Genomic DNA, 42,642 nt, shown 5'->3' with positions numbered 1-42,642 from the left:
AACACCGTTGGCGAGACAGTCCCGGCGCTACTGACGAGGTCTTGTGCGGCGCGGCATTGCCAGCCGATCGATGAGGCCGGGTCCTGGAATCGGGTGGTGGAGGTGCGTGCGTGGAAGGCGAACCGGAGCCCGGTCGGCGGCTCAGTATCACCGGTCTGCCGTCTGGCGGGGCACTTGCGTGCGGCCCACGCGGAGAGTAAATCGGCCGCCGGGACGCTCGGAGCGGTCATGCGGGCCTCCGTGTTCAGGGCGCCCTGGCTGACAGGGAAACAGCGGGTCAGCGGCCGTCCCAAATCTCAGAGGCATCAGACAGCGCGACAGGCCAGCCAGCGGCGATCGGCGCGGTTTGGTCATGCATCGGGCCATGTGCCTGCGGGAACGGATCGCTGGCGCGGAGCACCCGGGGGGGCGCGGTCTCCCGGTCACCGGGACCGCGACTCCCCGCCGACGCCCCGTCGCCGCAGCATCGAAGGCGTGCCCCACCGGTAGGTGCTCGTCGCGCAGCGGCTGCGGCGCGCCGGTGACGTCAGGTCAACTCTGGAGGCAACGCATGTCGCAGGCTCCCGCCGTGTCCGGCACGGGCGCGGACACGGCCCGGTTCCGGCACGCTCTCGGACACTTTCCGTCCGGTGTGACGGTGGTCGCCGGGCTGGATGCGGACGGTGCGCCGACGGGTCTGGCCTGCCAGTCGTTCACCTCCCTCTCGCTGTCACCACCGCTGGTGCTGATCTGCCCGGGCCGCAACTCGACCAGCTGGCCGAAGCTCCACGCGGCCGGACGGTTCACCGTCAACGTTCTCGCCGCTGATCAGCAGCAGGTCTGTGCCGCGCTCGGTCGGCCCGGGAAGAGCAAGTTCGACGGCGTCTCCTGGCACCGCACCGAGGCCGGGGCGTTCGTGCTCGCCGGTTCTCTCGCGTGGGTGGATTGCGACATCCATGCCGTACACGACGGCGGGGATCACCACATCGTGGTCGGCGCGGTCCGCGAGCTCGCGGTGACCCGTGACCATCCGCCGCTGCTGTTCTTCCGCGGTGACTACGGGGTGCCCGACCTGCCTCACGTCTGACGGGGAATATCCATCCACGCTGGCCGATTCAATTGCGTCTCCCACTGAGCGGGACACGGGATCGGTCAATAAAAGATTTGCTTTCCAGCTCCCTGAAGAACACGTCAAGAAGAATTCGGACTCGCTTGACGGGCGCAATCGACGATCCCTATTCTCCGGCCAGCACAGCGATAGTGAAACGTTTCAAGGAAGCGTATTCCCGCTCCCACAACCGGAGTCCGCATGCTCTCTTTCACTCGTCGGCGATTAACCGTCAGCGCGGTGGCGCTGCTGATGGCTGCCGCGCTCGTGTCCGTGCCCCGCGACGCGACAGCGGCCGATCCCGCGCCGCTCGGCGACACGTTCGCTAAACAATTCGCCAATCCTCCGGCAGCCGCGCAGCCCAAGATCCGTTACTGGTGGCCGTGCGGCCAACTCGACGCGGCGGACATCGACGCCGAGGTCAAACAGATCGCGGACCGCGGTTTCGGTGCCGCGGAGATCGCGTGCATCTTCACCACCGACCCCGGCCAGTACGGCTGGGGGAGTCCCGCGCTCACCCAGCGACTGCGTACTGCGGTGGAAGCCGGGCGTAAGTACGGGGTTCAGATCGACGTCACGGCGGGCCCGGCCTGGCCGCTGGTGGTGCCCGGGTTGACTCCGGACAGCCCACAGGCCGCCCAGGAACTCGTCTACGGCCGCGCGGTCGTCGACGGCGGTGGCACCTTCAGTGGGCCGGTGCCGACAGGACCGGCCCCGCGCGCCGGCGTCACGAAGCAGACCCTGGTGGCGGTTCAGGCGGTGCGCTGCGCCGGGGACTGCGCGGCGACCAAGCCGGTGCGACTGGACCGGGCTTCTCTCGTCGACCTCACCGGCTCGGTACGGAACGGGGCGGTGACCTGGAGGGCACCGGCCGGGGGTCAGTGGCTGGTCCTCGGCTTCTGGCAGCGGGGCACCGGCCAAGCCTCCGTCTCCGCTCAGTCGGTGTCGAGCCCCGACGCGTACGTGGTCGACCACTTCTCGGCCGCCGGGGCGCGCGCCTCCACCGCGTTCTGGGACGAGCGGGTCCTCAGCCCGCAGCTGCGGCGGCTGCTGGCCGAATCCGGCGGTGACCTCTTCGAGGACTCCCTCGAGCTGGACTCCGCGCAGCACTGGACCGCTGCGTTCCTGAGCCGCTTCTCGAGTCTGCGTGGTTACTCGCTGCAGAAGTACCTGCCGGTTGTGTTCATCGACCGCATTCACCGGCAGTACACACCGGTCGGCACCGGCGACTCGCCCGATTTTGAGTTCACCGACGGCAGCGGTGCCAGAGTCCGGGAGGACTACTACCGCACGCTGACCGACCTCTACGTCGCCGAGCACGTCAAGCCGCTGCAAAGCTGGGCACACAGCCGGGGTCTGCGCTACCGGGCGCAGCCGTACGGAACCACGATCGACACCGCCCGGGTCAGCGCAGCCGTCGACGTTCCCGAGACCGAATCGCTCGGCCTCCAAGACGACTATCAAGACTCACCGTTCCGGTGGGTCGCCAACGGTACCGTCCACCTGACCGGCCGCCCGGTGTACTCACTGGAGTGCTGCGCGGTGTACAACGGCGCGTACGGCCAGACGTGGCCGCAGGTCCTCCGGCACGTCGGCACCGCGTTCGCGCACGGCGTCAACCAGGTCGTCTACCACGGCTTCGCGACCGAGAACGCGCTCGGGACGCCGTGGCCGGGCTTCTCCCCGTTCACGACGCAGGGTGGCAACGGCTTCTCCGAATCGTGGGGTCCACGCCAGCCGACCTGGGCGGACACTCGCGCGATCACCGCCTGGACCGCACGCACCCAGTACGTCCTGCGGCAGGGACGGCCGTCGGTGGATCTGGCGGTCTACCGGGAGAGTTACGCCGGTACCGCCCAGGCGCCGACAGCGGGGTCCTTCACCTACGACTACGTCGGACCCGACCAGTTGAACGCGGCCAGCCTCAGCGGCCGCAGGCTGGCGCCCGACGGGCCGGCGTACCGCGCGGTGGTCCTCGACCGGCAGGAAACGCTGCCCCTCGCGACGGCTCGGCGCCTGCTCGCGCACGCGCGTGCCGGTCTGCCGATCGTCGTCGTGGGTGACGCACCCCGCCGAGTGCCGGGTGCGGCGGACTCCCGGACGCAGGACGCGGCGCTCGGCCAGGTCGTCACCCAGTTGCTGGCGCAGCCGTCGGTGCGCCGGATCGCTGAGCCGGCTCAGCTCACCCAGACGCTCGCCCAACTGCGAGTGCGGCCCGCGGCGGAGCCGACCGACGCGTCCGGGCTGCTGACCGCACGCCGCACCGTGTCGGGCGGCGACGCGTACTACCTCTTCAACCCCACGGCGACGACGATCACCACGGACCTCTCCCTGGAAGGCCGAGGTGCGCCGTACGCACTGGACGCGTGGACCGGACGCATCACGCCGGTCGGCCGGTTCCGCGCGGCGGAGGGGCGGGTCACGGTTCCGGTTCGCGTTCCGGCCGGTGGCTCCACCCTCGTCGCGATCGGTGGCCCGGCCCGTCCACACGCGACCGCTGTCGGTGAGGGAGCCGAGGTCGTCGCCGTCGGCAGCGAACTCCGGCTCCGCGCGGGCCGCACCGGCACCTACTCCGTGACGCGGGACAACGGCAGCACGGCTCAGGTCACCGTGCCCGCCGTGACGGACGCCAGCACACCGCAGCAGTGGAAACTGTCGGTGGACGACTGGCGCCGCGGACCCGATGGGCGCCGAACCGTCGTCTCCCACGAATTGACGTTGCCAGAGCTGAAGCCCTGGTCGGAGATTCCGGAACTGCAGGACGTCTCCGGCGTCGGCACGTACTCGACCGAGATCCGACTGCAGGCGGGTGAGTCGGCGTACCTCGACCTCGGCCGGGTCACGGACACCGTTTCGGTGACCGTGAACGGCACCGCGCTGCCGCCGATCGATCAGGTCGGACGACGGCTCGACCTCGGCGGCTACGTCAAGGCCGGGACGAACACGCTGACGATCCGGGTCGCGACGCCGCTGCGTAACCGGCTGCGCGTCACCGATGGGTTCCCGGGACAGGCAGCACAGCCGCGTCAGGAGTACGGGCTCATCGGGCCGGTCCGGCTGACTCCCTACCGGGAGGTGTCGATCTCAGGCTGATCGTGATCGTCCGCCTGCGGTCACCCCATCGGGGTGGCCGCAGGCGCGCGCGTCATCGGGCCGAGCGTCGACTCGCGGGCAACGACCACCGCGTCCAGCGGCTCGAGCGGCGCCGGGAGCGGGCGACCGTCGGCCTGGTGCAGAGCCAGGTGCGCGACCAGGCGACCGGCGGCGGCATGGTCGACCCGGACGCTCGAGAGCGTCGGAACGAAGACCGACGCGATCGGGGTGTCGTCGTGGCCGATCACCGCGAGTTCGGCGGGCACAGACACCCCTGCCCGAACGGCGGCACCCACGACCTCCGCGGCGACGTCGTCGTTGTAGGCCACGACGCCGGTGACCCCGGCGGCCCGCCACTCCTCGACCGCGCGCCGCGCCGAACCGTCCCGATGGTCGACGGTCTTCACCCGCAACGGCGGTAGGTCCAGCGCGCGGGCCGCGTCCTGGGCCAGCCGGGCACGTTCCTCGGTCAGCGCGGCGACCCGCAGGTCGGGTGCGGCGGCGAAACCGAGTCGACGATGACCCAGTTCGTGCAGGTGGAGCGCTTGGAGCCGGGGGCCCTCGGCGAACGTGCCGATGTCACCCGGGTCACCGGGCAGCGCGGGGTCGGGAAAGATCACCCCGACGCCGCTGGCCCGCATCGAGGCGACGTCGTCGGCGTCGAACGGATGGAATCCCACGACGACGTCCGGGTTGAGCGATTCCCAGAGCGGGCGGGTGCCGGTGCCGGCGTGCCGCGTCGCGGTGACCAGCGCGTAGCCCGCGTCCTCCAGGACTCGGTACGCCTCCTCGAGGTAAAGCCGCATGCTGAACTCGATCGGCCAATCCGGAAGGACGAGCAGGACGAGTTGGCTGCGACCGCTGGCCAGCGCACGGGCGGCGCTGTGCGGCCGATAGCCGAGGCGAGTGGCGGCGTCGAGAACCCGCTGCCGCGTCGCCTCGGAGATCGTCTGTCCCGGGGTGTTGTTCAGCACGAATCCGACGGTGGCCCGGGACACACCGATCTCCCGGGCGATGTCGGCGGCCGTGACCCGCTTGGGTGCCGCCTCCCGCACCGTCCGCCTCCCTCTACCCGTGCACCAAACTGTAGCCCTCGGCCTCGGATTACTGGTGGGTGCCGCCGTCGACGCGAATCTCGGTCCCGGTCACGAACGCGCCGTCGTCGGAGGCGAGCATCGCGACGACGCCGGCGACGGCTTCCGGGCCGGCGAAGCCGTGGCCGATCGCGGGCGACAGCTTGCCGAGCAGGCTCCAGTCGATGTCGGCGGGAACCAGGTCGCCGAAGCTGTTCGTGATGCCGCTGCTGATGCTGCCCGGCGCCACGTTGACCGCGCGAAGGCCCTGCTTGGAGTACTCCTGGGCGATGCTGTGGGTGAACGCCTCGATGCCGCCCTTGCTCGCCGAGTAGGCAGCCATGAACGGATGAGCGAACGACGCCGAGGTCGAGCTGAAGTTCACGATCACGCCCCGCCCGGTGGCCAACAGTGCTGGCAACGCGGCTCGGGTGACCAGAAACGTGCCGGTCAGGTTCACGGCGATGACCCGGTTCCACAGCTCGAGCGAGCAGTCGTGGGTGTGTGCGCCGCGCAACATGCCGGCGGCATTGACCAGGACGTCGAGTTTGCCGAGCCGGTCGATCGCCCGCGGCACGACCATGTCGACGGCGTTCTCGTCGGAGATGTCCAGCGTCGTCGTCGTCAGTCGATCGGCGGTGCCGTCCGTGACCGCGCGTTCGGTGGTCTCGGCCAGGCCAGAGGTCGAAACATCCGCGGCGACGACCGTGGCGCCTTCGGTCAGCAGGCGGAGGACCGTCGCCTGGCCGATGCCGGAGCTGCCCCCGGTGACGAGGACGGTGCGGTCGGTGAAGCGTTCGAGCATGGAGATCTCCCGAGAGGGGTTGTCGGCCGGACCGCCGACTGCTTGCGCGCGCTAGTGATAGCGGCTTACCATCACGGCCATACTAGCGCGCGCTAGTAACCCCTCACTCCAGGAGTCGCGATGCCTTCCCGCTGGCAGGCGGAGTTCGTCACCCCCGCGTTCGCCAACGGCGTCCAGCCCGACGATCCCGCCCCCTACCTGCGGGGCGAGGTCGTCGTCGAGGACCCACCGCGACGCGCGACGCTGTACGCCACCGCGATCGGGCTCGTCGAGCCGTACCTCAACGGCACGCGGATCGGGGACGAGGTGCTCGCTCCCGGCTGGACGTCCTACCGGCACCGGCTGCGGGTCAGTGAGTACGACGTCACGGAGCTGGTCACGCCGGGAGCCAACGCCTTTGGCGGCATCCTGGGTCAGGGCTGGGCGCTGGGACGGATCGGGTACGACCACCGGCGCAATCACTACGCGGACCGCCCGGCGCTCTTCCTGCAGCTGGAGCTGGAGTACGCCGACCGGACCGAGGTGTTCGGAACCGGCGACGGCTTCCGCGCGGGCCTCGGAGGGGTGGGAGCCAACGGCATTTACGACGGGGAGACCTACGACGCTCGGAGCGAGCCGCTGGGGTGGAGTCGGCCCGGGTTCGACGACAGCGGTTGGTCGCCGGTCCAGGTCGTCGATTGGCCGCGCGAAGCGCTGTTCACCACCGACGCCCCGCCGATCCGGCGGATCGAGGAGCTCGCGCCGACCGCGATCACGACGCGTCCGTCGGGTCGGATGATCGTCGATTTCGGGCAGAACATTTCCGGCTGGGTGCGGCTCGCGGTCTCCGGCGAGGCGGGGCGGACGGTAACCCTGCGCCATGCGGAGGTGTTGACCGGCGACGGTGAGCTGGAGACCGAGACGCTGCGCACGGCGGCGGCGACCGACCGGTACACGCTCGCGGGAACCGGCACGGAGGTGTGGGAGCCGCGTTTCACGTTCCACGGCTTCCGGTATGTCGAGGTCGACGGCTATCCGGGGGAGGTGACGCCGGAGTCGGTGACCGCGGTGGTGGTGCACAGCGACATGACCCGCACCGGCTGGTTCTCGACGTCGAACCCGCTGCTCGACCAGCTGCACTCGAACGTCGTCTGGTCGATGCGCGACAACTTCGTGGGGGTTCCGACCGACTGTCCCCAGCGGGACGAACGGCTCGGGTGGACCGGCGACCTGAATGCGTTCGCCCCGACCGCGGCGTTCCTCTACGACGTGCGCGGCGTGCTCGGCGAGTGGCTGGACGACCTGGCTGTCGAGCAGGCGGAGAAGGGCTACGTGCCGTGGGTCGTGCCGGACGTGCTGGCCAACCCGTGTGCGCCGACCGCGCTCTGGAGCGACGTCGTCGTGAGCTTGCCGTGGATGCTCTACCGCGAGTACGGCGAGCACGACGGGCTGCGTCGCGCCTACCCGCCGATGATCAGGTTCCTGCGCGACGTCGAAGGCCGTCTGGACGCGCACGGACTATGGAGCACCGGCTACCAGTTCGGCGACTGGCTCGACCCGGACGCGCCGATGAACAACGCGGCCGGTGGAAAGACCGACCGGCATCTCGTCGCGGCCGCCTACCTGTGCAAGACCACCCGCGAAGCCGCCGAAGCGGCAGAGCTCCTCGGTGAGGGGACCGACGCCACCTGGCTGACCGCGCTCCACGACCGGGTGCGGGCGGCGTTCCGCCGGGAGTACGTCACCGAGGCCGGACGCGTCGTGAACGAGTCCGCGACCGCGTACGCGCTCGCGCTCTGCTTCGACATTCTCGACGAGGAGCAGCGCGCCACAGCGGGTGCCCGGCTGGCGGAGCTGGTCGCCAAGGCCGGGTACCGGATCTCGACCGGCTTCGCCGGCACCCCGCTGGTCTGCGACGCCCTGAGCAGCACCGGACATCTGGACGAGGCCTATCTCCTGCTGCTGGAGACCGGCTGCCCGTCGTTCCTCTACCCGGTGACCCAGGGCGCGACCACGATCTGGGAACGGTGGGACTCCATCCGCCCGGACGGCACGATCAACCCCTCGGGCATGACCTCGCTCAACCACTACGCGCTCGGCGCGGTCGCCGACTGGATGCACCGCACCATCGGTGGTCTGTCGGCGGTCGAACCCGGCTATCGGCGCATGCGGATCGCCCCCCAACCCGGGGGTGGCCTCACGCACGCGAGCGTCACACACGACACCGTGCACGGCCGGGTCGCGGTCTCCTGGCGGATCGACGAGGGGCGCGCGGCGGTCGACGTGCGGGTCCCGGCTGGCACCACCGCGACCGTCGTGCTGCCGCTCCATCCGGACGGCCTCGTCCTCGAAGTCTCCGGCGGCAGCCACCGCTGGGAGTACGCGGTGCCGCAGAGCGAACCGACCGAGTTCACGATGGACACCCCGCTGTCCGTGCTCGCCACCGACCCGGCGGTCTGGCGCTCGGTCACCGACGTGTTCGCCAAGCACTTCCCCGGCATTCCGATCGACGGCTCGTCACCCGAGGCCGCCGGGGTCTCGCTCAATACCGTTCTGCAGTTCGTCCCCGGCGCGTCCGCCGAGCTCGAGGCCGACCTGGCCGCCTCGCTGCACCCGGCCGCGGTCTAACGCCTCCCCCTCCGGAGCTTCCATGACCTTGTCCGACGGCGACGCCGCCTCGGTCGCCACCCCGTTACCCGCCTCGTTGCCGATTCCGCCCGCCACCGGCGGGGACGACCTGCCGGAGGTCGGCCCCCGATACATCTGGCTGATGACGCTCGCACAGTTCGGCGTCTTCGTCGCCTTCATCACCCCGATCGCGATCTCACTCTCGATCCGCCTGGAGGACCTCGCGCCCGGCCGCGACGAGTACCTCGGCTACATCATCGGCGCGGGTGCGTTCGCGGTCGTGCTCACCGGGCCGTTCGCCGGCATCCTGAGCGACCGGACGCGCACCCGGCTGGGGCGGCGACGCCCGTTCATGATCGGCGGGACGCTCCTGGGCATCGGAGCGCTGGTGTTCATGGCGCAGGCCCCGAACGTCCTCAGCCTGGGTGCGGCCTGGGTGCTCATGCAGCTCACCTGGGGAACGGTCCTGGGTAATCTTCAGATCTCCACCGCGGATCGGCTTCCCGAGTCGCAGCGGGGCAAGGTCGCCGGGCTCACCGGCTTCGCGACCCAGGTGGCGCCGGTTTTGGGCGTCGGGCTCGCGGGTCTGGTGTCGGGGAACGACCTGCTGCTCTTCCTCGTGCCCGGCGCGGTCGGCGTCGTCGCGGTCGCGTTGTTCGTCGTCTTCGTGCCGGAAGCCGACAGCCGGCTGCTCGATCTGGGCGAGAGGCTGACGGTCGGGCGACTGCTCCGCAAGTTCGTCTTCGATCCCCGCCGGTACCCCGACTACGCGTGCAACTGGCTCGGTCGTTTCCTCTTCTACTTCGGTCTGTCGCTGAACACGACGTTCACCGCGTTCTTCATCGCCTCCCGGCTCGAGATCTCGGTGGAGGAGGTCGCGGGGATCATCGCCGCGGTCGCGCTCGGCGGCATCCTCGCGACCACCGTGGGTGCGCTCGGAGGCGGCTTCCTCTCCGACCGGCTCCGCCGCCGACGGGTCTTCGTGCTGCTCGCCGGTGTGCTGTTCGGTGCCGGCGCGATCACGATGGCGTTCGCCCCCGGCCTGCCGCTCATCATCCCGGGGTCACTGCTCTCCTCGGTGGGCATCGGGATGTTCGCCGCGGTCGACCAGGCTCTGCTGCTCGACGTCCTTCCCGAGCGGGAGACCGATGCCGGACGATTCATGAGCATCATCGGTTTCGCGGTCTCGATCCCGCAGGCGGTGGCACCGTTGATCGCGCCGATCTTCCTCGCGGTCGGTGCGGCCGGCGGCGAGAAGAACTACACGTTGCTGTATCTGGTCGCCGGGGTCTTCACGGTGCTCGGCGGTCTGGTCGTCCTGCGTATCCGCTCGGTGCGCTGATCCCCTCGGAAAGGTCCTCCCATGACGCTGGATGTCGGCGCGCTCTCGCTGGAGCAGAAGGCGGCGCTGCTCTCCGGACGGGACTTCTGGTCGACCCGGTCGCTGCCGGAGGTGGGCGCGGAGTCGGTGGTGCTCACCGACGGACCGCACGGCGTGCGGTACCAGTCCGGCGAGTCCGACCACCTGGGCATTCACGACAGCGAGCCGGCGACGTGCTTCCCGCCTGCGGTAGCGGTCGGTGCGAGCTGGGAGCCCGAGGTCGCCGAGCAGGTGGGCGCTGCGGTGGGCCGCGAGGCTCGGGCGCTCGGCGTCCACGTCGTGCTGGGCCCCGGCGTGAACATCAAGCGGTCGCCGCTCTGCGGCCGGAACTTCGAGTATTACTCCGAGGACCCGCTGATCTCCGGCGTCCTCGGCGCGGCACACGTCCGAGGGCTGCAAGCAGAAGGCCCCGGTGCGTCGGTGAAGCACTTCGCGGCGAACAACCAGGAGACCGAACGGATGCGCGTCAGCGCCGACGTCGACGAGCGCACGCTGCGCGAGATCTACCTCCCGGCGTTCGAGCGTGTGGTGACCGAGTCGGCCCCGGCGACCGTGATGTGCTCGTACAACAAGGTCAACGGTGTCTACGCGTCGGAGAACCGCTGGCTACTCACCGACGTGCTCCGCGACGAGTGGGGCTTCTCCGGTGCCGTCGTCTCCGACTGGGGCGCGGTGAGCAACCGCGTCGCCGCTCTCGCCGCCGGCATGGACCTGGAGATGCCCGGCAGCGGTGGCGTCACCGACGCGGAGATCGTCGCGGCCGTCCGGGCCGGCGAACTCGACGAAGCGGTCGTCGACCAGGCCGTCGGCCGGGTGCTCGGCCTGCAGAACCGGATCGAGGCTCCCACCGGGGGCCTCGACGTGGAAGGCGACCACGCACTCGCGCGCTCGCTGGCCGCCCAGTGCGTGACCCTGCTCAAGAACGACGACGCGGTGCTACCGCTGGAGGGCACCGGTTCGCTCGCGGTGATCGGGGCGTTCGCCACCAGCCCGCGCTACCAGGGCGGCGGCAGCTCGCACATCACCCCGACCCGGGTGGACACCGCGCTCGACGCGATCCGGGAGCTGGCCGGCGATCGGCCGGTCACCGCCGCGGCCGGGTTTCCGATCGACGGGTCGGGCGACGCGGCCGCACTGCTCGCGGAGGCCGTGGCGGTCGCGTCCGCGGCGGAGGTCGCGGTGGTGTTCGCGGGGCTCGGCGACCGGGAGGAGTCCGAGGGCTTCGACCGGAAGACGCTCGACCTGCCCGCCGAGCAGGTCGCGCTGATCCGGGCGGTGGCCGCCGCCGCGCCGCGCACGGTCGTCGTGCTCTCCCACGGCGGTGTGGTGTCGCTGGAAGGCTGGCACGACCGGGTCGACGCGATTCTCGACGGCGGGCTGCTCGGACAGGCGGGTGGCGGTGCGCTGGCCGACGTGCTGTTCGGGGTGGTCAACCCGTCGGGCCACCTCGCCGAGACGATCCCGCTGCGGCTGCAGGACACTCCTGCCTACCTCAACTTCCCCGGTGAGGCCGGACACGTCCGGTACGGCGAGGGCGTCATGGTCGGCTACCGGTACTACAGCACGGTGGAGCGGGAGGTGCGGTACCCGTTCGGGCACGGCCTGTCCTACACGACGTTCACCACCGACGCGGTGAGCGTCACCGCCACCGGCGACGACACCGCGACCGTGGCGGTCACCGTGACCAACACCGGAACCCGCGCCGGCAAGCACGTGGTGCAGGTCTACGTCGCCACCGACGCCGGATCGGTGCGCCGCCCGGTCCGTGAGCTCCGCGCGTTCACGAAGGTCGCGCTGGAGCCGGGGGAGACCCGGGCCGTCGAGCTGACGTTGGACCGCCGGGCGTTCGCCTACTACGACGTGCCGCGCGGCCAGTGGGTGGTTGCGCCGGGTGAGTACCGGATCCAGGTGGGCGCGAACGCCGCGGAGGTCCTCGCCGAGGCGTCGCTCAGCCTGGTCGGCGACGTGCTCGCCGCCGAGCTGTCGATGGACGCCACGGTCGGTGACTGGTTCTCCCACCCGGTCGCCGGGCCGGCACTGATGCGGACGCTCGCCGCGAGCATGACGCCCGACCAAGCCCGGCAGGCCGAGCAGAACCCCGACGGGCTGAAGATGGTCGAGTCGATGCCGATGCGTCAGTTCCTGTCGTTCGTCGGCACCGCGCTCCCCACCGCGCTGCTGGAGGACCTGATCGCCCAGAGCAAGGTCGCTGGCTGACACGTCCGCCTGAGCGACGACGGCGCCCTGCGGTCACCAGACCGGAGTTCAAGCCAACGCACGGACTCCAGGACGTGACTCGCAGGCAGTGAGAACCGGCTGCCGCCTCCGCGCACGTTCCGACTTCGCGGCGTACATCGACGCGTCTGCTTGGGCAAGCATCTGGTCGAGGTCCCAGACGTCCCCGCGATCGATCGTCACCGCGGTGCCGATGGAGGCGCCCACGGAGAGGAGGCCTTCCGGCGTCAGTACGGGCTCGCACAGTGAGAGTTGGAGCCTGGTGGCGAGGTCCGCGGTGGTCTGTTCGTCGGCGTGCGGAAGAACGAGGACGAACTCGTCGCCTCCCACGCGGACCGCCACATCGCCGGGCCGAATCGCTCGGGTGAGTCGAGCGGCGACCGACTGGAGGATCCAGTCACCGGCGGCGTGCCCGTAGGTGTCGTTGACCGCCTTGAAGCCATCGAGATCGATCACCATCACCGCGCCCGCCGACGTCGTCGCGGCGACGCCATGCCGTAGCGCCGTGCGGTTTGCGACACCGGTCAGGCTGTCGTGGGTGGCCTGGTGCTGCAGCACGGCGCGGGCCTGTTCCACAGTGGCGAGATGCCGGGTGACCGCGCGCGTCTGACTCCCCGTGGTCCAGGCCGCGAGCAGTCCCAACGCGGCCGCTGGGGCGAAGTAGAGCAGAGCGGAACGGTCCATGGGGCCCGAGGAAGCCAAGTCCTGGTCCCATGGATCGAGACCGAGTGCGAGCACCGCCGCATAGGCCAGAACCGTAGCGAGCCAGGCGATCACCGTGGCGCGCGGTCCAAGGCCGAACCGGACCGACGCCCACATGGCGGGTAGGACGAGGAGGGCGACGGAAAGGTCCTGGCCCAATGTCGGCACGGACAAGACCGCGGCGAGAGCGGCCGCGACGTCGAGCGCGCATTGCGCGGCGTTGAGTCGCCGATATCGTCGCTCGGAGGTGGTTCGGAGGGCAGCCGCTCCGAGCACGCAGGCGATGAGGCACAGCGGGCCGATCGGCACGATGGTCGGGGGGATGTCGTTCGACCACGTGTCGGCGGCGAGCAGCACGGCGGCCGCCGCCATCGTGAGCCCGAGGAGCCGCGCGACGATGCTCATCGTCTCGGTCGCGCGCCGACGTCGCCGAATCGCGGTCGCGGAGTCCTCGAACATCGCCGACATCACCGGTGCGGAGGAGTCGATGTCGACAACGGCATCGCGGTGTGATCGAGTTGCCACCTGCCGCGCCTCCTCGTCGGTCCGGCTCCGAACTGTTCCTCCACGGCGTTGTTCGGCGGCGGCTCCCGTCACCTGACCCGCGCCGTCGACGTGAACCCTGCGCGCAACTCCGGGCGACCGTAGTCGCACCAGTTCGGGCGCGGCGCGGGTGCCGTCCCGGTGATCGGGATCACTTCTCGTGGGGGATGGTCGGCGATTCCTACGGTGCCAGGAACACGGGCAGCGCTTGCGGTCCCGAATGGCGAGGCCTCCGTGGCCCACCGGCGTGATCGCGGCCTCGACCGGACGGACGAGCGCCGGGCGTGTGTCCAGGAGCCCAATCACGGCATCGATGACGATCGGACGGTTCCATGAGCGTAGGCCCGCCCTCGCCCACCACCTCACCTTCGGCAGCGTCCGCCGACCCTGCGGGGAAGGGGCCGGTAGGCCGCCACGTCGCACGACCGGCGCGCAGGGGCCGGCGCGCGGTGGGAGTCCTGCTGCTCGGCCTCGGCAGTTTCCTGCTCGCGAGCGCCGCCCTCCTACCCCTCTATGTCTATCCGCGGGTGGCCGTATTGCCGACGGATCCGCAGGTGGAGCAGGTGATGACCGCCGAGCAGGCGACGATGCTGGTGGTGGATGCAACCGCTCCGGCGGGGGCACGGGAACTGCGGAATGCCGACGTCACCGTGACGACGTTCGTCACCGCGGCACCCGTCGCCGAGGATGACGTCGATGCGGACACCGTGGTGTGGCAATTCGCTACCGAGGTGACCGTGGCCGGCCGGGGCATGACCAGCGCCCAGGTTGAGTGGACCTCGCTGGACCGGCGAACCCACGAGACGACCAACTGCTGCGGTGATCGGATCGTCACCACCGCGGATCGGTCGGCCGGCGAGCCCCTCCAGCACAAGGGTCTCGTCGCCTGGCCCCTGGACGTCCAGAAGCGCACCTATCAGCTGTGGGATCTCCAGCTGCGCGGTACGCGACCGGCGACGTACGTCCGAGAGGAACGCCGCGACGGCATCGACACGTACGTGTTCGACAGCGTCGTGACCCGAACGAAGGTCGGGAACATCGACTTGCCGGGTGGACTCTTCGGAGTCAAGGATCCGTCGGTCAACGCCACCTCGTGGTACGCCGACAGCCGGAGGTACTGGATCGAGCCCGCGACCGGCGACGTGATCGCGCTGCGGCAGGACCAATCGCTGACCTACACGTACGGCGGGCGGACCGTCACCAGCTTCGACGCCGAGCTGGAGAGCCGCCGGATGTCGGACGCCCGGCTGGACCGCACGCGGACCGGGGCGCTGGCGCTGACCTGGCTCCGGGGGCGTGCGGCCATGCTGCTCGTCCCGCTCGGTGCGCTGCTGGTGGCGGGCGGGATCGTGCTGCTCAGGAGGCGTCGTCCGGAGTAGGTTTCGCCTTCGGCCGACGCAAACCCGGTGGGGACGCCAGCGCCGTCGCGTTGCCCGACCTACGGACCGAGCTCGTTCACCGCGCGCCGGCCCGAGCGGCTGGCTCTACGTGGTCAGGAAACGCGTAGAGCCTGCACCGCAGGAGACCGGTGCCGCGAGGGCCGATGGGGATCGGGTAGGAAGTCCGCGCAGGTTCTGCGAGCGAACGCAGGATCAGGCGGGTACCCCCCAGGGTTTCGTCGCCATTGAGTATCCGAAGGGTCGTGAAGTCGGATGCCCGGCCGGTTAGCTCCTCGGCGTACAGCAGCTCCGCAGGTCCGCCACTGGCTTGGCGGAAACCGAGGTGCAGGCCGCGGCCTGCGACGAGGAACTCGTCCGGTGCGACCTGGATGACGATTCCGTACCCGCGGCGAACCGGCTACGGCGATCCCGCGGTCGATTCTCGCCGCGCGGAGAACACAAAAGCGCCCAGGTGCACCTCAACCTCCGGACGGGCCTCGTCGAGGTGCACGCCGGCGGTCGGGTGGCTCGCCAGGAGCGGCGCGACGGAATCGAGGAGCCCGTACGCGTCGCGAAGAGCCTCGGCTTCAGTTCCCTCGACGGAGTCGACGCCGAACGGCGACGTCCCGATCGCGCCGTGGTTGCCGACGGCGAGGAAGACGTCCGCTGCTCCCTGCTCGTCTCGGCGCATCTCCGGGATGAACAGCCCTCCGGCCGCGGCTCGGTAGTCTCGGCAAATTTCCTCGAAGCTGCCGAAGTAGATGTCGGGCGTGAGCAGATCCAGCGACGGTGCGAACCGGCGCCACAAGCCGGCGACGTGCGGCAGCGGCCCACCACTGGGATAGACCCCGGGCCGTTGTCCACCGGCGGGGACGTGTTCGGATGCGTCGATCTCGGCGTCGAGCCAGGCGTTGACGAACATCGGCAGCGGATACTCTGCTTTGCCGGCGGCGGCGACGACCTCGACGTGGGAGGCGTACGCGGCAGCCATGAATGCTTCGTCGGTGGTCGCCGAGTCACCGAAGACGGTGGTCCAGGTGCCTTGTCGTGGGCACCCGCGTTCCTTCCAGGATGCCGCGATCCGTAGGTCGGGATAGGCGGCGAGCGCCTCGTAGACCCCAGGAGGGACGTCCGCTTCGAAGGCCGCAGTGGCATCGGGACTGTGATCGCGGGAGCCTCCCAGCAACCCGACCTCGTTCTCCACTTGCACCATGACCACCGTCTGGTGTCCGGCGTCGACCGTACGCAAGTGCCGCATCAGCGCGGCGAACGCCCGGGCATCCGCCTGCCCGATCGCCGCGCCGAACGGCGACACGTGCTCGCTGTGCGCTCCGGCCTCCGGCTCGGCTCGCGGGTATCGCGCCGGATCAGTCCTCACCCACGCGGGCACATACGTCGACATGCCGTTCTTCCACGCCCCGAACCACAGGGGGACGAGCCGGAGCTGCGCGGTGCGCGCAACGGCGAGCAGCTCGTCGACGAGCCCGAAATCGTAGGTCCCTTCGGTCGGCTCGACCGTTGCCCAGGACACCGGCGCGAGGACCGTGTTGAAGTTGCGATCTCGCAGCGTCGCGAACGACGTCCGGATGGCATACCGGCTGCTGCTCGACGAGTTGTGCAGCTCGCCGCCGAGAACGAGGAACGGTCGGCCGTCCACGACGAGACGGGGATGTTCGTCGATCGTCTCGAGCCGGGGGATGCTCATCGGCTCTCGTCGGGGCCGAGTGCCTCCGGGACCGTCGAGCGGAAGAAAGCGAGCATGGCGGACTCCATCTCGACTGACGGGTCGATGAGCCACTGCAGCTGTACGCCGTCCCAGGCGCCGATGAGCAGTGTGCTCAGCATGCGGGGCTCGCGGCCGGGGTCAATGCGGCCCTCTTTCTGGTCGTAGGCGAACGCCTCGGCGAGCAGCGCGGTCTTCCGGCGGTACCGCTCGACGAACCAGCCGTGGGCGGGATGGTCCGGAGGAGAGGCCTCCGCGGCCAGAATCGCCAAGACTCGCAGGAGCTCCGGCCTTTCGAGGTTCGACCGGACCCGTTCCATGGTGGCGAGCGCGACCCCGCGTTCGACGCAGTCGGCCTCGAAGTCGAAGGGTGCGAACCCAGTCCCGACGGTCTGGTCCGCTCGTTCCAAGACGGCTTCGAGCAACTCGTACTTCGTGCCGAAGTGGTGCACGATGCTGGTCAGGCTGAGATTCAGCTGGCGCGCGATATCGCGCAACGTGCCGCCGCGGTAGCCACCGGTGGCGAACACGGTCGTCGCTGCTTCGAGGATTTCCGCCGAGCGTCGCGCCGACTTGGCATAGGGGCCGCGAACTCGGACAGGTCTCGTCTCGCTCATGCCGGAGACCCTAAGACGGTTTGCCTTGATCTTCGAAGCCGACCGTGGCGTCCGGGGGCGGGTCGCGGGAGGCGAGGCGTCGCTCTCGGATCGGGAAGTCATCGGTCTCCGTGGTGACGATGGGCGCGTCATCGGCACGCGCGATTTACCGAGAGAAAATGTAGCAGCTGTACTGCTTTCGCTGTACTGTCGCCTCAACTCGCCCCCGGACCAGCTCCGCGGGCCTGAATCACACCCCGCGCCAGGAGGTCGACATGACCAGATCATCCGGATTAATCAGCAGGCGGCGACTGCTGGCAAGTGCCGCAGTCGCCGCTGGTGGGGTGGCGACAGGAGGTCTGCTCAGCGCCTGCAATGCCGGTTCGTCCGGCGGATCTGGCGGCAAGGGGAACCTCACCGTCATGATCGGGGTTCAGGATCTGCCGAAGGAGATGATCGCCGACTTCGAGAAGAAGAACCCCGGCATCAAGATCACCCTTCTGCAGCACGACGCGACACGGCTCAACGCGATGCTCGCGTCGGGTAACCCCCCGGACATCTCCGTCGCCGGTGCAGTGGGCAGCGCCAACGTCAACGCACGTGGCCTCGCAACCGACCTGACGCCGTACCTGGAGAAGAGCCGGGTGCTGAAGAAGGACGATCTGCTGCCGGTCAACGACAGCTTCCGCTGGGACGGAAGCCGAAGCGGACGGGGCGCCTACTACGGCGTCGTCAAGGACTGGAGTCAGGACGCGACGCTCTGGTACAACACCGCGCTCTTCGACCGGGCGAAGGTGCCGTACCTGAGTGATACCCAACCGACGAGTTACGACGATCTGCTGGCGGTGGCCAAGCGGCTGACGGTGAAGAGCGGCGGCACCACCAAGGTCTTCGGCCTCGGGCTGGAGTGGGCCTGGAACCTGATCGCGCCGATGACGATGATGGTGCTGCAGCAGGGCGAACAGTTGTACAACGACGACCTGACCGAGGTCGACTTCACCACCGCCGCCGCGCGTCGCGCCTTCGGCTGGTACGTCGAGTTCGCTCGGGCCGGCGTGGGCCCCACGTCGTTGAATCCGTTGCCGGACGTCAGCGATCAGTCGACCTTCAGCGCCAAGCGGATGGCGATCACGCAGGACGGCTACTGGTTCGGCGGCAACTTCGTCGAGGACACCGCACTCCGCGACAGCATCCGGATGGCGCCCGCCCCGGTCATGGGGGACAAGCGGATCAGCCCCTGCTACTCCGGTCAGGGCCTCTGGATTCCGGCCAAGTCGAAGCACAAGGACGAGGCTTGGAAGTTCATGGAGTACTACTTGGCGGGCGAGCCCGCCGAGACCCGCGCGAAGAGTGGGTGGGGACTCCCGTCGTTGAAGCCCCTCCTGCCGAAGCTTCCGCAGACGCTGCCGTACCAGAAGCAGGCGTACACCGTCGCACAGAACGAACTCCGGTACGCCGGTGCGCTGCCGGACTCGCCGTACATCACCCTCGACGCCTGGAACGCCGTGATCGACAAGTCACTGCAGCGAGCGATCAAGAACGAGCAGACGGTCGACGCCGCGTGCGCCGCGCTCACCCGCGAGGCCAACAAGCTGCTCAAGCAAGGCAAAGAGCAGGTCAGCTGAGATCGATGGCGCACCGTAAGTGGTCCCGTTACCCGCGGGCACCGTTCTATCTCTTCGTCTCGCCGTGGGTACTGGGCTTCCTGGCCCTGACCGCAGTGCCGCTGGCCTACGCGTTCGTCATCAGCCTGACGAACTTCGACGGCAGCTCGCCGAGGTGGCGCTGGGTCGGCTTCCGCAACTACGTCGAGCTGTTCGGCGACGGCTCCGCATGGGCGGCGCTGATCAGGACGATCGCGTACACCGCGCTCGCGGTGCCGCTCAGCGTCGCCGGATCGCTCGGTCTCGCCACGCTCCTCAATCGCCGGCTCAAGGCGGTGGGACTCTGGCGCACGATCTTCTTCCTGCCGTCGGTGGTTCCCGTCGTGGCGACGGCCATTCTGTGGAAGCTCGTGCTCAACCGGGACGCCGGGATCCTGAACACCCTCCTCGGCGCCGTCGGAATCGACCGGATCAGCTGGTTGGGCGACCCAGCGGCCTTCTACTCCCTGATCCTCCTCACGCTCTGGGGCCTGGGCGGCGGCATGGTCATCATGCTCGCGGCGTTGCAGGGGGTGCCGCCCGAACTCGAGGAGGCGGCGATCGTCGACGGGGCCGGCCGCTGGAGAGTGTTCCGTCACGTGACGTTGCCGATGATCTCGCCGGTCGTCTTTTTCCAGATAGCCACCGGCGTCATCGCGAGCCTCCAGATCATCGTGCAACCGCTGCTGCTCGCCGAGACCAACAACATCTCCACGATCGCCGCCGTGCCGGAGAGCACCCACGTCTACATGGTGCAGGTCTACGAGGAGTACTTCCTGCGCAACCGCTTCGGTTACGGGTCGGCGATGCTGTGGGTCTTCTTCCTGGTGATCCTCGTCTTCACGCTGTTGGTACAGCGGTCCACCCGTTCGTGGGTCTACTACGAGGTCGACGGCGATGCCGACCGTTAGGAGTTCTGCGGTGTCCGTCAGCACTACCCTCGCCAGGCCCACCGCGCCCGACGCCGCGGCCGGGTCGGGCCGCGCGGCCCCTCGCAGACGGCGTTGGGGCACCGGTGGCGTCTACGTTCTACTCATGGCGCTGGCCGTACTGTTCGCCGGCCCGCTCCTCTGGCTCCTCCTGGCGGCGCTCAAGACCCGCGAGGAGTGGGCATCTGGCTCGACCGGGATCCTGCCGGAGCGTGCGCAATGGAGCAATTTCATCCACGCGCTCACCGACATCAACTTCGCCGCGTACACCCTGAACTCGTTGTTCCTGGCGACCACCTACGCGGTTCTCATCACCCTGTCGAGTGCGGCGGTCGGGTTCGGATTCGCCCGCCTCCAGGCTCCGGGCAAACGCGCGCTGTTCTTCGTCCTCCTGTCGACGATGATGCTGCCGCAGATCTTGACGCTCCTCCCCACGTACGTGCTGTTCTCCCGGATCGGGTTGATCAACACCTACTGGCCGTGGGTCCTGTGGGGGCTGGCTGCCTCCCCTTACCTGGTGTTCCTGTTCCGGCAGTTCTTCGCCGCGATCCCGCGTGAACTCGAGGACGCCGCCATCGTCGACGGCTGTGGCTGGGGACGCATCTTCTTCCGGATCTTCCTGCCCTTGTCCCGGCCCGTGGTGGTCACGGCCTTTCTGCTCTCGTTCACCTGGACCTGGGGCGACTACATCGCACCCGCGCTGCTGCTCGACGTGGACCACACGACCCTGTCGGTGGCCATCACCGCCTGGTACCGGGATCCACGCGGCAACGCCATCCCCACCGTTCAGGCCGCCGCGGCAGCGCTGTACGTGATCCCCATGATGGTGGTTTTCCTCTTCGCCCAGCGCTACTTCATCCGCAGCGCCCTCAGCTCCGGGATCAAGGGGTGACGAACACCGTGCCCGGTCGGTACTCCGTCCGGGCACGGTGGCGCTGACTACTGGGTGAGGAACCGCTGGAGCCAGCGGCCGCTGTCCTTGACCGTCCGGGTCTGTGTCGCGTAGTCCACATGGACTATGCCGAAGCGGCGGCTGAAGCCCAGCGCCCATTCGAAATTGTCGAGCAGGCTCCAGACGAAGTAGCCCATGAGCGGCAGACCGTCGGCCACGATCTGCCGCACGACCTCGATGTGCTGCTCGAGGTACCGTTGCCGGTCGTCGTCCTCGATCGTCCCGTCCGCGGTGACCGAGTCCGGGAAGGCCGACCCGTTTTCGGTGATGTACAGCGGCAGGCTCGGCGCCTGCTCGTTGATCGTGACGAGGATGTCGCGCAGTCCGCCGGCCTGGATCGGCCAGCCCATCTGGGTGCGGGGCAGGCCGGTGTCGACAGCGACGACGTTTTCGCTGCCCGGTTGGGCACTGGGTTTGCTCGGATCAGAGACCGGGCCGTCCGGACCCGCGACCGTCGTGGGGAAGTAGTAGTTGACGCCGAGATAGTCCAGCGGTGCCGAGATGAGCGGCAAGTCATCTTCCTGTTCCGCGAACCACGCCGTCATCCCGGTGTCGTCGAGAACGTCGGCCGGGTACTTACCGAACAGGATGGGCTCCAGGAACAAGCGGTTCTGCAGGCCGTCCACCCGCCGCGCCGCGTCCCGATCCGCCGGGGAGTCCGACGCGGCGCGGACCGGCGCGAGGTTGAGCGCGATTCCGTAAGAGCCCTCCGGTGATCGGATCGCCTCCAGCGCCAACCCATGAGCGAGGAGGAGGTGGTGGACCGCCTTCAGCGCGTTCACGCCTTCGTTGCGCCCGGGGGCGAGGGCGCCGTCGCCGTAGCCGTTGAGCGCCGAGCACCAGGGCTCGTTGAGCGTCATCCAGTGCGTGATCACGTCCGACAGCCCGTCATGTGCGACGGCCGCATAGTCGCGGAACCGCTCGGCGGTGTCGCGCACCATCCATCCGCCGGCGTCTTCGAGCGGCTGCGGCAGGTCCCAGTGGTACAGGGTCGCGAACGGCGTGACGCCGTGCTGCAAGCAGGTCTCGGCCAGCCGCCGGTAGAAGGCGAGACCGGGGGCGTTCGTGGGGCCCGATCCGGCGGGAATGATCCGCGGCCACGCGATCGAGAAGCGGTACGCCTTCAGCCCGAGATCGGCCAGCAACCGGATGTCCTCGGCGAACAACCGGTAATGGTCGTCGGCAACATCTCCGGTGCTCCCGTCGGCGATCCGGCCCGGTGTGTGGGCGTAGGTGTCCCAGATGCTCGGGCCACGACCGTCCGCGGTCACGGCTCCCTCGACCTGGTATGCCGCGGTCGCCGCACCCCAGACGAATCCGGGCGGAAAGTCCGTCCTGTTTGCCATGCGCGCTCCTACGTGTGCTGTCGCCGTCACCAGCCGGATGAGCGGATCGACCGGCAGATCGATTCGCCCGATGGCCCTAGCGCCGACCGGTCTGCGGCGAGCCGGTAGCAACCCCAGGGGTCGGCTAGCGCATGACACTACAGCGAAACCAGTACGGTTGCTACATTTTCAACCGCGCCCCACCTGGGGTTACTGGCGCGTGGACAAGATTCGTCCCGGTGACCGGGATCACAGCGCCCGTCCATCCAGGACGAAATTTACGTTGCTGCACGCCCCTCAGAGGCCGGGCGTGCAGCACGCCGGCAGAACGGCGGCTTGCGGCCCTGACGAAAGGAAATTCGTTGATCCGCACCTCTCGACACACGCGCATCGCTGCGCGCGTCGGCGCCCTACTCGTTGCCTTACTCCTCGCCGCCGGATTGGCGCCGTCGGCTGCCGCCGTCGCGAAGGCCGGGCCGAAGGCTCCCGTGGTCCCCGGTCTCACGCTTCGCCAGCTCGCTGCCCTGAAGGGGGTGACCATCGGCGCGGGTGCGACGAATCCCGCGTACTTCAGCGACCCCCGCTTCGGACAGGTGCTCGCGAAGCAGTTCAACAGCCTGTCGCCGGAGAACGAGCTGAAGTGGTCGTTCATCCAACCAGAGCGTGGGAAGTTCGACTTCTCGAAGATCGACCAGCTGGTCCGCTTCGCCAAGCAGAACCGTATGGCGGTGAAGGGCCACGGGCTCCTTTCGGGCGGGGTGAACCCCGAGTGGGTCCTTCAGATCACCGACCCGGCCGATCTTCGCGCCGCGCTCACGAACCACATCCGGACGATCATGACGCGATACCGGGGAACGATCGACCGGTGGGACGTCGTGACCGAGGTGTTCTCCACCTTCGGCGGCACCGGGCTCGATCAGAACCACTTCTACAAGGTCCTGGGTCCGGACTACATCGCCGAGACGTTCCGGATCGCACACGCCGCTAACCCGAAAGCCAAGCTGTTCCTGAACGAGTCCCTGGTCGAGTACTACCCGGCGAAGCAGCAGGAGCTGTACGCGCTCGTGGCGGACATGGTCGCCAAGGGCGTTCCCATCACCGGTGTGGGCCTCGAGACGCACGAGACTCAGTCCGCGCCCGCCCCCGGCGTGATGACCGACATCGTGAAGTCCTACCGGGCACTCGGACTCGACGTGGCCATCACCGAGATGGACGTGCACGTGCTGGACAGCCAGCTCCAGGCGGACATCTACCGGAGCGTGCTCGCCGAGGCGCTCGCGGCCGGCGTTCGGGACATCAGCTTCTGGGGCTTCACCGACGCGCACCACTACACCTGGGTGCCGGGCGCGAAGCCGCTGCTGTTCGACGAGCAGTACAACCCGAAGCCGGCGTTCTTCGCCGCCCGCACCGCGCTCGCCGAGTGCCGCTGCCGGCGCTGAACCGACGACCGAGCTGATCGGACACCCGACGGCCGCCGCGNACCATGCACCCGGTCGCGGCGGCCCGGCGTCCCGGTGCGCGGAGCCCCCGCCGGCCTCCCGGGAATCGGAAGCCGCTACGCGCCAGGTGCTGACATCAGCGTCTGAGCCTCCGTGACGAGCCGATCGACGGTCTCGACCGGGATCCGTCCGCCGCTGTACAGCGCGACCTGGCGGAGCGGCATTCCGAATGCGGGCGCCAGGATCTCCTCGTCCTGTCCCTGCAGCAGTCCGCGCAGCAGGCGACCGCCGACCGGGTGGTCGAGCCACTCCAAAACCGTGTTGTCACCGGTGAGCGGAGCCGCTGCCGCGACACCGGCGGCCGATGACGGCGCGGTCGGCTCGGCGTCCGGGTCGACCGCGACCGCTGACACCGAACTACTGAGCGGACGGTCCGGTCCTGGCCGGTGCACGTCTCCGGTGAGCGTGATCGACGTGTGCAAGTCGATCCGGGCGGACGACCCGCCGATGAAGAGCTTGATCTTCCCGGGCTCGACCAGCCAGCCCTCCGTGGGATCCCAGAGCGCGAACATGCTCGCGGGCACCGTCGCCGTGACCCGCACCGCGGCACCGGGCTCCAGCGAGACCCGCCGAAACGCGACCAGCTTGCGCCGGGGACGTGCGGTCCGCCCGATCGTGTCCTGCCCGTACACCTGGACGACCTCGTCGCCCGCGCGCTCCCCGGTGTTGACGACCGTGAATCCGATCTCGACCTCGTCGTCGGTCGGCACCTCCGCGCGGCCGATCTCGACGTCGTGGTACTCGAAGCTCGTGTAGCTGAGCCCGTGTCCAAATGCGAAGGTCGCGCCCGCGCGCCCCTCGACGTACGTGGGAGCCTGCGCCGCACGCCAGTAGGGGAGCGGTGCGCTGCCGGCGAAGTCGAGGAACGAGACCGGCAGACGGCCGGCGGGGTTGACGTCGCCGAAGAGCACCGACGCGACCGCGGTGCCGGCCTCCTCGCCGCCGAACCAGCTGGTCAGGATCGCCGGTACGGAGTCGGCCATCCACTTCAGCGAGTAGGGCCGGCCGTGGCTGAGCACGACGACGGTCGGCGTGCCGGTGGCCAGCACCGCCTCGACGAGCTCCCGCTGGACGCCGGGCAGCTCGCACGTGGCGCTGTCCAGTCCTTCGCCGACGGTGCCGAAGCCATTGATGCCCGATTGGTCCCCGACGACGACCACCGCGACGTCCGCGGCCTTCGCGGCTTCGACGGCCGCCGGAATGCCGGATCGGTCCTCGGCCTGAACGAGACATCCGGGCTCGTACAGCACGGTCGCCTCCGGCACCCGGGCGCGGATCCCGTCGAGGAACGTCACCACCGGCACGGACTCCACCAGCAGGCGGGCTCCGTCCGCGCCGGTCGCGCCGGCGAGCCCGGCTTCGTCCGCGCGGGCCGTCGGATCCGCGGCCTGGGCGAACCGCTTCGTCACGCTGTCGAGCACCTGATAGCTGTAGTTGCCGAGCTGGCCGAGGAGACGGTCGGCGTTCGGGCCGAGCACCGCGATCGTCGCGGTTGCCGGGTCGAGCGGGAGCAGAGGGGCGCCGTTCACGGGCTCGTTGCGCAGGAGGACCACCGACTGCTCGGCGATCGTCCGGGCGAGCTCGCGCGTCTCCGCCGGGTCGAGGGTGTCCGGCACCGTGTCCAGGTCGACGTAGGGCCGTTCGAACAGTCCGAGCTCGAACTTCGTACGCAGGATGCTCGACACCGCACGGTCCAGATCCGCGACCGGGAGAAGACCGGCGTCGACCGCCTCGATCACGCTGTCGGTCCGCACACGCATGTCCAGATCCAGGTGCACCCCGGCCTGCACGGCCTGGGCGCTCGCGGCCGCCTCGCTGTCCGCCGTGCCGTGCTTGGTGTGGAGCTGGCTCACCGCGCCCAGGTCGGACATGACCAGGCCGTCGAAGCCCAGTTCGTCGCGGAGCAGGTCGGTGAGGTAGGTGCGCGAACCGGTCACCGGCTCGCCGTCGATGTCGACGTAGGCCGGCATGATGCCGCGCGCCCCGGCGTCGCGGATCACCCTCTCGAACGGCACCGAGTGCACCTCGCGGAGCTCGCGCGGGCCGATCGAGGCGGAGTCGGTGTTGCGCCCGCCGTTGCTGGCGCTGTAGCCGAGGAAGTGCTTGACGGTGGCGACGAGGGGAGTGCCGGCGTCCGCGCCCTGCAGTCCGCGGACGAACGCGTTGGCGATTGAGCCCACGAGGTACGGCTCCTCGCCGTAGGTCTCCTCCACCCGACCCCAGCGTGGATCCCGTGCCGTGTCGGCCAGCGGGGACAGCGCCTGACGCACGCCGGTGCGGGCCATCTGGGTGCCGATCGCCGTCGCCATCCGCTCGATCAGCTCCGGGTTCCAGGTCGCGGCCTGGGCGATCGCGTCCGGGTAGGTGGTCGCCCCCTGGATCTTCAATCCGACCAGTGCTTCCTCGGCGACGAGTACCGGAATGCCCAGCCGGGTGTCCTCGACGTGCGTGCGCTGCAGCTCGTTGATCCTGGCGACGATTTGCCGCGGGGGAAGTTCCAGGCTGGCCAGCGCGGCGACGACGCCACCCCAGCCGTTCGGCGGCGGAGTGTGCACGTCGACGAGCGACGCGAACGGCGCGGCGAGCTGTGCGGCCTTCTCCGGCAGCGTCATTCGGCCCAGCAGGTCCGCGACCCGGTCGTCGACCGGCCGCGACACGTCACGGTAGGGATGCAAGACGGGAGTCCTTTCAGGCGGTGCGTGAGGTCGCGGCCAGCTCTTCCAGACGGGCGACCGGAAGATCGAGGCCGGAGATCGTGATGAACTGGCGCATGGTCATCGACTTGACCATCGCCAGGTGCTCGTCGGAGATCGGAGCATTCGCGAATCCGAGCGCTCGCAGGGTCGGCGTCCCGATGACCGGGTGCTCCAGCCAGGCGCCGATCGCGGAGTCCAGCGTGATCGCGCGGGCGAGGACGTCACCGGACAGCTCCACGCGCGTCGACACCTCGACCGTGTGGGCGTCCGGTCCCACCTGCACCGCATAGGTGCCCGGTGCGACGACCCACGCGTCGGCGTCGAGGTCCCAGTACGCGAACGCGCGCCGGTCGAGCTCGAAGCGCACGGTCTCGACCTGCCCCGGGCCGAGCTCCACCTTCGTGAACCCCCGCAGCTCGCGCGTAGGGCGCCGCACCGGTCCGGCCGTCGTGCCGACGTACACCTGGACGACGTGCTTGCCTGCCCGCTCGCCGGTGTTCTCGACCTCGACCTCGACCGTGACGGTGTCCGGGCCGGTCACCTGCGCCGACAGGGAGCGGGTGACGAACGTCGTGTAGGACAAGCCGTGGCCGAACGGGTAGCGGACCGGCGTGCCGAACGTGCTGAACTGCCGGTAGCCGACGTACACACCCTCGCCGTAGCGGACGTGACCCTGCTCGCCCGGGAAGTTCAGCGAGCTGGCGTGGTCCTGCAGGCGCAGCGGGATCGTCTCGGCGAGATGCCCCGACGGACTGCGGACGCCGAACAGGAGCTCGGCGATCGCGCGTCCGCCACCCTGTCCCAGGACGAAAGCCTCCAGCACGGCGTCCACGTCGTCGTGCCAGGGTTCGAGCGAGACGATCCCGCCGTTGGACAGCACGACGACCGTCCGGGGGGCGGCGCTCGCGACGGCGCGAACGAGCGCGACCTGCTCCGCGGGCAGGTCGATCGAGTCGCGGTCGACACCTTCGGACTCCCAGCGCTCGGTGAGCCCGGCGAACACGATCGCGACGTCGCACGCCGCGGCCGCCCGCACCGCCTCCTCGCGGAGCTCGTCGGGGGTGGCCTCGTCGAGCCGGTAGCCCGCGGTGTACACCACCGACGATCCGTGGGCGGCGGCCAACGCCCGAATCTCGTCGACCGGTACGTCGACCCGATGGGGATTCACGTGCGCGCTTCCCCCGCCCTGGATCCGGGGCTGCGAGGCGAGCTCACCGAGCACGGCGATCCGGACGCCGGCTCGGAGCGGCAGCGTGTTCCGCTCGTTGCGGAGCAGAACGGCGCACTCGGCGGCGAGCTCCTGGGCCAGTGCGTGATGCGCATCCAGATCGACGTCGACGCGGTGCACGCTGCGCCGGGCGTCCAGCGCGGCGATCCGCCGCACGCTGGTGTCGACGACGGACTCGTCGAGCTCGCCCGCTCGAACCGCGGCGAGCACCTCGTGGCCCCGGCCCGCGTTTCCCCCGGGCATCTCCAGATCGAGGCCGGCCCGCAGCGCGGCGACACGATCGACCACCGCGTTCCAGTCGGAGACGACCGCACCCTCGAAACCCCACTCGTTCCGCAGCAGATCGGTGAGCAGCCAGCGGTTCTCGGACGCGAAGACGCCGTTCACCTTGTTGTAGGCCGCCATGACCGTCGCCGGCGCGGCCTCCCGCACGACCCGCTCGAACGCCGGGAGGTAAATCTCCCGCAGCGTGCGTGCGTCGACGTCGGCGCTGATCGTCTGCCGGTTCGTCTCCTGGTTGTTCGCGGCGAAGTGCTTGACCGACACCCCGGGGCCCTGCGCCTGCAGGGCCCGGACGAACGCCGCGCCCAGCACGCCGGACAGGTGCGGGTCCTCCGAGTAGTACTCGAAGTTCCGTCCGCAGAGCGGCGAGCGCTTGATGTTGACCCCGGGCCCGAGCACGAGGTCGACGCCCTGCGCGACCGCCTCCCGGCCGATCGCGGCACCGATCCGCGCGGCGACGTCGACGTCCCAGCTCGTCCCGACGGCGACCGCCGGGGGGAAGCAGGTGGCCGGGTCGCTGGTGAACAGCGCCAGGTGGTCGTGCTCGCCGGACTGCCGGCGCAGCCCGTGCGGGCCGTCCGCCATCGCCACGCCCTCCACGCCGGCCTCCGGAAGGCTCTCGGTGCTCCAGAAGTCGCGGCCGGAGAGCAGCGTGACCTTCTTCTCCAGCGCGATGTCGTCCGTCACCGGTACTCCCCTCTACAGAATGCGAATCAGCGCACGCCGCGGATGTTCGCCGCGGTCACGCCGGTACCGAAAACGAGGACCGCGCCCGCGAGGAACAGGACCGCGTAGTTGCCTCCGCCGCCCAGCCCGAGGATCAGCGGAGCGACCAGCGGCGCGAGGGCGGCGGCGATGTTGGAGGAGAGGTAGTAGATCCCCATGTACTTGCCCGCCTTGTCTTTCTCGGGCAGGACGTCGGAGGCGAGCGCGAGGTCGACCGAGGTGAACGCGCCGGTGCCCGCCGACAGCAGGACACCACCGACGGCGAAGAGCAGGATCGAGGATGCGCTCGCCGCGACCGCGAGACCCGCTGCGATCAGCGCGGTCGCCAGGTAGATGAACGGCTTGCGGCGCTTGAACCGATCGGACAGCGTCCCGCCGACGATCGAGAAACCGACCAGGGCCAGCAGGCTGAGCCCGCCCACGACCGCGAGCTGACGTCCTGCCTGCTCCGCCGTGAACCCCAGACGGTCCTGCACGAAGTAGAGCTGATAGGTGGTGAAGAACGTCGACCCGAACGACAGGCAGAGTTTTCCCACCCAGACCAGTGCGAAGTCGGAGTACTTCAGCGGGTTGAACCACAGGCTCTTGAAGACGTCGAGCACGGATCCCAAGCGCGCGGCCTCGGGCGCCGGCCGATCGGGGATCACCAGCACGTACAGCACCGCCGCTAAGCCGAGAACGGCGACCGGGGTGAGGAACAGCAGGTACGTGTTCCCGGTCAGGAAGCTGCCGAGCAGCGTCGACCCGACGCCCGCGATCGCGGCGGTCGCGCCGCCGAGTGCGCCGACCGTTCCGCGTTGTTCCGGGGGCACCTGTTCGGCGAGGAACGGATTGATCGCTGCGCTGACCGCGGAGTTGGCCAGCCCGACGACGAGGTAGCCGAGGAGCATGACGAGGACCGTCGGCGCCGCGGCGATGATCAGCGCGCCGAGAGCGGACAGTGCGAAACCGACCACCACCCAGGGCCGTCGCCGCCCCCACGCCCACCGGGTTCCATCGCTGAGCACCCCCGCGAGCGGACCGGCGACCAGGCTGATCAGCCCACCGACGCCGAGGACGAAGCCCAGGCTGGAGTCCTTGTTCGCCGGATCGATCACCTGGACCTTGTAGGCGAGGCTGAACAGCAGCGGCAGGAGCAACGTCAGCTGGAAGCCGAACATCGTCAGCGCGTAGACCGTGATGGCCCAGCGTCCGACCCGAGGCGGGACGTCCGACGGGACGGAACCCGCGAGGAGGTCGTCCCGACCGGCGAGAACGGCCTCGGTAACGGCTTCGGGCGACTCGGCCGAGGGGGGCGGGGTGGTCACGGTGCCTCCATTGGCGGACCGGGGCTGGCGCGGAAGCTGAACGTAAATTGTCTGCTGTAACGTGTCAACAGGTTGCTGTAACGTGTCAACTAGGCCGGATGGGCGCGATAGGGTCGGAGTCCGCGACGAGGAGGTGGCGACCGGGTGGTGAGCGGCGCAGAGGTGGCGCAGCGCGCCGGTGTCTCCCGGTCGGCCGTCAGTCAGATCCTGAACGGGCACACCGAGCGGTTCACCGACGAGACCGTGACGCGGGTGCGCGAGGCGGCTCGCGAACTCGGTTACCGGCCGTCGCACGCGGGACGCTCGCTGCGCCGCGGCCGGAGCGACGTCGTCGTCACGATGGTCCACGAGCGCGCCGTCGGACCTCAACTCTGGGACTTCGTGAACAGTCTGGGCGAGGACCTCGCCGAGGTCGGCCTCACTCACCTGCTCCAGATCGCGTCGCCGAGCGATGCGGTGCGAGAAGCGGTCATCGGGCTGCGGCCGCTCGCGGTCGTGTGCACCGGGCCCCTACCGCCGGGGCTGCACGGCACGTTCGCGGCCAGCGGGATCACGGTGATCGAGGGAGCGCTGTCCGCTCGCGAGGCGATGGACCGGTCGATCGGGGAGCTGCAGGCATCGCACCTCTTCGCCGCCGGCTATCCCGCCCTTGCGCCGGTGCGCCCGGTTCCGGACGCCGGTTACCTCGGCACCGCAGCGCGTGAGGCCGGCGCCCGGGACTGGGCCGTGCGGCACGGTATGCGGGTGCTGCCCACCGTGGAGATCGACCTGGCGGCCGTGGACGCGTCGTTCGACAGTCCCGACGTCGGGCTGGCCTGCTACAACGACGAGGTCGCGCTCGCGATGCTGGGCCGGATCGCCCGGGCCGGTCGATCGGTTCCGGACGACGTCGGGGTCGTCGGCGTCGACGACTCGTTGATCGCGCACATCTCCGCGCCGACGATCACCACGATCCGGTTGAACCTGGAGATCAGTCGGAAGGCGATGGTGCAGTACATCGTCGGCGGCGATGAGCCCGACGAGACGCTGCCGATCGCTCCGCCGCCCGACGTGACCGTCGTCCAGGGCGAGTCGACCCGGCTGCCCGGCTAGCCCGGACCCCGCGTCCCGCTGAGCGGGAGCCGACGTAGTTCGTCGTCCGCTGTGCCGCGCAGCATCGCGAGTGCTGTCCGAACACAGGGAGACGACATGGGGCGGGTCGCAGGAAAGGTCGCACTCGTGACGGGTGCCGCACGTGGCCAGGGGCGCAGTCACGCGATCCGGCTCGCGCAGGAAGGTGCCGACATCATCGCGGTCGACCTGTGCGCGCCGGTTCCCGGTGTCGCGTACGAGGCGGCGACACCGGAGGACCTCGCGCAGACCGCGAAGGAGGTCGAGGCGCTCGATCGGCGCATCCTGATCCGCCAGGCGGACACCCGCGACCGGGCCGCGCTGACCGAGGCGATCGACGCGGGCGTCGCCGAGTTCGGGAAGCTGGACATCGTCGTCGCGAACGCGGGAATCTGCATCATCGCCGAGTGGGACGACGTCACCCCGGACGTCTGGCGGGACACGATCGACATCAATCTGACCGGTACGTGGAACACCGCGCAGCTCGCCGCGCCGCACCTGATCTCCAACGGCGGCGGATCGATGATCCTGACCAGCTCGGTGGCGGGCCTCAAAGGACTACCGTTCTTGACGCCCTACGTGGCGAGCAAACACGGCATCACCGGACTCACCCGGGCACTGGCACACGAACTCGCCGAACACCACATCCGGGTGAACAGCCTGCACCCCACCGGTGTGAACACCCCGATGGGGACCGGGGCCGGCGTCGCGGCCTTCGGCGATGCGCTCGCCGCGCACCCGTCGCTGGGAGCGCTGTTCGCCAACAGCCTCCCGGTGCCGATCACCGAGCCGATCGATCAGAGCAACGCGGTGCTGTTCCTCGCTTCGGACGAGTCCCGCTACGTCACCGCGCTCGCCCTGACCGTCGACGCGGGTAACAGCCAGTACTGATCCGATGTCCTGCTGAGCGGGATGGCCCGCTGACCAGGGACATCCGCCGTTCCTACGGTCCCACCGACGGGATCGCTGCGACCGGAGGTATCGCGTTGACCAGATCGAGGCTGTCATGAGCCGCACTGCGCCGGTCCCGGCGTCGGAGGTGCGGGTCTGGGACGGCGAAGCCGACGTCGTCGTCGCGGGGAACGGCAGCGCCGGCGCGAGCGCGGCGATCGAAGCCGCACGCGCCGGCGCCGACGTGCTGGTCCTCGACGCCGCGGGCGGCTGGGGCGGGGCCTCGGCGATGTCCGGCGGGGAGATCTACCTCGGCGGCGGAACGCCGCTGCAGAAGGCGTGCGGGGTGACCGACAGTCCCGAGGCCATGTTCCGGTTCCTGCAACTGGCCACCGGCCCCGGCGCGGACGACGAGAAGCTCAGCGTGTACTGCGAGCACTCGGTGGAGCACTACGACTGGCTGGTCGGGTGCGGTGTGCCGTTCGTCGGCGAGCTCTGGACGGAGCCGTCCTGGGAGGCGCCCACCGGCTACGGCTTGATGTACACCGGCGGGGAGAACGCCGCTCCGTTCGTCGATCTGGTGCCGCCCGCTCCGCGTGGTCACATCGTCCACATGGAGGACAAGAAGCCCGGCGAACGGTCGGCGGGCTGGGAGCTGATGAACCACCTGGTGCGCACGGCGGCCGACGCCGGCGCCGCGGTCCGCTACGACACCCGGGTGGAGCGCCTGATCGTCGACGACGGTGTCGTCGTCGGCGTGGAGGCGGTCACCGCGGGTCAGCCGGTGCGCCTCCGAGCGCGTCGGGGCGTCGTGCTGGCATCCGGCGGTTTCGGCGCCGACACCGCGATGCTCGAGCAGCACAGCCCGCGGCTGGCCGGCAACTGGCTGGTCGGCACCGACGGCGACGACGGGCGCGGGATCCGGATGGCGCAGGCGGTCGGCGCGGCGGTCCGTCACATGGACGCCGGTCAGGTCGCGTTCCCCGCGGACCCGGCGCTGGTGTTCCGCTCGATCCTGCTGGATGCCCGTGGCCGCCGCTTCGTCACCGAGGACACCTATCCCGGTCGGATCGGACAGACCGCGCTGTTCCGGCAGGACCGTCAGGTGTTCGTGCTCTTCGACGAGACCGCCGACGAGGAGCTCCGGTCGAAAACCGGGGTGCCCCCGCGGCCCACCTGGGTGTCCGACGACCTGCCCGAGCTGGCGGCGTTGATGGGCGTCCCGGCCGACGTGCTGACCCAGACCGTCGAGACGTACAACGCGCACGCGGCCCGCGGTGAGGACCCGCTGTTCGGGAAGTCCGCGCGGTGGCTGCGGCCGCTGCGACCGCCGTACGGCGTCGTCGACCTGCGGAAGATCCCCTACGGCATCTTCACGCTCGGCGGGCTGCACACCTCCGTGCGGGGCGAGGTGCTCGACAGCGGCGGCGATCCGATCCCCGGCCTGTTCGCGGCCGGCCGGGTGACCAACGGAATCCCGGCCTGGGGCTACTGCAGCGGCACGTCGCTGGGCGACGCGACGTTCTTCGGACGTCGCGCCGGCCGGGCGGCGGGGTCCGGCACCGCCGGGACGGGATGACCCGCTCGGATGCCGCTGACGGGGAGTACGCACCGAGCAGAGCGGAGAAGATCCGCGATCAGGTCGAGCTGTTCGAGGCGAGCGACGGGGCTGCGGGCAACCGCGTCGAGGGCGCGCCGATCGTCGTCGTGACGACGCTGGGGGCCAGGTCGGGTCGCTTGCGCAAGACACCACTCATCCGCGTCGAGCACGAGCGTGAGTACGCGCTCGTGGCGTCGATGAGCGGCGCCCCCGTGCACCCGGCCTGGTATTACAACCTGACCGCGAACCCGCTGGCGGAGTTACAGGACGGCCCCGTCAAGCGCGACTACCGAGCACGCGAGGTGCACGGTGCCGAGCGGGCGATCTGGTGGCGCCGGGCGACGGACGTCTGGCCGGCGTTCGAGCTCAACCAGCGGCACTCCCGGCGTCGCATTCCGGTCCTCGTACTGAGTCCGGCGGCTCACTGACAGCGACGGACCGGCCGGATCGACGATCCGGCCGGTCCGGACGTGCTCAGCGTGCGTGCAGCGTCACCGTGACGGATGCGCAGTCGGGTGCCTCGACGCGAACCGTGATGTCGCCGGTGCCGGTCGGACGGACGACGGCGAGCGCGCGGCCGTCGAACGTGCGGTGCCGGTCGCCGAGGAACGACTCGGTGTTCATCGGGTCGGCGCTGGCCAGTCCTTGCAGCACCGCCGGCCCGGCGACCTGCACGGTGACGTCCCGATCGCGCGCGGGGTAGACCGTGCCCTCCTCGTCGGTGAGCGTGATCGAGACGAACGCGAGGTCGTCGGTGGTGGCTCGAATGTCTGCCCGGTCGGCCTCGGCGCGAAGGACGAGCGTGCCGGATGCGGAGGCCAGCGTGTGGCGTCCGCTCTCCTGCCCGGCGGTGTACGCCACCGCGGTCAGCTCTCCGGCGCGGTACGGAACCTCGAAGTCGGCCTGGTAGGCCTTCTTCGCGCCGACCCGCTCCCGGCCGACGACGTCGCCGTTGAGCAGCAGCTCGATCTCCTCGGCGTCGCTGTAGACCTCGACGCCCATCGCCGTGCCGTCGCAGCCGTCCCACGACCAACTCGCCACCGCGTCGCTCCACGACCACGGGGTCGCGATCGCGACCTCCCGATGCCGATTCTCCGGCCGGTGGACCGCCAGGTAGGGGTCGCTCCGCAGCCCGAAGACGATCTCCCGGTAGTACGAGATCGGGCGGCGACGGCCGGTGATGTCGATGTCGCCGGTCCAGGCGGTCAGCGCGGGGAACCGGTGGGCGATCGAGACGGATCCCGGCTCCACCTCGTCGGCGTAGCGGATGACGCCAACGCCGGCCTCGCCGAGGTAGTCCCACCCGGTCCAGGTGAACTCGCCGAGCACGTGCGAATTGGCGCGGACGAGGGCCCAGCCCTCGGCGATCCGGCTGGGGAACGTCTCGGTGCCGACGATGACCCGGTTGGGGAAGAGCTCTCGATCCAGTTCGTACCGGCCGTCGGCGTAGTTCATCCCGGCGACGTCCAGCACCGCGAACGACTCGGCGGTGCGCTCGGTCACGAGCTCGGAGCTGGAGATGTGGTTCAGCATGGCCCCCATCTGGGCCATCATCGTGTTCACCCCGCCCTCGGCGCTCTGTCGCTGCCGGCGCATCGCGGGGAGGACGACGTCGAGCACGGCGACGAACCCGTTGATGCCGTTCGTGACGAACCGGGTCGAGTCGAGCGACCGCACCTTCTCGGCGAGCCGGCGTCCCCAAGCGGCCCCGGTACCACTTCCGGCCTCCGGGATCTCGTTGCCGATCGAGTAGAACAGCACGCTGGGGTGGTTGAAGTCCTTGGCGACCATCGCCTCGACGTCGCGCTCCCACCACTCGGGGAAGTCGAACGAGTAGTCGAAGTCGGACTTGCTCGACGTCCACATGTCGAAGGCCTCGTCCATCACGAGCATGCCGAGCCGGTCGCACGCGTCGAGCAGTGCACTGCTCATCGGGTGATGCGCGCTACGGATCGCGTTGAACCCCGCTGCCTTCAGAATCTCCACGCGGCGTTCCTCGGCCCGGCCGATCGTCGCCGCGCCGAGAGGGCCGTTGTCGTGGTGGATGCAGGCGCCGCGAAGCGTGACCTCCCGACCGTTGATCCGGAGCCCGCGGTGCGGGTCGAGCTGCAGTGTGCGAATGCCGAAGCGAACGGACTCCTCGTCGAGGAGCTGATCGCCGTCGTACAGCCCGATCCGGGCCGTGTGGAGGTTCGGGCTCTCGACGCTCCAGAGCGACGGCTGAGCCACGTAGACACGGTGGCGAACGGTCTCGGTGCGGCCGGGTAACAGCGTGACCGGTGAGCGGTCACGGCCGAGGTCGCTGCCCTCGGCGTCGGCGACGGCGGCCGAGACCGTCAACGTCCGGGTCTCCTGCGTGCTGTTCCGTACCTGGACGCTGATCTCGACGACGGCGCGGTCCGCGTCGACGTCCGGGGTCGTGATCCGGACGCTGCCGTTCGCGAGGTGAGCCGGGCCCTTGCTCACCAGCGTGACGTCGCGGTAGATGCCGGCGCCGGAGTACCAGCGGCTGTCCAGGTGAGCACGGCAGTGCACCCGCACCTCGTTGTCCTCCCCGAAGCGGAGGTAGGGGTCGATGCGAATCGCGAAGCGGGAGTAGCCGAACGCGCGCTGGCCGGCGAGGCTCCCGTTCACGTAGACCATCGCGTCGCGGTACACACCGTCGAACTCCAGCTCGATCCGATTGCCGCGCTCGGCGGCCGCGACCGGGAACTGGGTGCGGTACTCGAAGACGCCGCCGGGGAAGAAGCCGGTGGTCTCGCCGCCGGGCACATCGGGCCGGCGGGTACCGGAGAGCAGCGCGTCGTGGGGGAGCACGACCGGTGTCCACGTCTCGGTGCCGGCGCCGGCGACCTCCTGGAAGGCGCTGACCTTGGGCCGGTAACTCCAGCCCTCGTTGAACGACTGTCGGGTCATCGGTTCTCGATCCACTCGGGTGCGGGGCGTGCGTTTACTTTCTCGTGCAAGCACTTGCGCGCGCAAGTACTTCGCACCTACGGTAGCCGGGTACCGCCCGCACGCCGAGGAGCCACGATGTCCCACCCGGGCATGGTTCGAATGATCTGCAATCCGCTCGATCTGCCCTACCGGTACCAGGAGATCCGGCCGATGCTGAGCGGCCGCACGGTGCATCGGGAGGCAGCCGACCCGTCGATCGTGCGGTTCCGCGGCCGGTTCTACCTGTTCGCCTCGATGTCCCGCGGCTTCTGGCACTCGGCGGACCTCGTCACCTGGGACTACCGGCCGACCGAGAAGCTGCCGCCGCTGGACTACGCGCCGGACGTGCGCGAGGTCGACGGCGCGCTCTACATCTCCGCGTCGCGCCGAGACGAACCCTGCCCGTTCTTCCGCTCGGTCGACCCGCTCGCGGACGACTTCGTCGAGGTCACGCCCGGTGCGTTCCCGTTCTGGGACCCGAACCTGTTCCAGGACGACGACGGCGCGACGTACCTCTACTGGGGCTGCGACAACAAAACCCCGATCTACGGCACGCGCATCGACCCGCGGACCTTCGCACCGATCGGCGACCGCGTCGACCTCATCGCCGCGGACACCGAGTCGCGCGGCTGGGAACAGCCCGGCGACGACCACGTCAAGCAGCCACCGCGCACCGAGATGGAGAAGCTGATCGCCGACTACGTCGGCGAGGGTCCGTTCATCGAAGGTGCGTGGATGACCCGCCGCGGCGAGACGTACTACCTGCAGTACGCGGCGCCGGGCACCGAGTACAACACCTACGCCGACGGCTACTTCACCGGGACCGGCCCGCTCGGCCCGTTCACGTACTCGCCGCACAGCCCGTTCTCGGCCAAGCCCGGCGGGTTCATCACCGGCGCCGGCCACGGCAGCACGTTCCAGGACCAATACGGGAACTGGTGGCACGCGGCGACCATGCGCATCTCGGTCAACCACGCTTTCGAGCGGCGCATCGGCCTCTTCCCGGCCGGTTTCGACGACGACGGTGTGCTGTTCTGCAACCAGAACTTCGCCGACTACCCGATGCAGGTGCCCGACCGGCGCTTCGATCCGTGGACCGAGGTCTCGCCCGCCGGGATGCTACTCTCCTACCGCTCCGCGGCGACCGCGTCCTCCTCGCTCGACGAGCACGGACCGGAACTCGCGGTGAACGAGAACATCCGCGACTGGTGGGTGGCGGACTCCACCGAGCCCGGGCAGTGGCTGCGGCTCGACCTCGGGAACCTCACGACGGTGCACGCCGTCCAGGTCAACCTCGCCGACCACGAGCTCGCCGCACTGGCGCCGGAGACGACCGACGGCCGCGATCCCGGCCACGAGTACCGCGGGATCTACGCCGCGTCGTACCCGGCCGAGCTGCACGTCGAGACGTCGGTCGACGGACGGTCGTGGACGACCGTGCACGACGGGCGCGGCACGGGGCGGGACACGCCCCACCTCTTCGCGACGCTGGACGAGCCCCGGCGCGCACGCTACGTCCGGGTCACGGCCGGTCGGCTCCCGTTCGACGGCCCCCTGGCGATCAGCGGACTCCGGGTGTTCGGCACCGGCAACGGCCGCCCCCCGGCCGACGTGGCACCTCGGGCGACCCGCGTCGACGGACGTGTCGCCCGGATCGAGTGGGACGGCGTCGCCGGCGCTCAGGGCTACAACGTCCGATACGGACTGGCGCCGGAGAAGCTCTACCACAGCTGGCTGGTGTACGAGCAGACCGACCTCGATCTGCGTGCGCTGAACGCGGGGGTCGACTACTGGGTCGCGGTGGACTCGTTCAACGAGAACGGCATCACCCCGGGCGCGCCCGTGCCGGTCACCGGCTGACCTCCTACTACCCACCCCTCCGAGGAGATCCGAACCGTGACTCGTTCCTTCCCCGACGGCTTCCTCTGGGGCGCCGCGACCGCTGCGCACCAGGTCGAAGGGAACAACCTGAACAACGACTGGTGGCGGCTGGAGCACGAAGCGGCCGCGGCCGGGGTGCAGTTCAGCGGAGACGCGCTCGACAGCTACCACCGGTTCGGCGAGGACATGCGGCTGCTGGCCGACGCGGGACTCAACGCCTACCGGTTCAGCATCGAGTGGTCGCGGATCGAACCGAGCCCGGGGAAGTTCTCCCGCGCGGAACTGGCGCACTACCGCCGGATGATCGACACGGCGCTCGACCTCGAGCTGACCCCCGTGGTGACGCTGCACCACTTCACCCACCCGGCCTGGTTCGGCCGGGGGAGCGCGTGGCTGCGTCCGGACGCCGTCGAGCTCTTCACGCGCTACGTCGAGCAGGTGTGCCCGATCCTCGGCGGCGTCGAGTGGGTCTGCACGATCAACGAGCCCAACATCGTCGCGATCAACCATGGCCAGCTGCGGCGCGTCGAGGCCGGCAAGGAGTACCAGCTGCAGGGCGCGCTGCCCGACGCCGAGGTCGGCGAGGCCCTGATCGCGGCCCACCGTGCCGTCGCGCCGCTGGTGCGTCGGGCCACCGGCGCCAAGGTCGGGTGGACCGTCGCGAACCAGGCGCTGACCTCCACCCCGGGCAACGAGGTCACGCACGCCGACGTGCAGTACCAGTGGGAGGACAGGTACCTCGAGCCCGCCCGCGACGACGACTTCGTCGGCGTGCAGTCCTACACCAGCCAGCCGGTCGACGAGAACGGCGTCGTCGCCCACCCGCCCCATCCGGACAACACGCTGATGGGATGGGCGTACCGCCCCGACGCACTGGGCATCGCGGTGCGGCACACCGCCGAGGTGGTCGGAAACGTGCCGATCGTCGTCACCGAGAACGGCATCGCGACCCCCGACGACACGCGCCGGATCGCCTATACGACGGCTGCGCTCACCGCGCTGCGGGACGCGATCGACGACGGGATCGACGTGCGGGGCTACCTCCACTGGTCACTGCTGGACAACTTCGAGTGGGGCCGCTGGGAGCCGACGTTCGGGCTGATCGCGGTCGACCGGGAGACGTTCGCGCGGCGGCCGAAACCCAGCCTGGCGTGGCTGGGCAACACGGCGAAGGCGAACGCGATCTAGGCCCGACCGCCTGCAGTATCGTCTGCGGGCGGCGGACAGCGACGAGGGGCGGCATGGCGGCGGACGCGAAGGCTCGGAAGCCGGCCCAGCGGCGGGTCACGTCGACCGACGTGGCCCGTTCGCTGGGGATCTCGCGGGCCACCGTCGGTTACGTCCTGAACAACACCCCGGGGCAGAGCATCCCGGAGGTGACCCGCAAGCGCGTTCTCGACGAGGCCGCCCGCCTGGGCTACCGCCCGCACGCCGCCGCCCAGGCGCTGGCCCGTGGTTCCAGCCGCATCGTGCTGCACGTCCTGCCGGACTGGCCGATGGAGTTCACGATGCGGGAGTACCTGGACGAGACCGCCCAACTCCTCGACCGGGCGGGCTACTCGTTGGTGACGTGGACGCGGCACCTCGGGGATCGCTCCCGTCCGCTCTGGGAGACGCTGGACCCGGCCGTGGTCACCGGGCACCTGCCGTTCACGGCGGAGGAGCTGGACGCACTGCGGGCGGCCGGGGTGCAGCACGTGCACCCGGAGCGGCCGGTCACGGGATCACTCGCCGACATCCCCGCAGTCGGGGAGGGCGCGGTCCGGCAGGTGGATCATCTCGCCGACCGGGGCCACACGTCGATCGCGGTCGCGGGGACGACCGACGCTCGGCTGACCGTCCTGGCCGAAGCCCGCATCAAGGCCGCCCGCCGGCGCGCGAGGGAGCGGGGAATTCCGTTGACGCGCGCGGTGCATCTGCACGCGGACCCGGCCGCCGCCGGACGAGCCGTCGCCCGGTGGGTGCGGGCGGGCGTGACCGCGGTGGTCGCGTTCAACGACGAGTCGGCCGCGGCGATCCTGTCGGCGGCACTGGGCCAGGGGCTGCGGGTGCCCGACGACCTCGCGGTGGTCGGGCACGACGACACGCCGTTCGCGGCGCTCTACTACCCCCCGATGTCCAGCGTCCGCCTCGACAGCCGAGGCGTCGGCCGCTACTTCGCCGAGGTGGCGCTGACGATCGTGCGCGGCGGATCCGCCGCCGAGATTCCGCTGCCGGAACTTCACACCGAGGTCGTTACGCGCGCGACGACCTGACGCGGATCTCAGCCGTCCGACGGCTGCAGGATGTGGGGGTAGGCCCCCGAGAACCAGGCACGTTCCTCCTCGTCGAGGGTGCCGAGCTCCGCGCTGCGCCGACCCCAGGACTCGATGAGCTTGACCATGGCCGCGGAGTCGTAGACGTCCCGCTCGGAGCGGAAGCGGCCGTCGCCCGCGTACTCGAGGATCGAGATGTTGTTCTCCTCGAACGTGCTCCCGTCGCCGGGATCGCGCAGGACGTTGCGCAGCTCGCAGACGATCCGGCCACGCTCGGGATCCACCAGGTGCCACGCCTCGGGGTAGTGCATCGCGGACCCGGGGAACGTGCCGAGCGTCGCGGTGACCCAGGGCCGGATCTGCTCGTGCCCGCGCATCACTCCGACCATCGGGTCGACGTAGGTGGCGTCGGGGAGGAAGAGCTGCACGAACGGCTCCCAGTCCCCGGAGGCCGCCGCGCCGGCGACCGTGGCCGCGTGCAGCTCGAACGCCTCGTTCAGTTCGTCCTTCGTCCATCGCTGGTTCATCGCGTCAGCGTCGCAGCGTGGCCAGGGGGCGCTGCGACGCCGAATCCCGCTGATCGGGAGGGGGATCGTCGCCCCGCCGGCAGCTCTCGCCGGCGGCGAGAAAGTCTCCCGATCAGCGGGACGACCGTATCCCCGGCTCGGGCTCCGCTCCCTACGGTCCCCTCCGCGGGTCGCCAGCCCGCTTCCCCGCGATGCGTCGACAGGTTGCGCGCGCAAGTGACCGCACCACCCGCGTCTCGCGAACCCTCACGATCGGATGGTTCATCATGGCAGCTGAGCCGGAAAGCACGGCCACCGAGACTTCCGCTCCGCCCGATGAGGGCGCGCCGACCGCTGGCCCGGACCCCGTACGTCCGAAGGCTCGCGGCGCCCTGGTCGCCGGCGTCCTGGCCCTCGTCGTCGGGCTGGCGCTTCTGGTCGCCGCGCTGCTTCTGCCGCTCGTCGTGTACCCGCGCGTCGCGGTGCTTCCCGACGACCCGGGAGGGCCGGCGACGTCGACCGCTCGCGGTGCGACCCTGCTCGTCCCGGATCGGACCTCCCCGATCGGGCTCAAGGAAGTCCGCGGCCTGCAGCTCACGTCCACCACGGTGATGAAGCCGGGCCCTCGCCCGGACGACGGTGACAGCGTGGTGTGGGAGATGACGACCACGACGACCGCGGCCGGAATCGGACCGCTCGGGCCGCCGGTGGCCGAGCGCGTCTCGATTGACCGTCGTACGGGCGAGACCACGAACTGCTGCGACGACCGGATCGGCACGTCGCTGAAGGAATCCGAGAGCCGCCCGGTCCAGCGCCAGGGCTACTTCGCCTGGCCATTCGACGTGCAGAAGCGGGACTACCCATTCTGGGACGGCACCATCGGCCGCACCTGGCCGATGGCCTACGTCCGCGAGGAGCGACGCGACGGCTTCGACACGTACGTGTTCGAGGCGAAGGTGCCGCGGCAGAAGACCGGCGTGGCGCAGCTTCCCGGCGCGCTGTTCGGTCGCCCGGAGCCGGTCGTGCAGGCCGAGTCCTGGTACACGCGCACGACCACCTCGTGGATCGAGCCGTCGACCGGCGCTCCGATCGCCTCTCGCGACCAGCGCACCCAGGGGTACACGTTCGCCGGCCGCACGGTGACCGCGTTCGCCGCCACGATGGAGAGCGGGAAGATGACCGACTCGCGGCGGGACGAGGTGCGGACCGGGGCGCGCTGGCTGCCCTGGGCGCGCGGCCGCGCGGCGTACGTGCTGGTGCCGCTCGGGCTCGTGTTCCTCGCCGTCGGCGTCGTGCTGCTGCGGCGACGGGCGGTCGCTCGCCGGATCAGCGCCGCGCAGAGCTGAGACCGCCGGGGCGGGCGCCCGTACGGCGCCCGTCCCGGTGACCGGGAGAAGACCTCGTCGCCGCGGGAACCGGCTCGCAGCATGAGAAAGCGAACCCACCGGTTCCGACTCGGCTCGTGCACGGGAGCATCCATGGCCACAGTTGACGACGACGTCCGCGTGATCGAATTCGCCGCGCCCCCCACGCGGTTCGCCCGCGGTTGGCACTGCCTCGGCCTGGCGGAGGAGTTCGCCGACGGCAAGCCGCACGCGGTCGAGGCGTTCGGTACCAAGCTCGTGGTGTTCGCCGACAGCGCCGGCGACCT

30 protein-coding genes and 1 pseudogene (1 of these 31 running past the window's edge) are annotated in these 42,642 nt (G+C 70.0%); 19 read left to right on the top strand and 12 right to left on the bottom strand.

Annotation, left to right across the window (positions count from 1 at the left end; genetic code table 11):
• The first annotated feature begins 550 nt into the window (after nt 1-550).
• Together ABEB28_RS04745 and ABEB28_RS04740 are read left to right on the top strand one after the other, a co-directional pair.
• Complete coding sequence (locus ABEB28_RS04745) at nt 551-1,066, top strand: flavin reductase family protein (RefSeq protein ID WP_345726719.1); 516 nt, start codon at nt 551-553, stop codon at nt 1,064-1,066.
• A gap of 222 nt (nt 1,067-1,288) precedes the next feature.
• The gene (locus ABEB28_RS04740) at nt 1,289-4,180 is read left to right on the top strand and encodes a glycosyl hydrolase (RefSeq protein ID WP_345726718.1); all 2,892 of its coding nucleotides are present in this window, start codon (nt 1,289-1,291) and stop codon (nt 4,178-4,180) included.
• A 20-nt stretch (nt 4,181-4,200) separates the two neighbouring features.
• On the opposite strand, the gene ABEB28_RS04735 is transcribed toward ABEB28_RS04740, so the two are convergent.
• Together ABEB28_RS04735 and ABEB28_RS04730 are read right to left on the bottom strand one after the other, a co-directional pair.
• Nucleotides 4,201-5,235: a LacI family DNA-binding transcriptional regulator gene (locus ABEB28_RS04735; RefSeq protein WP_345726717.1), complete on the bottom strand. Its 1,035-nt coding sequence runs from the start codon at nt 5,233-5,235 to the stop codon at nt 4,201-4,203.
• A 49-nt stretch (nt 5,236-5,284) separates the two neighbouring features.
• Nucleotides 5,285-6,058 (bottom strand): SDR family NAD(P)-dependent oxidoreductase, encoded by a 774-nt coding sequence (locus tag ABEB28_RS04730; protein WP_345726716.1) that lies wholly within the window; start codon nt 6,056-6,058, stop codon nt 5,285-5,287.
• A gap of 120 nt (nt 6,059-6,178) precedes the next feature.
• On the opposite strand from ABEB28_RS04730, the gene ABEB28_RS04725 reads away from it, so the two are divergent.
• The 3 genes from ABEB28_RS04725 to ABEB28_RS04715 are packed head-to-tail and all read left to right on the top strand — an operon-like array spanning nt 6,179 to nt 12,263.
• Nucleotides 6,179-8,665, top strand: a complete 2,487-nt coding sequence (locus ABEB28_RS04725) for a glycoside hydrolase family 78 protein (RefSeq protein WP_345726715.1) — start codon at nt 6,179-6,181, stop codon at nt 8,663-8,665.
• Between the two features lie 22 nt (nt 8,666-8,687).
• Nucleotides 8,688-10,007, top strand: a complete 1,320-nt coding sequence (locus tag ABEB28_RS04720) for an MFS transporter (protein ID WP_345726714.1) — start codon at nt 8,688-8,690, stop codon at nt 10,005-10,007.
• 21 nt (nt 10,008-10,028) lie between these two features.
• On the top strand, nt 10,029-12,263 hold the full coding sequence (locus ABEB28_RS04715; protein ID WP_345726713.1) for a glycoside hydrolase family 3 C-terminal domain-containing protein: 2,235 nt from the start codon (nt 10,029-10,031) through the stop codon (nt 12,261-12,263).
• A gap of 48 nt (nt 12,264-12,311) precedes the next feature.
• Here the strand turns inward: ABEB28_RS04715 and ABEB28_RS04710 are convergent, their stop codons facing one another.
• Nucleotides 12,312-13,388, bottom strand: a complete 1,077-nt coding sequence (locus ABEB28_RS04710; protein WP_345726712.1) for a GGDEF domain-containing protein — start codon at nt 13,386-13,388, stop codon at nt 12,312-12,314.
• Nucleotides 13,389-13,975: 587 nt separating this feature from the next.
• Here ABEB28_RS04710 and pgfA (ABEB28_RS04705) point away from each other — a divergent pair.
• The gene (gene pgfA, locus ABEB28_RS04705) at nt 13,976-14,905 is read left to right on the top strand and encodes a cell envelope lipid trafficking protein PgfA (RefSeq protein WP_345726711.1); all 930 of its coding nucleotides are present in this window, start codon (nt 13,976-13,978) and stop codon (nt 14,903-14,905) included.
• A 76-nt stretch (nt 14,906-14,981) separates the two neighbouring features.
• Here the strand turns inward: pgfA (ABEB28_RS04705) and ABEB28_RS43045 are convergent.
• The 3 genes and pseudogenes from ABEB28_RS43045 to ABEB28_RS04695 form a co-directional block, all read right to left on the bottom strand.
• Nucleotides 14,982-15,305 (bottom strand): annotated as a pseudogene (locus ABEB28_RS43045) (DUF5597 domain-containing protein); the annotation flags it as partial.
• Nucleotides 15,306-15,323: 18 nt separating this feature from the next.
• Complete coding sequence (locus ABEB28_RS04700; protein WP_345726710.1) at nt 15,324-16,610, bottom strand: GH35 family beta-galactosidase; 1,287 nt, start codon at nt 16,608-16,610, stop codon at nt 15,324-15,326.
• The gene (locus tag ABEB28_RS04695; RefSeq protein WP_345726709.1) at nt 16,607-17,347 is read right to left on the bottom strand and encodes a TetR/AcrR family transcriptional regulator; all 741 of its coding nucleotides are present in this window, start codon (nt 17,345-17,347) and stop codon (nt 16,607-16,609) included. The genes ABEB28_RS04700 and ABEB28_RS04695 overlap by 4 nt, the downstream gene beginning before the upstream one ends.
• 152 nt (nt 17,348-17,499) lie before the next feature.
• On the opposite strand from ABEB28_RS04695, the gene ABEB28_RS04690 reads away from it, so the two are divergent.
• The 3 genes from ABEB28_RS04690 to ABEB28_RS04680 all read left to right on the top strand — a co-directional run bounded on the left by ABEB28_RS04690 (nt 17,500) and on the right by ABEB28_RS04680 (nt 20,688).
• The gene (locus ABEB28_RS04690; RefSeq protein WP_345726708.1) at nt 17,500-18,849 is read left to right on the top strand and encodes an ABC transporter substrate-binding protein; all 1,350 of its coding nucleotides are present in this window, start codon (nt 17,500-17,502) and stop codon (nt 18,847-18,849) included.
• A 5-nt stretch (nt 18,850-18,854) separates the two neighbouring features.
• The gene (locus ABEB28_RS04685; protein WP_345726707.1) at nt 18,855-19,778 is read left to right on the top strand and encodes a carbohydrate ABC transporter permease; all 924 of its coding nucleotides are present in this window, start codon (nt 18,855-18,857) and stop codon (nt 19,776-19,778) included.
• Between the two features lie 124 nt (nt 19,779-19,902).
• The gene (locus tag ABEB28_RS04680) at nt 19,903-20,688 is read left to right on the top strand and encodes a carbohydrate ABC transporter permease (protein ID WP_345726706.1); all 786 of its coding nucleotides are present in this window, start codon (nt 19,903-19,905) and stop codon (nt 20,686-20,688) included.
• A 47-nt stretch (nt 20,689-20,735) separates the two neighbouring features.
• Here ABEB28_RS04680 and ABEB28_RS04675 read toward each other — a convergent pair whose 3' ends face one another.
• A complete protein-coding gene (locus tag ABEB28_RS04675) occupies nt 20,736-22,094 on the bottom strand; it encodes a GH1 family beta-glucosidase (RefSeq protein WP_345726705.1) in 1,359 nt (452 codons plus the stop codon).
• Between the two features lie 218 nt (nt 22,095-22,312).
• Here ABEB28_RS04675 and ABEB28_RS04670 point away from each other — a divergent pair, with 218 nt between their 5' ends.
• Nucleotides 22,313-23,512 carry an endo-1,4-beta-xylanase gene (locus tag ABEB28_RS04670; protein ID WP_345726704.1) on the top strand — a complete coding sequence of 400 codons (1,200 nt, stop codon included), beginning with the start codon at nt 22,313-22,315 and terminating at the stop codon, nt 23,510-23,512.
• 116 nt (nt 23,513-23,628) lie between these two features.
• Here ABEB28_RS04670 and ABEB28_RS04665 read toward each other — a convergent pair whose 3' ends face one another.
• From ABEB28_RS04665 to ABEB28_RS04655, 3 genes are read right to left on the bottom strand one after another with little or no spacing between them, the layout of a single operon-like run.
• Complete coding sequence (locus ABEB28_RS04665; protein WP_345726703.1) at nt 23,629-26,247, bottom strand: glycoside hydrolase family 3 N-terminal domain-containing protein; 2,619 nt, start codon at nt 26,245-26,247, stop codon at nt 23,629-23,631.
• 13 nt (nt 26,248-26,260) lie between these two features.
• The gene (locus ABEB28_RS04660; RefSeq protein WP_345726702.1) at nt 26,261-28,465 is read right to left on the bottom strand and encodes a beta-glucosidase; all 2,205 of its coding nucleotides are present in this window, start codon (nt 28,463-28,465) and stop codon (nt 26,261-26,263) included.
• A gap of 26 nt (nt 28,466-28,491) precedes the next feature.
• The gene (locus ABEB28_RS04655; RefSeq protein WP_345726701.1) at nt 28,492-29,811 is read right to left on the bottom strand and encodes an MFS transporter; all 1,320 of its coding nucleotides are present in this window, start codon (nt 29,809-29,811) and stop codon (nt 28,492-28,494) included.
• Between the two features lie 147 nt (nt 29,812-29,958).
• Here ABEB28_RS04655 and ABEB28_RS04650 point away from each other — a divergent pair, with 147 nt between their 5' ends.
• The 4 genes from ABEB28_RS04650 (at nt 29,959) to ABEB28_RS04635 (ending at nt 33,840) form a co-directional block, all read left to right on the top strand.
• Nucleotides 29,959-30,903, top strand: a complete 945-nt coding sequence (locus tag ABEB28_RS04650; protein ID WP_345726700.1) for a substrate-binding domain-containing protein — start codon at nt 29,959-29,961, stop codon at nt 30,901-30,903.
• Between the two features lie 96 nt (nt 30,904-30,999).
• Nucleotides 31,000-31,812, top strand: coding sequence for a mycofactocin-coupled SDR family oxidoreductase (locus ABEB28_RS04645; protein ID WP_345726699.1), 813 nt, complete (start codon nt 31,000-31,002; stop codon nt 31,810-31,812).
• A gap of 115 nt (nt 31,813-31,927) precedes the next feature.
• Complete coding sequence (locus ABEB28_RS04640; RefSeq protein WP_345726698.1) at nt 31,928-33,391, top strand: FAD-dependent oxidoreductase; 1,464 nt, start codon at nt 31,928-31,930, stop codon at nt 33,389-33,391.
• On the top strand, nt 33,388-33,840 hold the full coding sequence (locus ABEB28_RS04635) for a nitroreductase family deazaflavin-dependent oxidoreductase (protein ID WP_345726697.1): 453 nt from the start codon (nt 33,388-33,390) through the stop codon (nt 33,838-33,840). The genes ABEB28_RS04640 and ABEB28_RS04635 overlap by 4 nt, the downstream gene beginning before the upstream one ends.
• Nucleotides 33,841-33,886: 46 nt before the next feature.
• On the opposite strand, the gene ABEB28_RS04630 is transcribed toward ABEB28_RS04635, so the two are convergent.
• The gene (locus ABEB28_RS04630; protein ID WP_345726696.1) at nt 33,887-36,328 is read right to left on the bottom strand and encodes a glycoside hydrolase family 2 TIM barrel-domain containing protein; all 2,442 of its coding nucleotides are present in this window, start codon (nt 36,326-36,328) and stop codon (nt 33,887-33,889) included.
• A 117-nt stretch (nt 36,329-36,445) separates the two neighbouring features.
• On the opposite strand from ABEB28_RS04630, the gene ABEB28_RS04625 reads away from it, so the two are divergent.
• Genes ABEB28_RS04625 through ABEB28_RS04615 form a run of 3 tightly spaced genes read left to right on the top strand, consistent with a single transcriptional unit; the run spans nt 36,446 to nt 40,485 of the window.
• Complete coding sequence (locus ABEB28_RS04625; protein WP_345726695.1) at nt 36,446-38,209, top strand: family 43 glycosylhydrolase; 1,764 nt, start codon at nt 36,446-36,448, stop codon at nt 38,207-38,209.
• A 36-nt stretch (nt 38,210-38,245) separates the two neighbouring features.
• Nucleotides 38,246-39,418 (top strand): glycoside hydrolase family 1 protein, encoded by a 1,173-nt coding sequence (locus ABEB28_RS04620; protein WP_345726694.1) that lies wholly within the window; start codon nt 38,246-38,248, stop codon nt 39,416-39,418.
• A 53-nt stretch (nt 39,419-39,471) separates the two neighbouring features.
• Nucleotides 39,472-40,485: a LacI family DNA-binding transcriptional regulator gene (locus ABEB28_RS04615; RefSeq protein ID WP_345726693.1), complete on the top strand. Its 1,014-nt coding sequence runs from the start codon at nt 39,472-39,474 to the stop codon at nt 40,483-40,485.
• Between the two features lie 8 nt (nt 40,486-40,493).
• Here the strand turns inward: ABEB28_RS04615 and ABEB28_RS04610 are convergent, their stop codons facing one another.
• On the bottom strand, nt 40,494-41,012 hold the full coding sequence (locus ABEB28_RS04610; protein WP_345726692.1) for a nuclear transport factor 2 family protein: 519 nt from the start codon (nt 41,010-41,012) through the stop codon (nt 40,494-40,496).
• A 266-nt stretch (nt 41,013-41,278) separates the two neighbouring features.
• Between ABEB28_RS04610 and pgfA (ABEB28_RS04605) the strand changes: the two genes are divergently transcribed.
• Together pgfA (ABEB28_RS04605) and ABEB28_RS04600 are read left to right on the top strand one after the other, a co-directional pair.
• Nucleotides 41,279-42,337 (top strand): cell envelope lipid trafficking protein PgfA, encoded by a 1,059-nt coding sequence (gene pgfA, locus ABEB28_RS04605; protein WP_345726691.1) that lies wholly within the window; start codon nt 41,279-41,281, stop codon nt 42,335-42,337.
• Between the two features lie 132 nt (nt 42,338-42,469).
• Nucleotides 42,470-42,642, top strand: the beginning of a protein-coding gene (locus tag ABEB28_RS04600) for a 3-ketosteroid-9-alpha-monooxygenase, oxygenase component (protein ID WP_345726690.1). The gene runs 985 nt beyond the window's last position; 173 of the gene's 1,158 nt are visible here — the first part of the coding sequence; the start codon lies at nt 42,470-42,472; the stop codon falls past the right edge of the window.

It is taken from the genome of Cryptosporangium minutisporangium (assembly GCF_039536245.1).
Classification (GTDB): Bacteria; Actinomycetota; Actinomycetes; order Mycobacteriales; family Cryptosporangiaceae; genus Cryptosporangium; species Cryptosporangium minutisporangium.
Note: the sequence above shows the minus strand (reverse complement) of the source record. Positions and strands in the feature narration are given on the sequence as shown.

What these genes read in the sequence shown, in the direction of transcription:
- ABEB28_RS04745 (WP_345726719.1), top strand. Translation starts at nt 551, where the DNA reads ATGTCGCAGGCTCCCGCCGTGTCCGGCACGGGCGCGGACACGGCCCGG.
- ABEB28_RS04740 (WP_345726718.1), top strand. Translation starts at nt 1,289, where the DNA reads ATGCTCTCTTTCACTCGTCGGCGATTAACCGTCAGCGCGGTGGCGCTG.
- ABEB28_RS04730 (WP_345726716.1), bottom strand. Translation starts at nt 6,058, where the DNA reads ATGCTCGAACGCTTCACCGACCGCACCGTCCTCGTCACCGGGGGCAGC.
- ABEB28_RS04725 (WP_345726715.1), top strand. Translation starts at nt 6,179, where the DNA reads ATGCCTTCCCGCTGGCAGGCGGAGTTCGTCACCCCCGCGTTCGCCAAC.
- ABEB28_RS04720 (WP_345726714.1), top strand. Translation starts at nt 8,688, where the DNA reads ATGACCTTGTCCGACGGCGACGCCGCCTCGGTCGCCACCCCGTTACCC.
- ABEB28_RS04715 (WP_345726713.1), top strand. Translation starts at nt 10,029, where the DNA reads ATGACGCTGGATGTCGGCGCGCTCTCGCTGGAGCAGAAGGCGGCGCTG.
- ABEB28_RS04710 (WP_345726712.1), bottom strand. Translation starts at nt 13,388, where the DNA reads ATGAGCATCGTCGCGCGGCTCCTCGGGCTCACGATGGCGGCGGCCGCC.
- ABEB28_RS04700 (WP_345726710.1), bottom strand. Translation starts at nt 16,610, where the DNA reads ATGAGCATCCCCCGGCTCGAGACGATCGACGAACATCCCCGTCTCGTC.
- ABEB28_RS04695 (WP_345726709.1), bottom strand. Translation starts at nt 17,347, where the DNA reads ATGACTTCCCGATCCGAGAGCGACGCCTCGCCTCCCGCGACCCGCCCC.
- ABEB28_RS04690 (WP_345726708.1), top strand. Translation starts at nt 17,500, where the DNA reads ATGACCAGATCATCCGGATTAATCAGCAGGCGGCGACTGCTGGCAAGT.
- ABEB28_RS04685 (WP_345726707.1), top strand. Translation starts at nt 18,855, where the DNA reads ATGGCGCACCGTAAGTGGTCCCGTTACCCGCGGGCACCGTTCTATCTC.
- ABEB28_RS04680 (WP_345726706.1), top strand. Translation starts at nt 19,903, where the DNA reads ATGGCGCTGGCCGTACTGTTCGCCGGCCCGCTCCTCTGGCTCCTCCTG.
- ABEB28_RS04675 (WP_345726705.1), bottom strand. Translation starts at nt 22,094, where the DNA reads ATGGCAAACAGGACGGACTTTCCGCCCGGATTCGTCTGGGGTGCGGCG.
- ABEB28_RS04645 (WP_345726699.1), top strand. Translation starts at nt 31,000, where the DNA reads ATGGGGCGGGTCGCAGGAAAGGTCGCACTCGTGACGGGTGCCGCACGT.
- ABEB28_RS04640 (WP_345726698.1), top strand. Translation starts at nt 31,928, where the DNA reads ATGAGCCGCACTGCGCCGGTCCCGGCGTCGGAGGTGCGGGTCTGGGAC.
- ABEB28_RS04635 (WP_345726697.1), top strand. Translation starts at nt 33,388, where the DNA reads ATGACCCGCTCGGATGCCGCTGACGGGGAGTACGCACCGAGCAGAGCG.
- ABEB28_RS04630 (WP_345726696.1), bottom strand. Translation starts at nt 36,328, where the DNA reads ATGACCCGACAGTCGTTCAACGAGGGCTGGAGTTACCGGCCCAAGGTC.
- ABEB28_RS04625 (WP_345726695.1), top strand. Translation starts at nt 36,446, where the DNA reads ATGTCCCACCCGGGCATGGTTCGAATGATCTGCAATCCGCTCGATCTG.
- ABEB28_RS04615 (WP_345726693.1), top strand. Translation starts at nt 39,472, where the DNA reads ATGGCGGCGGACGCGAAGGCTCGGAAGCCGGCCCAGCGGCGGGTCACG.
- ABEB28_RS04610 (WP_345726692.1), bottom strand. Translation starts at nt 41,012, where the DNA reads ATGAACCAGCGATGGACGAAGGACGAACTGAACGAGGCGTTCGAGCTG.
- pgfA (WP_345726691.1), top strand. Translation starts at nt 41,279, where the DNA reads ATGGCAGCTGAGCCGGAAAGCACGGCCACCGAGACTTCCGCTCCGCCC.